Origin of the sequence: Xylophilus sp. Leaf220 (genome assembly GCF_001421705.1) — a bacterium.
Taxonomy (GTDB): Bacteria; Pseudomonadota; Gammaproteobacteria; order Burkholderiales; family Burkholderiaceae_C; genus Xylophilus.
Genome location: NZ_LMKO01000008.1, coordinates 1 through 56,930 on the forward strand (window position 1 = coordinate 1; position 56,930 = coordinate 56,930).

Below are 56,930 nucleotides of genomic sequence, written 5' to 3' on the forward strand. Positions count from 1 at the left end.
CGCGAGCACCGCAGGTTGCCCGCAGCGCAGCGGAGGGACGCAGCACGCGGGGTCGCCTTTCTTTGGTTCCTTTCTTTGGCGAAGCAAAGAAAGGGACTCGCCTGCGGGGGCGAAATCCCCGCCTCCGGACCCAACACGGGCAGTGTTGCATCGAACAGCAACCGCACAGAAAAGCCGGGCGCGGCCCTCACCCCCACCCTCTCCCAGGGGGAGAGGGAGCCAACAGCCGCACGCCGGCAGCGGCAGCGGCAGCGGCAGCCTACGCCAGGCTGGCCATGTCCACCACGAACCGATACTTCACATCGCTCTTCAACATCCGCTCATAGGCCGTGTTGATCTCGTCCATCCGGATCGCCTCGATATCCGACACGATCCCGTGCGCGGCGCAGAAATCCAGCATCTCCTGCGTCTCTTTGATCCCGCCGATCAGCGAGCCGGCCAGCCGGCGCCGCTTCATGATCAGCCCGAACACGTTGGGCGAGGGATGCGGGCTGTCCGGCGCGCCCACCAGGGTCATCGTGCCGTCGAGCTTCAGCAGGCCCAGGAAAGCGTCGAGGCTGTGCGGTGCCGCCACCGTGTTCAGGATGAAGTCGAAGCTGTTGGCGTGCGCCGCCATCTCGTCGGCGTTCTTCGACACCACCACCTCCTTGGCGCCGAGGCGCAGCGCATCCTCGCGCTTGCCGGGCGAGGTGGTGAACAGCACCACGTGCGCGCCCATGGCGGCGGCGATCTTCACCCCCATGTGGCCCAGGCCGCCCAGCCCCACGATGCCGACCTTGTGGCCGGGGCCGACGCCCCACTGGCGCAGCGGCGAATAGGTGGTGATGCCGGCGCACAGCAGCGGCGCCACGGCGGCCAGGGAGGCCTCGTCGTGCGAGATCTTCAGCACGAAGGATTCGCGCACCACCATGTGGTCGGAATACCCGCCGTAGGTGTTCTCGCCGCCGCCGAACATCGGGCCGTTGTAGGTGCCGGTGAAACCGTTCTCGCAGTACTGCTCCAGGCCGTCGGCGCACGGGGTGCAGTGCTGGCAGCTATCGACCATGCAGCCGACACCGACCAGGTCGCCCACCTGGAACTTCGACACCAGGTCGCCCACCGCGGTCACGCGGCCGACGATCTCGTGGCCGGGCACGCTGGGATACACCGTGTTCTGCCATTCGTTGCGGGCGGTGTGCAGGTCCGAATGGCAGACGCCGCAGTGCAGCACGTCCAGCGCCACGTCCAGCGGTCCCGGGGTGCGGCGCTCGAAGGTGAAGGGCGCCAGCGGGGTGGTGGGGGCGGTGGCGGCATAGCCGTGGGCTTGGGTCATGGAAGCAGTCCTGGAAAGGGAAAAGAAAAGATAAAAGGAGCCGGGTACAAGCAAGGGGCCGGCCCGCACCTTATCGCCGCGGCCCCCGGACCGTGCGACACCCCCGCGACGACCCCAGAGGCTGCGGGTGCTTGGATATGCGACCGGAAGTGCCGCCGGCCGGCGCTCCACGCCGACCACCAGCTATCGAAACCATAGCAACCCGTGGTGACGCGGCCCGAACGTCCGGCCGGCCGCAACCGCGGCGACTGGCCAGGGTCCGCCTTTTTCCGGGCGCCGCCGTGGCGGCATCCGGGCGCGCGGCCAGGGCCCATCGCCCCGCCCGCCTGTTCCATTCGGCGCAAACGCCCGCATCTGCGCCTCCAGGCCGCCGCCGGCAGCCACCTGCCGTGCCACGCCTCCATGCCGATCAAGCCGTTCTTCTTCCTCACCGCCCTGCTGCACGCCTACATCGCCCTGCGGCTGGTGCCGGGCCTCGCGCCCTGGTGGCCGGCGGGCATCGCGCTGGGCGCGGTGCTGCTGGTGTCGGCCGCGGCACTGCCGGTCCCGCTGTGGGCCCGGCGCACGCCGCTGCACCCGGCCTGGCAGTGGCTGGGGGCCATCGCGATGGGCTGGTTCTCGTCGCTGCTGGTGCTGACGCTGCTGCGCGACCTGCTGCTGGCGGTGTGGTGGGCCGCTGGTGCGGCGGGCCTGGCGGCGGCGCCGGCCCCTGCGGCGTGGCGGGACGGCAGCGCGGCGGCGGTGGTGCTGGCGGCGGTGGCGGCGTCGGCCCTCGGCCTGTGGAACGCGCGGCGCACGGCGCGGGTGCGGCGCATCGACATCGCGCTGCCGCAACTGCCGGCGGCGCTGCAGGGCTTCACCATCGCCCAGCTGAGCGACCTGCACGTGGGCCCGACCATCGGCCGCGGCTACATCGCCCGCATCGTCGACCGGGTCAACGCGCTGCAGCCCGACGTGGTGGCGATCACCGGCGACCTGGTCGACGGCAGCGTGCCGACGCTGCGCGACCGGATCGCACCGCTGGCCGGCCTGCGCTCGCGCCACGGCAGCTACGTCGTCACCGGCAACCACGAGTACTACGCCGGCGCCCACGCCTGGATCGACGAGCTGCGCCGCATGGGCCTGACGGTGCTGATGAACGAGCACGTGCTGCTGCGGCCGACCGCAGGTGCGGCCGGTTCGGTCGGCGGCGATGCCGATGCGCTGCTGCTCGCCGGCGTGACCGATTTCCACGCTGCGCATTTCGACGCCGCCCATGCCAGCGACCCGGCGCAGGCGCTGCACGGCGCGCCGGCGGCCGCCGCCACCCGGGTGCTGCTGGCCCACCAGCCGCGCAGCGCGCCGGCCGCGGCGGATGCGGGCTTCCAGCTGCAGCTCTCGGGCCACACCCACGGCGGGCAGTTCTGGCCGTGGAACCTGTTCGTGCCGCTGCAGCAACCCTTCGTGGCCGGCCTGCACCGGCTGCGCGGCCTGCAGGTCTACGTGAGCCGCGGCACCGGCTACTGGGGCCCGCCCAAGCGCCTGGGCGCGCCGTCGGAGATCACGCTGCTGCGGCTGGTGCGGCAGGGCTGACCAGCGCGAGGAGGCGGCGGCATCCGTCGGCCGACGCACGCGGGAAGCGGCCACGGGCCGGGCAGGCGGCCGGTCGCGGATGCGAACGGCAGTCGTTACACCCTGCATCGCCGCCCGCCCAGCACTCGGTACGATCGAACACCCCGACTTCTCCCCACCTCCTCCCCGACGACGGCCGATGACCCCGCAGAGCGTTCCCCCCTTCCTGGCTGCCGGCGGCGCGCTGGGTGCGGACATCCACCGCCACGACTGGTCCGCCACGGCGGTCGGCCCGCCGCAGACCTGGCCGGTCGCGGTGCAGGCCACGCTGGCCACCTGGCTCGATTCGCCGCAGGCGATGTGCATGGCCTGGGGGCCGGAACTGCACTTCCTGTTCAACGAGGCATACCGGCCGTTCCTGGGCGACCGCGCGGCCGGCGCGATCGGCCGGCGCTTCGCCGACCTCTGGTCCGACGTCTGGCCCGACATCGAACCGATCGTCGCCCGCGCGCTGCGCGGCGAAGGCTCCCGGTTCGACGAGATGCCGCTCACCATGCTGCGCAACGGCGCGCCCGAGGACACCTGGTGGAGCTTCACCTACATGCCATTGCGCGACGAGCACGGCAGCGTGATCGGCATGGTCAGCACCTCCACCGACGCGACCGCCCAGGTGGTGGCCGCCCGCCAGGCCACCGCGGAACGCGCGCGCCAGCGGCATGCGCTGCAGCAGATGCCCGGCTTCGTCGCGCTGCTGTCGGGCCCGGAACACGTGTTCGACTACGTCAACGACGCCTACCGCACCATCGCCGGCGAGCGCGATTTCCTCGGCAACGGCGTGCGCCAGGTATTTCCCGAGCTGGCCGACCAGGGCTACTACGAGCTGCTCGACCGCGTCTACGCGACCGGCGAGCCGTTCAACGCCCAGTCGCGCCCGATCCGGCTGGCGGGCCATGCGCAGGAGCATTTCATCGACCTGCTCTACCACCCGATCCGCGACGACGCGGGCGCCGTCACCGGCATCTTCGTCGGCGGCTACGACGTCACGCCGCGCGTCTCGGCGGAGCGGTCGCTGCGCGGCCTCAACGAGACGCTGGAGGCGCGGGTGCAGGAGCGCAGCGCCGAGCTGCTGCGGGCCGAGGAGGCGCTGCGCCAGGCGCAGAAGCTGGAGGCGGTGGGCCAGCTCACCGGCGGCGTGGCGCACGACTTCAACAACCTGCTCACCGTCATCGGCACCTCGGTCGAGCTGATGCGCCGCAAGAACCTGCCCGAGGAGCGCCGCCGCAAGTACCTGGAGGCGATCGCCGACACGGTGCGCCGCGCCTCCCGGCTCACCGCGCAGCTGCTGGCCTTCGCCCGCCGCCAGCCGCTGCGGCCCGAGGTGTTCGACGTCTCGCGCCAGGTGGCCGGCGTGGCCGAACTGGTACGGCCGCTGGTGGGCGGCCGGGTGCAGATCCGGATCGAGGGCGACGCCGCGCCGCACCTGGCCGACGCCGACGCCAGCCAGTTCGAGACCGCGCTGGTGAACCTGGCGGTCAACGCCCGCGACGCGATGGACGGCGAGGGCGAACTGCGGGTGCGCATCGAGGCGGTGGACGCCCTGCCCGCGTTGCGGGGCCAGCCGGCGCGGCCGGGCCGGTTTGTGGCGGTGTCGGTGCAGGACACCGGCTCCGGCATCCCGGCCGACAAGATGGAGCTGATCTTCGAGCCGTTCTACACCACCAAGGAGGTGGGCAAGGGCACCGGGCTGGGCCTGAGCCAGGTGTTCGGCTTCGCGCAGCAGTCGGGCGGCGACATCGCGGTGCAGAGCACCCCGGGCGAGGGCACCACCTTCACCCTCTACCTGCCGCAGGCCACCGCCACCGCCACCGCACAGCGTCCGGTCGCCGCGCCGCTGCCGGTGGCGCCCGCCCCGCTGCTACTGCCGGCCCGCATCCTGGTGGTGGAGGACAACAACACCGTCGGGCAGTTCTCCACCGCCGTGCTGCAGGACCTGGGCTACCGCACCCACTGGGCGCACGACGCGCAGGAGGCGCTGGCGCTGCTGGAGGCCGACCACGAGCGGTTCGACCTGGTGTTCTCCGACGTGATCATGCCGGGCATGAACGGCGTGGAGCTGGCGCAGGCGATCCGCCAGCGCTGGCCCGGCCTGCCGGTGGTGCTGACCAGCGGCTACAGCGAGGTGCTGGCCGCCGACACCCGCCACGGCTTCGAGCTGGTGCAGAAGCCGTATTCGGTGGCGGCGCTGTCGCGGGTCATCCAGCAGGCGATCCGCAACCGGGCGCCGGGCGGATGAGCGCCGCCGGGACCGGCGCGGTGCGGTCGGTGCCCGGCTAGCCCCGCGGGAGCCGCACCGCGTCCAGCGCCGCCTCGATCGCCTCCACCATCCGCTCGATCGGCAGCGGCTTGGCCAGCACCACCGCCTGCCGGCCGAGCAGCGGACGGAATTCCTCGATGTCGGAGTACCCGGTGACGAAGAGCAGCGGCAGGCCGGGCCAGCGCGCATGCAGCCGGGCGGCGAGCGCCGGACCGTTCATCACCGGCATCGCGCAGTCGATCAGCACCACGTCGGGCAGCTGCTCGGCGGCCGCCAGCAGGGCGGCCGGGCCGTTGGGCACGCCGCGCACCTCGTAGCCGACGTCGGCCAGCAGCGCGCACCAGGTGGTCTGCTGGCCGGCGTCGTCGTCGACCAGCAGGATGCGGGCGCGGGTGGCGGGCGGCAGGCAGGCGGCCGCCGGTGCCGCGGCCTCCGGCTCCGGGCGCCGGCCCAGCACCGCAGCCTTCAGCCACAGGGTGATGCAGGTGCCCTGACCGGCCACGGCGTGGATCCGGGCGGTGCCGCCGGCCCGCACCGCGAAGCCGTGCACCTGGGCCAGGCCCAGGCCGGTGCCCTTGCCGGGCGCCTTGGTGGTGAAGAAGGGCTCGAAGGCGCGCGAGGCCACGTCCTCGGGCATGCCGGGGCCGCTGTCCTGCACGTCCAGCGCCAGGTAGCGGCCGTCTTCGAGCGTGGCGTCGCCCGCCAGATCGACCACCCGCGTCGCCACCCGCAGGCTGCCGACCTTCTGCATCGCGTCGCGGGCGTTGATCGCCAGGTTGAGCACCGCGGCCTCGAGCTGGGTGGCGTCGCCCATCACCTGCAGGCCGGCGGCGTTCAGGTCGAACGCCAGCCGCACCTGCGGCCCGAGCGCGCGGGCCAGCAGCTCCTGCATGCCGCCGACGAAGTCGTCGACCGCCAGCAGCGCCAGGTCGGGCGCATGGGCGCTGGAAAACGCCAGCAGCTGCGCGGTGAGCTTGGCGCCGCGGCCCACCGCGTCGAGCCCGCTGGCCGCCCAGCGCCGCACCTGCTCGGGCTTCTCCGCCTGGCGCTGCACCAGCTGCAGGCTGCCGTTGACCGTCTGCAGCAGGTTGTTGAAATCGTGCGCGATGCCGCTGGTGAGCTGGCCGACCGAGGCCATCCGGTGGCGCTGCTGGACGGTGCCGTGCTCGATCGGGTCGCCGGTCAGCGCCTCGGTCACCTTGCGCTGCAGCTCCTGGGTCTGCTGCGCCTGCGACAGCGTCAGCCGCCGCAGCCGCAGCAGCGAGGAGGTCTGCCGGGCCAGCGCCTGCAAGGCACGGGCCTGCTCCGGCGTCAGGGTGCGGGGCACGGTGTCGATCACGCAGACGGTGCCGAGCGGATAGCCCTCGGGCGAGCGCACCGGCGCGCCGGCGTAGAAACGGATGCCCGGGCCGCCCAGCACCAGCGGGTTGTCGGCGAAGCGCGGGTCCAGCGTCGCGTCCTCCACCACCATCAGCGGTTCGGCGGCCTCGATCGCATGGCCGCAGAAGGCCTGCTCGCGCGGCGTCTGCTGCGCCTCCAGGCCCACCCGCGCCTTGAACCACTGCCGCTCGCCGTCGACCAGCGACACCAGCCCGATCGGCGTGCCGCAGATCTGCGAAGCGAGGGTCACGATGTCGTCGAACTCCTCCTCGGGCAGCGTGTCCATGACATGCAGGCGTGCCAGGGCGTCGAGGCGCAGTGCTTCGTCGGGGCCGGGGGTGTACGGTGTCGCGGGCATGAAGGGGACGAACGGGGGCCGAAGGGTCGAAAACGGCAGTATGCGCGATCCCCGCAGGGTCCCGGCCGCCGCCCCGCCGCCGCGCGCCGGCCCCGGCGGCACCGCGCCGCGTTTTGACACGTACCGGGCGCGGAAAAAGCATGTAATGGTGGCGGCGTGCACCCGCGTGCGCAAAAACACATACCAAACCTACCGAGGAGCTTTCCATGTCCCAGTTCGCCACCGTCACCGGCGACGTCACCTACACCCCGGGTGACGGACTGCCCCTGCCCATCCCGCACGGCAAGATCGAGGTCGAGCTGGCCCCCGACAGCGCCACCCTGAGCTGGGAAGAAGAAAGCGGCGTCGTCGGCCTGGCCGCGATCCCGCGCACCACCTTCGACGAGTACGTGCGCGACGGCAAGATCAGCCTCGACGCCTGATCCCGCCGGCCCCGCCAAAGCACCCGCCGGACCGGTCGGCCTCCGGGGCGGGATGCTCCTGATTCGATAGCGCGCAGCCGGCAACCGGCGCCGGCTGCGGCCACTTTTCCTCTAGAAATCCTCGCCTTCGACGGCCAGCGGCTTGCCCTTGCCGGCCCCAGGCTCCGGCGCCGCGACAGCGGCCTCGGGCGCCGAGGGGGCCGCGGCGGGCATGGCGGCAGGCGGCGTCGGCATCGCGCCTTCGGGCACCTCGCCGCCCAGGGCCACGATCAGGTCGGGGATCAGCTTCTGCAGTTCGCCGGTGGAGATGGCGGCATCGGCGTCGAAGCCGTCCTCCTTCTCCTGCGAGGTGCCGTCGAACACGCCGTCCAGGAAGGTGATCTTCTTGACCTGGAGACCCTCGGTCAGCACGAAGGAGACGCGCTCGTCCCAGGTGAGCGCCAGCTTGGTGGGCAGCTTGCCCTGCTCGATGTGCTGGCGGATCTCGTCGATGTCGAGCGGATGCCGCGCGTAGCGCACCACCGCCTTGCTCTCGTCGCTCGCCTTCAGCTCGCACTCGCGGTCGACGCTGAAGCCGGCGGGCGGCTCCTGGCTCACCAGCCATTCGGACATCGCGGCCACCGCGGTCACGTTGGTGTTGACCAGCGCCACCGACAGGCCCGGCGCCGCCTCGACCAGCGCGGTCACCACCTCGTCGGCACGGCCCTGGCTGCCGGCGCCGACCACCAGCCAGCGCTCCTCGGTGTCCATCCAGACGGTGGTGGCGCCCTGCTTGGTGAAGGCCATCGGCAGCAGCGCGAGCATCGCGTCTTCCTTCAGCTCCTTGGTCTCCTTGCGGCCGGGCTTGCGGCCGGTGGATTTCTCGATCTCCTCGGCGCGCTTCTGCACCTCGCGCTTGACCACCGACGACGGCACCGCCTTCGCCTCGACCATGAACTTCAGGATCCACTGTCCGCCGACCGATTCGGCCAGCGGGCCGTTGGCTTCGCCGCGCGGCTCCAGCCAGCCGGCCGAGCGCTCCTGCGTGGCGGTGCAGGGCGCGAAACGGGCCCGGCCCAGGTTCTCTTCCAGTTGCTCCAGCGTACCGGCCCAGCCGGGCGCGATGCGGTAGACGATCACGTTCTTGAACACTTGCGCTCTTCCTCTCGGGCGCCGCCCGGACAGCGGGCGGCAAACCGCCTATTGTCCGCGCCCGGCGCACCACGGGCCCGGCGGCGGCCGGCCGCAGCGGTAACGAAATTCCCGAAAGGCTTTACACAGACCTCACCTGCGGGCCACGGCCCGCTTACATGCGGCGGCAACACTGGCGTCCAACCTGATGCCAAACACGGCACCGGGCCTTCACCCGAAAGGACGCTTCCATGACATTCGCTCCCCGCAAACTCCTCGTCGCCAGCGCACTGGCATCCGCAGCCTTCATGGCCCTGGCCCAAACCCCTCCACCACCCGCAGCGCCGCCCACGCCGATGGCCGGCGACGCGCAACCGGCACCGGGCACGCCCCGCGCCGGCGGTGCCGAACGCCGCGATCCGGCCGCCATGCAGCAACGCATGGAACAAGGCCTGGCCCGCGAGAAGGCACGTCTGCAGATCACCGCCGCGCAAGAGCCGGCCTGGAACGCCTTCACCACCGCGATCCGCCCCGACCCTGCCCAGCGTGCCCGCATGCAGGCCGAGCGCGGCGAATGGGCCAAGCTGACCACGCCCGAGCGCATCGACCGGATGCGTGCCGAGCGCGGCCAGCGCGACGCCGAGATTGACCGCCGGGGCGACGCCACCAAGACCTTCTACGCCGCGCTGACGCCGGCCCAGCAGAAGCTGTTCGACGAGCGCCCGATGATGCACGGCGGTCCTGGCGGCAAGGGCGGCCCGGGCCACGGCCACGGCCCGCGCGGCGAACGCGGTGCGCCGCCGGTACCCGGCGCGGCCGTGGCACCCGGCACCCGCTGACCGCCACCGATTGCCAGACGTGAAAAGGCCCGCTTGCGCGGGCCTTTTCACCTTGGAGAAAGGAAAGCAGCGCAGGGCTTACTTGGCCTTTTCGGCTTCCTTCGGCGTGGCGCGGGAAGCGGCACGGCCTTCGGCGCGCTTCATGTCGCGCGTCGTGGTGGACGACTGGCCGCCCATCGTGCTCGGTGCGGTGCCGGCAGGTGCTGCGTTCGGCTGGCCTGCAGGGCCGGTGGTGCTGGCTTCGCCTTGTGGCGTGGTGGAGTTGGCACCGTTGCCCTTATTCATGGCGGTGGCCTCGGCACGGACTTCGGCACGGGTCGTGTCGGAGGTGCGTGGCGACTTGTCCGGGCCGTTGATCTTGCCGTTCATCTGGGTGGTGGCCTCGCCACCCTTGGTGGTGTTGGGCACCTGGGCCGAGGCCACGGCGGCCACGGTCATCAGGCTGGCGAGGAGCATGGAATGGGCGATCGTCTTGTTCATGGTGATCCTTTGGCAAATGCAGTGGTTGCGGGGTTCTCGAGCCCCTTTGTCTGGGGTGTGTGAACGATACGAAACAGCCCGGGCACGATTTATCGGACCATGCGCCCGCGAACTGTAGGACGCTGACGCGAAGGCCGGCACCCATTCGGGCGTCGCTGCGCACTGCGTACCGATTGTTCCTACACTTACCGTATCGCCAGCCTACCCAATACGCCATGAAAGCCTCTCTCCTGTCCATCGCCGCCGCGAGCCTCGCGCTGGTGTTCTCCTCCGCCCATGCCGATCCGACCGTGATGTCGGGCGTCTACGGCCAGTACGGCCGCACCGCGAGCGACACCAACGTCGGCACCATCGGCATCACCGCGCCCATCGACTGGAAGAACTCGCTCTGGGGCACCAGCGTCGGCGCCTACTGGGACCTGGGCTACAGCCGCCTGCCGTCGGGCATCGACAACAACGACACCACCCACCTGCTGAGCCTGAAGCCGGCCTTCCGCTTCCGCTTCGCCAACGGCGCCTCGCCGTGGTTCGCCGATGCGGGCATCGGCGCCACCTACACCAACGCACGCTACCGCACCGCCGACAAGGAGTTCAGCACCCGCTTCAACTTCGCCTCGCACATCGGTGCCGGCTACAGCTTCGGCCAGCGCCGCGAGCACGAGCTGGTCCTGCGGGTGGAACACACCTCCAACGCCAGCATCAAGAAGCCCAACCCGGGCGAGAACTTCGTCCAGCTGCGCTACGGCTACACCTTCTGAGGCCTGCCGACGCAGAGCGCTCCTGCGGCGCGGCGGGAAATCGGCTTGCCGTCCTACACCCCGCCGCACGGCGGGAATCCGAGAATTTGACCCATCCGGAAGGGCCGCCAGCCGCGCGGCCCCGGCCCCTTCCGGCGGTGCCCTCCGCACCGCGACCGACCAGACTCTCATGACCGATGCCTCCCCTCCAGCGCCTGCGACCGACACGCCGGCACCCTTCGACTTCCGGGTGCTGACGGTCAACATCCACAAGGGCTTCACCAGCTTCAACCGCAAGTTCATGCTGCACGAGCTGCGCGACGCGGTGCGCAGCGTGTCGGCCGACATCGTGTTCCTGCAGGAGGTGATGGGCACGCACATCAAGCACCAGAACCGCATCGCCGACTACCCGCAGACGCCGCACTACGAATTCCTGGCCGACAGCATCTGGGAGCAGTTCGCATACGGGCGCAACGCGGTCTACGACAACGGCCACCACGGCAACGCGCTGCTCTCGAAATTCCCGATCGTCCACTACCAGAACCACGACGTGTCGATCAGCGGCCCCGAGCGTCGCGGCCTGCTGCACTGCGTGCTGCGGGTGCCGGGCCGCACGACCGACGTGCATGCGATCTGCGTGCACCTGGGCCTGGCCGAGAACCACCGCAAGAAGCAGCTGCACCTGATGTGCGAGCTGATCCGCAAGGAAATCCCCGACGACGCGCCGCTGGTGATCGCCGGCGATTTCAACGACTGGCGCTGCAGCGCGCACTCGATCCTGCAGAAAGGCGCCGGCCTGCGCGAGGTGTTCGTGCAGGCGACCGGCAAGGCGGCCCGTACCTTTCCCGCCAAGATGCCGATGCTGCAACTCGACCGCATCTACGTGCGCAACGCCACGGTGCAGAAGCCCTTCGTGCTGCCGCGCCGGCCGTGGTCGCACCTCTCCGACCACGCACCGCTGGCGGCCGAGCTGACGATATGAGCAACGCCCCGGTCCGCAACGCCCGGTGGGTGCCCGGCAACCAGTTCACCCTGCTCGAGAACGGCGAAGCCTATTTCCCGCGCGTATTCGAATGCATCGCCGCCGCGCGGCAGGAGGTGCTGCTCGAGACCTTCATCCTGTTCGAGGACAAGGTCGGCCTGGCACTGCGCGACGCGCTGGTGCAGGCCGCGAAGAACGGTGCCAAGGTCGACGTGATGGTCGACGGCTACGGTTCGCCCGACCTGAGCCCCGAGTACCTGCACTCGCTCACCTCGGTCGGCGTGCGGGTGCGGGTGTTCGACCCGGCCGAGCGCATCTTCGGCCAGCGCTACAACATGCTGCGGCGGATGCACCGCAAGCTGGTGGTGGTCGACGGCACCCGCGGCTTCGTCGGCGGCATCAACTATTCGGCCGACCATCTGGCCGATTTCGGACCCGAGGCCAAGCAGGACTACGCGGTCGAGGTGACCGGCCCGGTGGTCGCCGACATCCACCGCTTCCTGCTGCACGCGATCGCGATCAGCGGCCCCGGCCGCCGCTGGCTGCGCCGCAGGGCCGAAGCGAAGCCGGCAGGCGATGCGATTCCCGCCGCCGGCCCGGCGGACGCGATCTTCGTCACCCGCGACAACCACCGCCACACCAACGACATCGAGCGGCACTACCGCGCCGCGATCCGCGCCGCACGCGAGCGGATCGTGATCGCCAACGCCTACTTCTTCCCCGGCTACCGGCTGATCCAGGAGATGCGCCGCGCGGCGCAGCGCGGCGTCGACGTGCGGCTCATCCTGCAGGGCAAGCCCGACATGCCGATCGTGAAGACGGCCGCCACCCTGCTCTACCACCACCTGCTGCACGCCGGCGTGCGCATCTACGAGTACTGCGACCGTCCGCTGCACGGCAAGGTGGCGCTGGTCGACGGCGCCTGGTCGACCGTCGGCTCCAGCAACCTCGACCCGCTCAGCCTGTCGCTCAACCTCGAGGCCAACGTCGTCATCCGCGACCCGGCCTTCAACGCCCACCTGCACGAGCGGCTCGACCACCTGATGCAGCACAGCTGCAAGCGCATCCAGACCGAGCACCTGGAAACCGAGTGGAGCGGCTGGCGCCTGGTGCGCAGCTTCTTCGTCTTCCATTTCCTGCGCTGGTACCCGACGCTCGCGGTGTGGCTGCCCAGCGGAAAAAAGAGCGTGCTGCCGGTCCCGGTGGTGGCGCTGCCGGATTCCGACAAGGCCAGCCCTGCGACCGACGGCCCCACCCGCACCGGCGCGGCCTGATCCCGACGGCGCGCCCCTCTCCACCCGCGCCGCCCTTCGCTTTTTCCCCGCACGATGGCCACTCCTCCCGCACCGGCCTCCGTCGCGGCATCGCCCCGGCCGGCGCAGTCCGCATCCGCGCACTGGTTCACCCGCCTGCGTGCGCGGCCGTGGTGGACCTGGTCGATCCGGCTGCTGGGCATCGCCTTCCTGCTGCTGGTCGCCTTTCTGCTGATCCGCCAGGCCCGCACCGTGGACTGGCCCGCCGTGTTCCGGTCGATGAAGGCCCTGCCGCTGCCGGTACTGGCCGCGGGCGCCGCCTTCGCCGCGGCGAGCCACCTGCTCTACAGCACCTTCGACCTGATCGGCCGGCATTTCAGCGGCCACACGCTCTCGGTGCCGCGCACCATGGGCATCACGCTGATCAGCTACCCGTTCACCCTCAACCTCGGCTCGCTGGTCGGCGGGGTCGCGGTGCGCTATCGGCTGTATTCGCGCAACGGGCTCGATACCGGCCAGATCGGGCAGGTCATCGGCACCAGCATCGTGACCAACTGGGTCGGCTACTTCCTGCTGGCCGGCGCGGTGTTCTGGCTGTTCACGCCCGACCTGCCCGAAGGCTGGTCGATCGCCCCCGGCCAGCTGCACGCGATCGGCGTCGGCCTGGGCGCGATCACCGTCGCCTACTGGCTCGTCTGCGCCTGGCGCCGCGGCCGGCCGCTGGCCGTGCGCGGCCACACCTTCACCCTGCCCGGACCGGCCTTCTCGCTGGTGCAGATCGCCATGTCGGCCGCCAACTGGATGCTGATGTCCGGCGCCGTGTGGGTGCTGCTGCAGCAGCAGGTGGCCTACCCGGCGGTGCTGGGCACGATGCTCTTCGGCGCAGTGGCCGGCCTGATCTCGCGGGTGCCCGCCGGGCTGGGCGTGCTGGAGGCGGTGGCGGTGGCGGTGCTGGCCGACTACGCGCCCAAGGACCAGGTCCTGGCCGCGGTGCTGGCCTACCGGGCGCTGTACTACTTCGCGCCCCTGGTGCTGGCGGCGCTGGCCTTCGGCGTCGTGGAATGGCTGCGCCGGGGCGACGGGGACGGGCGGGCCGAGCCGCTCGTCTAGCCTGCGGTCCGCGGCCGCCCGTGCGTGTCGCAGCGAAACGGTCGGGCGTTCCACTGCAACGCAACCGACATGGCCGATGCGGCGCAGACCCGCTTTTTTCCTTTTAAATCAACGATGTAGCCATGGTGTCGCCGATGGCACGCTTTCTGCCTGTCGAGGTCCAGGTTCCGCACCCCGGGAACCGCCCTACAACCGAGACACAAGGAAAACGCCATGCAATTGATCGACCGCGGCCAGGAACCCACCGCCGACGAACTCACCACCGACGCGCGCCGCATCTTCGGCCTGTTGCGCTCGGGCGGCGTCGGCATCATCCCCTTCGACGTGTCCTATGCGATCTTCGCCCACACCGCCCGGGCGGTGGAGCGGATCTACGAGATCAAGAACCGCAGTTCGGCCAAGCCCAACGGCGTGATTGGCAACTGGGACATGTTCAACGAACTGATCGAGGCGTCGCAGGCCGACCGCGACCTGGTCGGCTGCATCATCCGCGACCACGACCTGCCGATGTCGGTGGTCGGCCCCTACCGCGCCGACCACGACTTTTTGCGCACCACCGAGTTCGGCGCCCTGCGCCGCTCCACCAAGGGCCCGACGATGGACCTGCTGCTCAACGCCGGCCGGCTGCACGGCGAGCTGGCCCGCATGTCGCTCGATTCGGCCACGCCGCTGATGGGCTCGTCGGCCAACCGCTCGCTCACCGGCAACAAGTTCGCGCTGCGCGACATCGAGGAAGAAGTGCTGGCGCAGGTCGACATCGGCGTCGACTACGGCCGCTGCAAGTACGCCAACGAGCACTTCATCGGCAGCACCATCATCGAGATGGAAACCCGCCGCGTGCTGCGCTTCGGCTGCTGCTACGAGCAGATCCAGCAGATCGTGCGGACCGAGTTCAACCTGGTGCTGCCCGACCGCCCCACCTCCGGCGCGATGAGCCTGGTCTGAGGCACCCCCGCGCGGCACCGGCCGGGTGCCGCGCGCCGTCCAGCGACAAGAAACAAGAAACAAGAAAAGAGACACGACATGCAACACCTCCTCGCACGCCGCAAGGCGTCGCGGCGCACCGGCCTGGCCGTGCTGGCCGCCGCCGCCTTCGCCCTCCTGGCCTCCGGCCCCGCCCGGGCCGTCTACCCCGACAAGCCGGTCCGCATCGTCGTGCCGTACTCGGCCGGCGGCGGCACCGATTCCTTCGCCCGGCTGGTCGGCCTGGAGCTGGCCAAGCACCTGGGCCAGCCGGTGGTGATCGACAACAAGCCAGGCGCCTCCGGGCTGCTCGGCGGCGCCGCGGTGGCGCAGGCCCCGGCGGACGGCTACACCCTGCTGGTCGACCAGTCGTCGATCGCCACCAACCCGCTGCTCTATGCCAAGCCGCCCTACGACCTGGCGCGCGACCTCGCGCCGGTGTCGCTGGGCGCCACGCTCGACAACGTGCTGCTGGTCACCCCCGGCCTGCCGGCGCGCAACGTGACCGAGCTGATCGCGCTGGCCAAGTCCCGGCCCGGCAAGCTCAACTACGCCTCGACCGGCATCGGCACGCCGCAGCACCTGGCGATGGAGGAGTTGAAGGACAAGTCGGGTACCGACATCGTCCATGTGCCCTACAAGGGCGGCAACCCGGGCATCGTCGCGCTCAGCGCCGACGAGGTGCAGATGTTCTTCATCAGCGTCTCGACCGCCATGCCCTTCGTCAAGTCGGGCAAGGTGCGCGCCCTGGCCAGCGGCGGCACCCGGCGCTCGCCCCAGCTGCCCGACGTCCCCACGGTGGCCGAATCGGGGCTGCCGGGCTTCCAGGCGACCGGCTGGCTCGCGTTCTTCGCACCGGCCGGCACGCCCGCCGCGGTGGTGAAGCGGCTCAACGCCGACATCGCCAAGGCCCTCGCCGCGCCGGCCCTGGTCGAGAGCCTGCGCCAGCAGGGGTTCGAGCCCGCCAGCGGCACGCCCGAGGCGCTCGCTACCCTGGTCAAGCGCGAGGCCGAGCAGTACGGCCCGATCATCCGCAAGGGCAACATCAAGGTCGAATGACCGCGGGGGCGAGCGGGCCTTGCGCGAACCGGTGCGCCGCCCGCCGCGAACCTGTACATTCGTACAGTGCTCACCGACCCCATCCCCGCCCACCCGCTGCACCGCAAGCTGGCCATCCTGGCCGACGCGGCCAAGTACGACGCCTCGTGCGCCTCCAGCGGGACAGCCAAGCGCAGCTCGGTCGGCGGCAAGGGCATCGGCTCGACCGAGGGCTCGGGCATCTGCCACAGCTATGCACCCGACGGGCGCTGCATCTCGCTGCTGAAGATCCTGCTGACCAACTTCTGCACCTACGACTGCCTCTACTGCGTCAACCGCGTCACCAGCAACGTGCCCCGCGCCCGCTTCAGCGTCGACGAGGTGGTGCGCCTCACCCTCGACTTCTACCGCCGCAACTGCATCGAGGGCCTGTTCCTCTCCAGCGGCATCATCCAGAACCCCGACTACACGATGGAGCAGGTGGTCGAAGTGGCCCGGGTCCTGCGCGAAGACCACGACTTCCGCGGCTACATCCACCTAAAGACCATCCCCGACGCATCGCCCGAACTGCTGCAGCGCGCCGGCCGCTACGCCGACCGGCTGAGCATCAACGTCGAGCTGCCCACGGTCGAAGGCCTGGCCAGCCTGGCGCCCGAGAAGGACGGCGACGCGATCCGCCGCTCGATGGCCCGGCTGCGGCTGCACATCGACGACGCCAAGGGCCAGGCGCGCGAGGCCGCCGCCCAGCCGATGGTCTTCGTGCCCCAGGCCAGGCCGAAGCGGGCCGCCGCCCCCCGCTTCGCACCCGCCGGGCAGAGCACCCAGATGATCGTCGGCGCCGACGCGACCGACGACGCCACCATCCTCACCACCAGCGCCACCCTCTACGGCAGCTACCGGCTGCGGCGGGTGTACTACTCGGCCTTCAGCCCGATCCCCGACGCGGCCCGGGCCCTGCCGCTGCAGGCCCCGCCGCTGGTGCGCGAGCATCGGCTCTACCAGGCCGACTGGCTGATGCGCTTCTACGGCTTCGCGCACGACGAGATCGTCACCCCCGGTGCCGACGGCCGGGCGATGCTGTCCCTGGACGTCGACCCCAAGATGGCCTGGGCCCTGGCCCACCGCGAGCGCTTCCCGGTCGACCTGAACCGCGCCCCGCGCGAGATGCTGCTGCGCGTGCCCGGCTTGGGCGTGAAGGCCGTCGAGCGGCTGCTGATGGCCCGCCGGGTGCGCCGCCTGCGCGCCGCCGACCTGGGCCGGCTCCACGTGCCGCTGAAGAAGGTGCTGCCCTTCGTGCTGACCGACGACCACAAGCCGACCCGCGCGATGGAGACCGCCGTGCCGGCCCTGGCCCCGCCCGCGCCGGTGCAGGCATCGCTGTTCTGAGGGCGGTGGCGGCGACGGCATCATGCGTGCATCGGCCCTTTGCTATCATTTGAATAGCTAGAGGCCGTTACGGATCGACGGCCACAGCCACTTTTCATTCACAGAAACGGCGCGATGGCCACCTACACCGTCCTCCTGCCTTCCGAGACCGACCTGACCGCCTTCCGCGCCCAGGCCCGTCGCCTGCTGACGGCCGGCGTGTCGCCCGAGGCGGTGCAGTGGCAGTTGGAGGGCCGGGCCGCCGGCGACCTGTTCGCACAGGCGGCGCCCGGGCGCCGGGAGGCCGCGCCGTCGCCCGGGCTGTTCGATACGCAGGTGTCCACGCCCGGTCTGTTCGACGATGCGCCGGCCACGCCCGGCCTGTTCGATGCCGAAACGAGCGCGCCGTTCGGGCGCCCCGGCGAGGACGACCGACTTGCCGTCAACACGGGACAGCTCTTCCCCGAACCGACCGACCCGTCCGCGGAGGAACCCGCCTTCGAACCCGACACCTCCGTCGAGGCCGCCTCCGACGACGCTCCGGACGACACCGACGGCGCCTCCAACGCACCCGCCGACGGCCCAGGCACCGAACCGCTGTCCGCCGCCCGCCCCATCGGCACCGTCTCGCCCGCCCTGCCCGCCCTCTCCGCCGCGCGGCCCGCCCGGGCCGTCTCGGTCCCGCCCACCTTCCTCGCGCTCTGCGCCACCGTCGTCCTGCATGCCGACCCCAACCGCTTCGGCCTGCTGTACCGCCTGCTCTGGCGCATGGCCCACGAGCCCGGCCTGCGCCACGACCCGCTGGACCCGGACCGGCTGCAGGCCGAGCAGATGGCCAAGGCGGTGCGGCGCGACATCCACAAGATGCGCGCCTTCGTGCGCTTCCGCACCGTGGCCGACGGCGGCCCCGCTGGCGCCGACGTACCGCTGCTGCCGACGGCGACCGTTCCACTCGACGGGATCGACGGCCCCGCCCCGCATGGAGACGGCCTGGAGCACCTGCACGTGGCCTGGTTCGAGCCCTTGAACCACATCGTCGAAGCCAACGCGCCGTTCTTCAAGCGCCGCTTCACCCAGATGCGCTGGGCCATCCTCACGCCGCAGCGCTGCGTGGCCTGGGACGGCCGCACGCTGACCTTCGGCCCCGGCGCCCGCAAGGAAGACGCGCCGCCGGCCGATGCCGGCGAAGGCCTCTGGCTCACCTACTACGCCCACATCTTCAACCCCGCGCGGCTCAAGCTGAAGATGATGCAGAAGGAGATGCCGCGCCGCTACTGGCCCAACCTGCCCGAGGCCAGGCTGATCGGCGAACTCTCGGCCCAGGCGATGGCCCGCAGCGGCGGCATGATCGACCAGGCCGCCACCGTGCCCGCCCGCCGCATCCGCAGCGTCGTGCCGGTGGTGGTCGCCGGCCACACAGGCGCCGCCAGCCGGCCCGCGCTGCAGCACCTGTCCGAGCTGCAGGACGCCGCCAACCGCTGCCGCGCCTGCCCCATCGGCGCCGGCGCCACCCAGGCGGTGGTCGGCGAAGGCCCGGCCCACGCCGCCCTGATGGTCGTCGGCGAGCAGCCCGGCGACCACGAGGACCTGCGCGGCCGCCCCTTCGTCGGCCCGGCCGGCCAGCTGTTCGACCGCGCGGTGCGCGAGCTGGGCTGGTCGCGCGACCGGCTCTACGTCACCAACGCGGTCAAGCACTTCAAGTACGAACTGCGCGGCACCCGCCGCATCCACAAGACGCCGCACCAGCAGGAGGTCGACGCCTGCCTGCACTGGCTGGAGTCCGAACTGGAACTGGTGGCGCCCCAGGCCGTCCTGGCCCTGGGCGCCACCGCCGCCCGCGCCATCCTGGGCCGCCCGGTGGCGGTGATGCGCGAACGCGGCCAGTGGCACGAGGGCCCGCAGGGCCGCCCGGTCCTGGTGACACTGCACCCCTCGGCCCTGCTGCGCGCCGACCCGGGCCACGCAGCCGAGAATTTCCGGCATTGGGTGGAGGATTTGTCGCTGGCGACGGCGCTGGCAGCGGGTTGAGTTCTCAGAAAGTACACGGCGAGACGTGGCCACGTCTATCTGCAGCCGCTACCAAATGAGTAGCTAAAGGTCGTCACCAGACACCGGCTGCAGCCACTTTTCGTTCAAACATCTGTCCCGGTGCTGATACCGATGACGGTGCGGGTGGAGAAGGGGTGCCTTTGCCTTTGCCCTTGTCTTTGCCCTTGCCGCTTCCGCCCCAAGGCGTAACTGCCGCGAAGCCGGCAGTAGCCGAAAGCCCCCGCCCCCCGCCCCTCGGGATGCGCCGAGGAGCGCAGCGGCAGGCGGAAAAAGGGCCGCGCATGTCTGAGCGCAGCGAGTTTGCGCGGACCCCGCCTGCCGCGAGCACCGCAGGTTGCCCGCAGCGCAGCGGAGGGACGCAGCACGCGGGGTCGCCTTTTCTTGGTTACTTCTTTTGGCGAAGCAAAAGAAGTRACTCGCCCGCGGGGGCGAAATCCCCGCCTCCGGACCCAACACGGGCAGTGTTGCATCGAACGGCAGCTGCASMGAAAAGCCGGGYGCGGCCCTCACCCCCRCCCTCTCCCAGGGGRAGAGGGAGCCATGCAGGGCAGCCGGGAGCGGGCCAAACAGCCGTCAGTGGATCGCAAGCCGGGCGCGGCCCTCACCCCCGCCCTCTCCCAGGGGGAGAGGGAGCMATACCGCCCGCTGGCAACCACCCGCCGCTGACCACCCGCCGCCAGCCCCACAGCCCGCCCCATGACCCCCGCCCTCACCCTCTCCAACATCCACAAATCCTTCGACGGCTTCATCGCCCTCGCGGATGCCCACTTCACCGCGCAGAAGTCGTCGTTGATGAACATCGCGGCCGGCCTCTACGCGCCCGAGGCCGGCGAGCTGCGGGTCGACGAGAACCCGGTGCGCTTCGCCGGCCCGCGCGACGCCGCGAAGCACCGCATCGGCATGGTCCACCAGCACTTCAAGCTGGTCGCGCCCTTCACCGTCGCCGAGAACATCCTGCTGGGCATGCCGGTGGTCGACGACGACGACGTGCACGGCTACCGCCAGCGGCTGGCCCGGGTGCGCGCGGCCATCCTCACCCAGGCGCATGCGCTGGGCTTCGAGATCGACCCCGACCGGCGCGTCCGCGATCTCTCCGTCGCCGAGCAGCAGCGGGTCGAGATCCTGAAGGTGCTGCTGGCCGGTGCCCGCATCCTGGTCCTGGACGAGCCCACCGCGGTGCTCACCGACGCCGAGGCCGCGCGGCTGCTGCAGACCGTGCAGTCGCTCGCCCGCAGCCAGGGCACCGCCGTGATCCTGGTCACCCACAAGATGGCCGACGTGAAGCGCTATGCCGACCGGGTGACGGTGATGCGCGGCGGCCGCACCGTCGCCACGCTCGACCCGCGCACCACGCCCGAGGCCGACCTGGTGCGGCTCACCGTGGGCGAGGCGCCCCCGCCGCCGACGCGCGCCGCCACGGTGCGCGGCGTGGCGCGCCTGGTGCTGCGCGGCGTGCGCAGCCTCGCGGCCACCGACGGCCCCCCGGCGCTCGACGGCATCGACCTCGCCGTGCATGCCGGCGAGATCTACGGCCTGGCCGGCGTCGGCGGCAACGGCCAGGGCGAGCTGGCGCAGGCGATCATGGGCCTGCTCCCGGTGCCGCCGGGCAGCCTGCACCTGGAGGGCTTCGGCGACCTGGGGGCGGCCAGCACGGTGCAGCGCCGCGCGCTCGGCATCGCCGCGATCCCGGCCGACCGCTACGGGCTGGCCCTGGCGGGCGGCCTGTCCATCGCCGAGAACTTCGGCATCGGCCAGGTGCATGCGGGCCGCTACGGCCACGCGCTGCGGCTCGACCGCCGGCGGATGGAGGCCGAGGCGGCCGCGGCCGTGAAAGCCTTCGACGTGCTGGGCGTGCGTTCGCTGCGGCAGAAGGCCGCCCTGCTGTCGGGCGGCAATGCGCAAAAGCTGGTGATCGCCCGCGAGTTCAGCCGCGACCCGACCCTGGTGCTGGCCCACAGCCCGAGCCGTGGCCTGGACGTGCGGGCCGGCGCGCAGGTGCATGCGCGGCTGCGCGCCGCGCGCGACGCCGGCGCCGCGGTGCTGCTGATCAGCGAGGACCTCGACGAGGTGCTGGCCCTGGCCGACCGGGTGGGCGTGATCGTGCGTGGCCGCATCGCCCGAGAGTTCGCCACGCCGGTCGACCGCCAGGCCGTCGGGCAGGCGATGGTGGCGACATGACGCGGCGCCGCGCCTCCTCCTCCGGCTTTTCCCATTACCCGAACCACCGAACACCGTGACCGCGACGACAAGCCCTCCCCTGCCCTCGCCGCCACTGCCGGCACCCGCCGCCGCAGCGGACACCCCGCCGCGCCGCCGCTTCGTGCCCCTGCTGGAGCGCCGCTACACGCTGGAACTGCGCCAGCAGCTCGGCTGGCCGCAGCAGGCGGCGATCCTGGCGCTGGCCGTCGCGGTGGGGCTGTTCGTCTGCGGCGCGATCCTGGTCGCGGCGGGCGTGGCGCCGGCCGACCTGGTCAACGAGTTCGTGGTGCAGACCTTCACCGATCCGCAGAACCTGCGCGCGGTGCTGTTCCAGGCCGCGCCGATGGTCATGGTGGGCCTGGCCGCGGCGATGGCCTTCCGCGCGCGGTTCTGGAACCTGGGGCTGGAGGGGCAGATGGTATGGGGCGCGATCGGCGCGACGGCCGTCTCGCTCCACGCGGTCGGCCCGCCCGGCCTGCGGCTGTGGCTGATGGCCGCCGCGGCGCTGGTGTGCGGCCTGCTGTGGGTGGTGCTGCCGGCGGTGCTGAAGATGCGGCTGGGCATCAACGAGATCATCTCCAGCCTGATGCTCAACTACGTGGCGGCCAACTTTTTGCTGCACCTGCTCTACGGCGCGTGGAAGGACCCGAAGGATGCGTTTCCCTACTCGCCCAAGTTCGAGAGCTTCGAGCGCCTGCCCGACATCGCCGGCGGCTTCAGCAGCGCGATCGTGCTGGCGGCGTTGGTGGCGGTGGCGGCCTGGTGGTTCGTCGACAGGAGCCGCGCCGGGCTGTACCTGCGTTTCGTGCATGCCGGCAGCCGAGTGGCCGACGCGGTGGGCGTGCCGGTGCGGCGGCTGGTGGCCGGCTCGGTGCTGCTCTCGGGCGCGCTGGCGGGGCTGGCGGGCTTCCTGGTGGCCGCCGGACAGGAAGGGCGGCTCACCCAGTCGTTCTACAGCGGCTACGGCTTCTCGGGCATCCTGATCGCGTTCCTGGCCCGCAACAACCCGCTGGCCGCCAGCGTGGTGGCGGTGCTGGTCGCCACCCTGTTCGTGGCGGGCCGCAGCCTGCAGGTCTTCTACCAGATCCCGTTCTCGATGGTGCAGCTGATCCAGGCGATCCTGGTGGTGTGCGTGGCGTCGTCGGATTTCTTCATCCGGCACCGCATCCGTGCCGTCGGCCAGAAAGGCGCCTGAGCCATGGACCTGATCGCACACTGGCTGGGCAACATGCCCGATTTCGCGGTGCCCTTTGCGTTGGCGGCGCTGGGGCTGATCGTCTCGGAGCGGGCCGGCGTGCTGTCGCTCGGGGCCGAGGGGCTGATGCTGGTCGGCGCGCTGGCCGGCATCGGCGTGCAGCTGGCGGTGCACGAGCCGGGCATCGCGCTGCTGGGCTCGATGGTGGCCGCCGCGGCGGTGTCGGTGCTGTTCGCGGCGATGGTGGTGTGGCTGCGGGTCAACCAGGTGATCGCGGGGCTGGCACTGGTCTTCTTCTGCCAGGGCCTGACCGGCCTGCTGGGCACGGTGCTGGGCTGGACCAACCAGCCGGTCACCGGGCTCGACGCGCTCGCACTCGGCCCGCTGGCGCAGCTGCCGGTGGTGGGCGGCCTCTTCCGCCAGAACGTGCTGGTGTACCTGACGCCGCTGCTCTTCGCTGTCGTGGTCTGGTACCTGAACCGCACCGTGCCCGGCCTGCGGCTGCGCGCGGTGGGCGAGAACCCGCAGGCGGCCGACGCGGCCGGCATCCCGGTGCTGCGCACCCGCTTCCTGGCGATCCTGGCGGGCTCGGCGCTGGTGGGGCTGGCGGGCGGCTACATCGCGGTCGTCAGCACCAAGCTCTGGATTGCCGGCATGACCGGCGGCCGCGGCTGGATCGCGGTGGGCCTGGTGATCTTCGCGCGCTGGTCGCCGTGGCGGGCCCTGGTGGGCGCGCTGCTGTTCGGCGGCATCGAGGCGCTGATCCCGCAGCTGGCCGCCGCCGGTATCGGCCTGCCGCAGTACTTCGTGCTGATGACGCCCTACCTGGTCACGCTGGGCGTGATGGTGTGGGTGGCGCTGGCCCGCCAGGGCCGCGACGAGACGCCCGGCGCGCTGGGCGAGCCGTACCTGCGCGAAGAAAGAAGATAAGGAATCCCATGCAAGCCTACGTCTACGAGCAAGCCCGCAGCCTCGACGAGCGCCAGTTCGCCGACTACCTGAACCCCGCCACCACCGCGGTCGTCTCGATCGACATGCACCGCGGCCACCTGGACGATTCGCCCGACTGTCCCTGCCCCGCCCCGCGGGCACGCGACCTGGTGGCGCCGCTGGACGCCTTCCACGACCAGGTGCGGGCCCGCGGCGTGCGGCTGGTCCACGTCCGCTCCACCCTGCGGCCGGGCGGCGAGGACGACATCGGCGGCATCCCGGCCGCCTGGCGCCGCACCTTCCCGCTGCACGTCGGGCCGATCCCGAATGCCGCCGCGCACGCCATCGAGGGCAGCCGCTGGACCGAGTGGTGCACCCGGGTGGAGCCGGGCGACATGCGGGTCGACACCAAGCGGCGCCTCTCGGCCTTCTACCCCAGCGACCTCGACTTCCTGCTGCGCAACCAGCGCATCGAGACCGTGGTGCTCGACGGCGGCTTCACCGACTGCTGCGTGCTCAGCACCGCCTTCGACGCCAACAACCACAACTACCGGGTGATCGTGCTGCGCGACCTGGTGCGCGGCACCGATCCGCAGCTGGAGGCCGCGGCGCTCAGCATGGTGTCGCTGCACCTGGGGCTGGTGATGGAGTCGCAGGAGCTGCTGGCGGTGTGGGACGGGGCGGCGCAGCAGAAACCCTCTGCTACCGAATAGATAGCTGGAGGCCAGCGCCGGACGCCGGCTGCGGACCTATTTCGCTCGTAAAAAAGGCCCTGCCGTCGCCGGCCGGGCCTTCGTGCGTGCGATGCCGGAGCATCGCATTGCGGGCTGCGCTTACTTCGACAGCTCGTTCATCGTGGCCGCGTCCAGGCGGCCGGTCGAGGCGATGCCGCGGTCGCGCTGGAAGGCGCGCAGGCCGGCCGTCGTGCGGCCGCCTGCGGCGCCGTCGGGGGTGCCGACGTTGTAGCCCAGCTCGTTCAACTTGGCCTGCGCGTCGCGCATCGACATGCTGCCGCCGGCCGGGCCGCTGCGGCCGCCGGGGGCGGAGGTCTGCGACGGGGCTGCCGCGCCGTCGACGCCCAGCCGGCCGCCGCCGCCCAGGCCCTGGCCCTGCACGCTCTGCGCCTTGTAGCTGCGCAGCGCGCGGACCATCTGGTTGAAGGCGTCCATGAAGGCGGCCGAGATCACCTTGCCTTCGGCGGTGTTGCTGTAGCCGCCGAGGCTGCCGCCGCCCGATCCGCCGAACAGCTGGCCCACGGCGCCGAAGTCGGTCTTGGAGGCGCTGCCTTCCGATGCCGCCACCTGCACGCCCGAGCGGTTGTCGATCAGGGTCAGCATGGTGCTGGCTTCCTTGGTGTTCATGCTGCCGCCGAGTGCGCCCAGCAGGCCGCTGTAGCGCCCGCCGATCGCGCCGCCCAGGCTGCCGGCCACGCCGCCCGCGTTGTTGTTGCGGAAGATGATCTCGGGCTCCATGCCGTAGTCGGAGGCGACCATCTGGCCGGCACCCATGTTGCTGCCCTGGCGCATCTCGCCCGACTGCATCAGGGCCCGCTCGCGGGTCATGGCGTTCATGCCGGCGGCGCCGCGCTCGACGACGATGAAGCAGTTCGATTGCTGCACCAGCAGGCGCAGCAGGTTGGCCGTCGGCGGCAGGCGGTATTCGTTGCGCAGGATGGTGTACCAGCCGGCCTGCTGGTTCTCGGTCAGCGACACGGTGCCGAGCGGGGCGGCGCAGCGCTCGAGCTGGCTGCTGGCGCCGTCGGTGGCGCCGCCGGCGGCCGAGCCGGTCGCCATCGTCTTGGCGCCGGGCGCGCCCATCTTCATGTCGGTGGTCTCGCAGCCGGTCAGCAGCAGGGCTGCGGCGGCGACACAGGCCAGCGAGAGGGGAGCGGTACGGATAACGCGCATGGAATCTCCAGGGAAATCGCCCACAGCGGGGCGGGGGTCGTCGAAAAACCCCGCAGCATACTGTGGTATCCAGGGCATTGGAACCCCACCGGCCCGGGGGAAATTGTTACTTTTTGCCCGGTCCCGACACCCGGTAGATCCACAGCGGCCGCCCGTCCGGCGTGCGCAACCGGCGGTCGGCTTCGACGCCCGGCACCTCGAATTCCAGGCTCGCCATCGCCCCGCCGGGCTCCAGCTCGGCGCGCGCCTTGTCCCAGGCGCGGGCCATGCTCTCGGGCCGCTGGAAGACGTAGACCAGCGCGAAGTCCTGCCACCCTGCGCGCCAGATGTCGCCCTGCCGCACCCGGGCCCACGGGCAGCGCAGTGCGCACAGCAGCCGCAGCGGCCAGCTCCATTCGATGCCGTGCAACACGGCGGCCGGGTAGGCGGCGCGCAGCGCCCGCAGGCCGTCGCCCAGGCCGCAGCCGGCGTCGAGCACCCGGCTGCCGGGCGCCAGCGGCACGGCCCCGGGCAGGTCCCGCAGGGCACCCCGCGGCGTGGGAAACACCGGCGCATCCCGCCAGGCGTGCACCGGGTACACCAGCAGGCACAGGGCCAGCGGCAGCAGCCAGCCCCAGCCCGGCAGCGCCACGGCACCCGAGGCCAACAGCGAGACGGGGAATCCGCCCGCGAGCAGCAGACGCCGCATCCGGGTGGTGCCCCACAGGCTGCCCAGGGCGCCCCAGGCGGTCGCCAGCGCCACCGCGGGCAGGCCCTGGAGGGCGGGTGGCCCCAGTGCCTGCAACAGCGCGAAAAGGCCCCATGCGGAGCCCCAGACCAGCAGCGCCGGTACGGGCCAGGGCAGGCGCGGCGCCTTCATGGGGGGCTTACCGCCCGGCGGTGCGGCGCAGCCGGTCGATCAGGCCGTTGAGCTCGTCGAGGCTGGCGAACTGGATCGCGACCTCGCCGGTGTCCTCGGTGCGGCCGTGGCGCTTGACCCGTTTCTTGACCCGCACCTCGACGGCGGCGGTCAGCAGGTCGGCCAGGTCTTCCTCCACCTGGCGCAGGTCGCTCGATTTCTCCTTGCGGGCGGCAGGCGGCTTCTGGGCCGAGAGGCTGAACTCGGCGCCGATCTTCTTGACCAGGCCCTCGGCCTCGCGCACCGACAGCTTGCGCGCCGAGATCTGGTGGGCCGCGGTGATCTGCGCCGCCCGGTCGAGCGAGAGCAGCGCACGGGCATGGCCCATGTCCAGGTCGCCGGCCATCAGCATCGTCTGCACCGGGTCGGCCAGGTTCAGCAGGCGCAGCAGGTTGCTGGCGGCGCTGCGCGAGCGGCCGACCGATTGCGCCGCCTGCTCGTGCGTCAGGCCGAACTCCTTGACCAGCCGCTGCAGGCCCTGCGCTTCCTCGAGCGGGTTCAGGTCTTCCCGCTGCATGTTCTCGATCAGCGCCATCGCGGCGGCCGACTCGTCGGGCACGTCGCGCACCAGCACCGGCACGCTGTCGAGGCCGGCCAGCCGTGCCGCCCGGAAGCGCCGCTCGCCGGCGATGATTTCGTATTTGCCGGCGTTGTCGCCGTCCTTCAGCCGGCGCACCAGGATCGGCTGCATGATGCCCTGCGCCTTGATGCTCTCGGCCAGCTCGTACAGGGCGCCCTCGTCCATCCGGGTGCGGGGCTGGTAGATGCCCGGGACCAGGTCGGCCAGCGCCAGTGCGTGCGGCAGGCCGTCCACCGGGCTGCCGGCGGCATCGGCCGGCGCCTCGCTGGCCTTGGGGCCGAGCAGGGCTTCGAGGCCGCGGCCGAGGCCCTTGGGTTTCTTGGTGGTGGTGGCCATCGGTCGGCTCCTTCTGTGTCTTCGGGTTTCAGGTGCGCGGCGCAGGAGCGGTGGCGAAGCCGGCGGCCCGCCACGCCTGCAGCAGCGCATGGCCGGCGGGCCAGTCGCCCAGGCCGGCGTCGGCATTGATATGGCCTGCCGGGCCCACGCCGTGCAGCGCGCTGCCCCAGGCCTGCGCGATGTGCTGTGCGTAGCCCGGGGCGGCATAAGGATCGTCGCTGCTGTGGACGACCAGCGAAGGGAACGGCAGCGGGCTGCGCGGCACCGGCGTCCAGCCGGGCAGCTGCGGCCGCAGGTCGTCACGCTCGATGTCGGGCGGCGCCACCAGCAGCGCGCCGCGGATGCGGTCGGTATTGCGAGAGTGCGCGGCCCAGGCCGCGACCAGCACGCAACCCAGGCTGTGCGCCACCAGCAGGACCGACGTCCCGCAGCCCAGCACCATGTCCTCCAGCCGCGCGTTCCAGTCGCCGCGCAGGGGCCGCTGCCAGTCGTGCTGCTCCACCCGCCGGTAGCCGTACAGCGCCTCCCAGCGGGTCTGCCAGTGGTCGGCACCGCTGCCATGCCAGCCGGGCAGGGTCAGGACGGTGATGCTCTCTTTTTCATAGCTGGTGGCCATCGTCTCTTACCGGCTTCAGGCCTTTTTGGCTTTGGGTTTCGTGGCACGGGCCACCATCTCCGACGCGAAGGCCACGAAGGCCTGCGCGCCCTTCGACGCCGGGTCGAACACCACGCCGGGCAGCCCGTAGCTGGGCGCCTCGGCCAGCCGCACGTTGCGCGGGATCACCGTGTCGAACACCTTGTCGCCGAAGTGGTCCTTCAACTGCTCGCTCACCTGCTGCTGCAGCGTGATCCGCGGGTCGAACATCACCCGCAGCAGGCCGATGATCTGCAGGTCCTTGTTGAGGTTGGCGTGTACCTGCTTGATGGTGTTGACCAGGTCGGTCAGGCCCTCCAGCGCGAAATACTCGCACTGCATCGGCACGACCACGCCGTGGGCCGAGCACAGGCCGTTGAGCGTCAGCATCGAGAGCGAGGGCGGGCAGTCGATCAGGACGAAGTCGTAGTCGGCATCGACCAGCGCCAGCGCGCCCTTCAACCGCTTCTCGCGCTGGTCGAGCCCGACCAGCTCGACCTCCGCTCCGGCCAGCTCGCGGTTGGCGCCCAGCACGTCGTAGGCGCAACCGCTCTCCTCCAGCCGGTCGGCCCGCACCCGGGCTTCCGACACCGGCACGCCGTCGACCAGCACCTCGTAGATCGTCGACTCCAGCGCCCGCTTGTCCACGCCCGAGCCCATCGTCGCATTGCCCTGCGGATCGAGGTCGACCAGCAATACCCGCTGGCCGATCTTGGCCAGGCCGGCGGCCAGGTTGACGGAGGTGGTCGTCTTGCCGACGCCGCCCTTTTGGTTGGCGATGCAAAAAATCTGGGCCATGTCGGGTCTTCTTACTTACTTGGAAATCGCGAGCCGGAGACCGAACCCGATGAGGAATACGCCGGCCAGCCGCTCCAGACCCTTGGCCACCCGCCGGTGCGCCCGCACCTGCGCGGTCACCGCCCGCGCCACCGCGGCCAGGCCCAGGCAGTAGCAGGCCGTCAACGCCGCGATGGTGATCGCCATCGCGGCGAAGGTGACGCCGCCGCGGTGGGTGGCCGGGTTCACGAACAGCGGAAAGAAGGCCATGTAGAACACGATGGCCTTGGGGTTGAGCAAGGTGATGAAGAACGCCTGCCGGGCGTAGTGCCGCGGCTCGATGCGCACCGGGCCGGCATCGCCCGGCTTGGCGGTGAGCAGGCGAAAGCCGATCCACACCAGGTAGGCGGCGCCGACGTACTGCACCGCCATGAACACCGGCGGATAGGCGGCCAGCAGCGCTGCCACACCGCCTACGGCCAGCCACAGCAGCACCTGGTCGCCCGCGATCAGGCCGACGGTGGCGGCCGCACCGGCCTTGAAGCCGCCCTTGGCGGTCGAGTTGAGCAAGGCGAAGGTGCCGGGGCCCGGCAGCATCAGGAACACGACCACCGCCGCGCAGAAAGAACCGTAATCAGAGATGCCGAACATGGGGAACAGGTGAGAAACAAGGAAGCTGCGGAATGCGGCGGGGCTCGAGTTTAAGCGCCCTGCCCTGCAGGACCCGCCGCCGCACCGGCGGCGACGTTCTTGCGCATCCAGACGATGCAGCGGTCCGCAGCCAGTCCCGGGACGGCGAGTTGTTCCACGTGAAACACGCGAATTCCGGGTGGCAAAGCCTCCAGCTCGTCCGACGGATGCTTGCCCTTCATCGCCATCCACACCCCGTCGGGCGCCACCGCATCGACCGACCAGTGGGTGAAATCCACCAGCGAAGCGAACGCCCGGGACGCGACGACATCGAACGGCCCGCTCAAGGTCTCGACCCGCGCATGCAGCCCCTTGAGGTTGGGCAGCCGCAGTTCCAGGGCCACCTGCTGCTGGAAGGCCGCCTTCTTAGCCACGGTGTCCACACAGGTCACATCGGCCTGCGGACAGCAAATGGCAACCACCACGCCCGGCAAGCCGGCGCCCGCACCGACATCGAGCAGGGAGAACGGCCGGGCTGCGTCGCCCCCTGCGGCCTTGCGCTGCCGCAACAAGGGAGGCACCGCCGCCAGACTGTCCAGCAGGTGGTGCGTCAGCATCTCCTGCGGGTCGCGCACCGAAGTGAGGTTGTAGACCTTGTTCCATTTCTGGATCAGGCCCAGGTACCGCTCCATGCGCTCGCACTGGTTGGCATCCAGCGCGATGCCCAGTGCCGCAGCACCGGCGGCGATCTGCTGCTGCACGGCGGCAGCGTTCGAGTCTGGCATGAGAAATTCCGGGAGAGCCCCGCGCGCCGAATGCGCGGCGAGAGCGAAGGTGAATGCTTAGACGACCGCTTCGGGCGAAGCCGCCGTGGATGCGAAGCCGCGGGCGCCCCGCTTTTTCAGGTGCACCAGCAGCAGCGACACTGCCGCTGGCGTGACGCCGGAAATCCGCGACGCCTGGCCCAGCGTCTCGGGCCGGTGCTTCTGCAGCTTCTGACGTACCTCGAAGCTGAGCGCGGTCACCTGCAGGTAATCCAGGTCGTCGGGCAGGCGCAACTGCTCGTAATGCGATGCGCGCTGCACCTCGTCCTTCTGGCGGTCGATGTAGCCGGAGTACTTGGCGGAGATCTCGATCTGCTCCAGCACGCCATCGCGCGCATCCCCGAGTGTTTCACGTGAAACAGTGTCGGATGCATAGCGCCCGTCGGCCAGCGACATCAAGCCGTCGTAGCTCACATCCGGCCGGCGCAGCAGTTCCGCCAGGCTGTATTCGTGCTCGATCGCCTTGCCCAACACCCGCTCCGACTCGCTGGCCGGCAGGTTGCGCGGGCTGACCCAGATCGAACGCAGCCGCTCTGTTTCACGTGAAACAGCATCGCGCTTGCGGCTGAAGGCATCCCAGCGCGCGTCGTCCACCAGGCCCAGCCGGCGACCGGTTTCGGTCAGGCGCATGTCGGCGTTGTCTTCCCGCAGCTGCAGGCGGAATTCGGCCCGGCTGGTGAACATGCGGTAGGGCTCGGTCACGCCCTTGGTGATCAGGTCGTCGACCAGCACGCCCAGGTAGGCCTCGTCGCGCCCCGGCAGCCACGGCGCATCACCCCGGCACTGCAGCGCGGCGTTGATGCCGGCGAACAGGCCCTGCGCCGCCGCCTCTTCGTAACCGGTGGTGCCGTTGATCTGCCCGGCGAAGAACAGCCCGCCGATCTGGCGCGTCTCGAAGCTGCTCTTCAGCGAACGGGGGTCGAAATAGTCGTACTCGATCGCGTAGCCCGGGCGGAGGATGTGCGCGTTTTCCAGGCCCTTCATCGAGCGCACCAGCTGGTACTGGATATCAAACGGCAGGCTGGTCGAGATGCCGTTGGGGTACACCTCGTGCGTCGTCAGGCCCTCGGGTTCCAGGAAGATCTGGTGGCTTTCCTTGTCGGCGAAGCGGTTGATCTTGTCTTCCACGCTCGGGCAGTAGCGCGGGCCGACGCCCTCGATCTTGCCGGTGAACATCGGGCTGCGGTCGAAGCCGCTGCGGATGATGTCGTGGGTGCGCTCGTTGGTGTGGGTCACCCAGCACGGCACCTGGCGCGGATGCATCGCCGCCTTGCCCATGAAACTGAACACCGGCACCGACTCCCCCACCCCGCCGGGCATGCCGTCGCCGGGCTGCTCGGCGCACTGGCTGAAGTCGATGCTGCGGCCGTCGAGCCGTGGGGGCGTGCCGGTCTTCAATCGCCCCTGCGGCAGCCGCAACTCCTTGAGGCGCGCCGAAAGGCTCACCGCCGGCGGGTCCCCCGCGCGGCCGGCGGCGTAGTTGTTGAGGCCCACGTGGATCTTGCCGTCCAGGAAGGTGCCGGCGGTGAGCACCACGGTGCGAGCCCGGAAGGTGATGCCTACCTGGGTCACCGCGCCCGCCACCCGGTCGCCTTCGACCAGCAGGTCGTCCACCGCTTGCTGGAACAGCCACAGGTTGGGCTGGTTCTCCAGCCGATGCCGGATCGCGGCCTTGTAGAGGATGCGGTCGGCCTGGGCGCGGGTGGCCCGCACCGCCGGGCCTTTCGAGCTGTTCAGGATGCGGAACTGGATGCCGCCCTCGTCGGTCGCGATACCCATCGCACCGCCGAGCGCATCCACTTCCTTGACCAGGTGGCCCTTGCCGATGCCGCCGATCGACGGGTTGCAGCTCATCTGGCCCAGCGTCTCGATGTTGTGGGTGAGCAGCAGCGTCCGGGCGCCCATGCGGGCGGCGGCCAGCGCCGCCTCGGTACCGGCGTGGCCGCCGCCGACGACGATCACGTCGAATTCCTGGGGGTAGATCATCTGGTTTCCTTCTGGTCGCCGCGCACCCGGTCGGTTGGCAGCCTCCTGCTGTGGGCTGCCTGCGCCGGGCGGACATCGGCGGTCGCGAAAAATATGGTTGCGGGCGGCTCTCATGCGGCCGCAGCCGAGGCATCGCGGCGAACGCCCATCGTCCGCCGGCGTGTCGGCGCCGTGCCGTGCCCATCCAGCCCTGCCTTGCCGAGCAGTCCGGATGCGATCGCCTTGCACCGCAGCCATTTTAAGTTGCGGGCCCTGCAACGGCCGGGAATATCGCAGAGCCCCTGCCGGCACCGGGTTGGAAGCCCCGACAGCCTCCAGCCGGCTCAAGGCGCCGGCCCTCAGCTATGCAATCGATAGCATTAACGCGGCGAGCGCTTCACCTCGTTCTGCCGCATCGGCATGCCGTCGATCTCGGCATAGACCGCCGGCAGATCCACCGGGTGGCGCTGGGCCAGCTTGGCACCGCCGTCCTTGCCGACCAGCACCAACACCCCATCATCGGAGGGCGGTAGCGCCAGTGCCTTCAGCAATGCCTGGGTCGCACCGGGCGAAAGGGCGCGGCCCTCGCGTTGCCCGGTGGTGCCGACCACGGTGAAGAGCACCATGTCGCGGTCGGCGAAGGCGCGGCGTCCGCCGTCGGAGCGGGCCGCCGCCAGGACCGCCTGCAGCACCGGATCGTCCGGCGACGGCGCCACCACCACCAGCGGTCGGGTCTTCCAGCGCTCGGCCGCCAGCGGATCGGCATCGCTCGCCGGGGCCGCGCCCGATGCAGGCCCGGCCGCGGCGCACAGCAGCATCCACGCAGGCCAGCGCCGCTGGAAGAACGACAGGATATGCAACGCCATGGCTCGGCTCCCTACCACCGCGGGCAGGGCGCGGTGCCCCGCCATCCTAAGGACCGGAAGCGAACGGGCTGTGTCGTTTTGCGCATTCCGGGGCCGCCATGTTCCCCAAAACTGCCCCGGCACAATTCTGTAATTCATTGCGCACCCGGTGAAAACCCCGCATCGAACCGCCCCAAAGGTGGTAGGCAAACCGAAAATATCGCGCATAATTGGTGGGCATGGGTGCTTCCGGCACCCATGTCTCTTTGCGGTGTATGGTCAGTTTCGCGTCTTTGAAGTCGTCACTGGTTTGCTGATTGCGTTGCCCAGACTCCATCGCGTTTTGTTTTTTTGAGGAGTCCCGAGATGGGCAACAAACTTTACGTGGGCAACCTGCCCTACACCTTCCGTGACGAAGATCTGCAGCAGACCTTCAGCGAATTCGGCTCTGTCTCGAGCGCCAAGGTCATGATGGAACGCGATACCGGCCGCTCCAAGGGCTTCGGTTTCGTGGAAATGGGCAGCGACGCAGAAGCCCAGGCAGCCATCAACGGCACCAACGGCCAAGCCTTCGGCGGCCGCAACCTCGTCGTCAACGAAGCCCGTCCGATGGAGCCACGTCCTCCCCGTAGCGGCGGTGGCGGCTACGGCGGTGGCGGCGGCGGTTACGGCGGCGGTGGCGGCGGCTACGGTGGTGGCGGCGGCGGCGGCGGTTACGGCGGCGGCGGCGGTGGCCGCAGCGGTGGTGGCGGCGGTTACGGCGGTGGCGGTAGCCGCGGCGGTTACTGAGCTCTCCACGAGCAGCGACACAATCGCACCACAAAAGGGCCTTCGGGCCCTTTTTTCATGCACCGGCGAGGTTGCTATTTCGGTGGGGGCATGCTTGCGTTCGGCTGGAACTTCTGCGACATAATGACAGCGCAGGGGCCAAAAAACCTGTGCTTTCCTTGGTGATGCGTCGGTTTCGCGTAGTCGGTGTTGATTGCGTTTTCGGGACTCCATCGCTTTATCTTTGTTTTTGAGGACTCCCGTCATGGGCAACAAACTCTACGTCGGCAACCTGCCTTACTCCGTCCGCGACAGCGACCTCGAACAGGCCTTCGGCCAATTCGGATCGGTCACCAGCGCGAAAGTCATGATGGAGCGCGAAACAGGACGCTCCAAGGGCTTCGGTTTCGTCGAAATGGGCAGCGACGACGAGGCCCAGGCCGCCATCAACGGCATGAACGGCCAGCCGCTCGGCGGCCGCGGCATCGTGGTGAACGAGGCCCGTCCGATGGAAGCCCGTCCTCCCCGCAGCGGCGGTGGCGGATACGGTGGTGGCGGTGGCTACGGCGGCGGTGGCGGTAACGGCGGTGGCGGCGGCTACGGTGGTAGTGGCGGTGGTGGTTACGGCGGCGGCGGATCCGGCGGCGGTGGCTATGGCGGCGGCGGTCGCAGTGGCGGCGGCGGTGGATACGGCGGCGGCGGCGGTGGGGGTTACGGTGGCCGTGGCGGTGGCGGCGGCAGCAACGGTGGCGCAGGCGACGGCGGTTTCCGCAGCCCGTACGGCTCCGGTCCCCGTGGCGGCGGTGGTGGTGGCCGCAGCGGTGGCGGCAATGGCGGCGGCTACGGCGGCGGTGGCGGCGGCGGTTACTGATCGTCTGGTGCCGCTGCGCGGCGCGCACTGGCGGCAAAACGAAAAAGAGGCCCTGCGGGGCCTTTTTGCATGGGGAACGCCGTATCACAGGTCCCGGCGCCCTACCGGCAGTGCACGCAGCCAAGGTGCACGCTGTCAGGCGGCTGCAGGGAGGTCGTATCGCAGCAGCCAGCCGATAACCGATAACCGATAACCGAACCTAGCGCCCCGCCTCGCCCCGCCGGTGCTTGCGCGGCCGGCCGGCCAGCAGCCGGTCGAACAGCGGGTTGGGCAGCGCCCGCAGCAGCTTGGCCACCACGCCCATCTGCCACGGAATGACCCGGTAGCCGGCACCCGCTTCGATGGAGCGGAACGCCCGGTCGGCAAAATCCGCCGGCTGCATCAGGAAGGGCATGCCATAGCGGTTGGCGCGGGTCAGCGGCGTGTCGATGTAGCCGGGGCAGATCGTCACCACCCGTACGCCGGTGCCGCGCAGTTCGCCCCGCAGGCTTTCGCAGTAGGCGATCACCGCCGCCTTGCTGGCGCAGTAGGCCGCGTGGCCCGGCAGACCCCGGATGCCCGCCACGCTGCCGATCCCCACCAGCCGGCCCGGCGCCCCGCCCTGCCGCGCCCGCGCGGTCATGGCCGCGATGAACGGATGGAAGGTGGCGGCCAGCCCGGTGTTGTTGGTGGCGAAGGTCTGGGCTAGCACGTCGAGGTCGGCCCGGTCGGCGGTGTCGATGCCCACGCTGATGCCGGCGTTGGCGATCACCACCTGCGGCACGCCCTGCTGCGCCAGGCACTGCTGCCCGGCGGCGACGATGCTGTCGGGCACCGACACGTCGGCGCTATAAATACCATAGCTGGTGGCCGGCACCCCGCTTGCGCGGGCCCACGATTCGATCTCCGATGTGCGGCGTGCCGCCAACGCCAGCCGCCAGCCCGCCTGGAAGTAGCGCAGAGCCAGCGCCTGGCCGATGCCGCTGGAGGCGCCGGTGATGAATACGAGCGGGGCGTCGGTCATGGAGAAGGTCCGGGTGGGTGGAGGTCGGCCCGCGAGCGTACCAACCGCCGGAGCCCGCGGGAAGCGAGCGTCGCCGGATCGGGAAATCCGCCGCGGCCTGCGGGGGCCGGCGCGCCCTCAGCGTTTGCGCACCGGAGCAGGCGCTGCGGCCGGTGCCGCCCGGGGTGTCGGCACCATGATGCCGCGGACCCGGCCGCGCAGGTTGGCCACCTGGTCGTAGTTGTCGTAGTCCATGCCGTCGCCGGTGAACTGGTCCTGGCCGCGGGTCAGCACCACCGGCTTGTGGGATTTGACCCGCTCGGTCTCGGTGAAGGCGTGCAGGAACTCGCTGCGGAACTGCATCTGCGGGACCGGCTGGCCGCGCGCGTCGGTGGTGGCCTCGCGGGTCACGATGGCGTTGCCGAAGAGTTGCACCTCCGAGCCGTCGCCGTTGCTGAGCGCGGTGTTGGCGGTGGCGACGGTCAGCTTGCCGTCCTTGCTGAAGGACCGGATCCGCGGCTTGTCGATCTCCAGCGTGTCGGTGTCGGGGTAGTGGCGGCCTTCGGTGCCGAAGATCTCGCTGGTCAGCTTGCCGTCCTTGTCGAAGTTGCGGACGGCGAAGTCGCGCATGAAGTAATCGGGCTCGTGGCGCACCGGGCGCTCGGGTTCGGCCACCGCGGGTGGCGGCGTGCTGCGCACCAGCCAGTAGCTGCCGAGCGCCAGCAGGCCCATCAGCAGCACCGGCAGGTAGATGGAGGCACGGTCGAGCGCGGTGCGCAGCGCGGCGACGGGCTTGAAGCTTCCGCGGGCCGCGCTCACCGGGCGGCCTCCGGACGTCGCGTCAATGCGCATACTCCTGCAGCAGGGCGTCGTAGCGGCCGGTGGCGGCCAGCAGCAGGTCGCAGCACTCGCGCACCGCACCGTGGCCGGCGGTGGCACGGGTCACGTGGTGGGCGACGGCCAGCAGTTCGGCATGGGCGCCGCACGGGGCGCAGGCGAAGGCGGCGCGGCGCAGCATCGGCAGGTCGGGCCAGTCGTCGCCCATCGCCGCGGCCTGGTGCCAGCCCAGGCCGAGCGCATCGAGCGTCGCCTGCGCCGCCGGCCGCTTGTCCTCGGTGCCGAAATGCGCATGCGCGATGCCGAGAGCCGCCAGCCGCGCCCGCAGCGGCCGCGAATCCCGCCCGGTGACGACGGCCGGCACGATGCCCGCCCGCTGCAGCAGCTTCAGCCCGTGGCCGTCGAGCGTGTTGAAGCGCTTGATCGTCTCGCCCCCGCCGCGCGGATCGGCCTCGGGAAATTCGGTGAAGTACAGCCCCCCGTCGGTCAGCACGCCGTCGACGTCGAAGAACGCGACCCGCACCTCCTGCGCGCGCAGCAGCAACTCGGGCGCCCAGCGCTGCGCCGGGGTGATGGGAGGCAGGGAATCGAGAGGGAGCATTGCGTGCTTATCAGCCATGAACCGCCCATAAGAGGCGCGGAATTCGTTTCAGGACGACCGCGGATCCGGCTCCGCCGGTCCGCCGGCCGTGCCCCCTGCAAGGGGGTAGGCGAAGACACGCAGTGCGCAGCCTGGGGGTCATATCACTTTCGCCCGCAGCAGGTCGCCGATGTGCGCCACGCCCACCAGCACGCCGTCGGCATCGGCCACGAGCACGCTGGTGATGCGGTGTTCCTCCATCCGCTCGGCGGCATCCACCGCCAGGGCCGTCGGGGCGATGGTGCGGGGCCGGGCGTGCATCACTTCGGCCGCGCTCAATGCCCGCAGGTCGGCGCCGGTCTCCACCAGGCGGCGCAGGTCGCCGTCGGTGAAGACGCCCAGCACCCGGCGGTCGGCATCGACCACCGCCGCGGCGCCCAGGCCCTTGGCGCTCATCTCGCGCATCAGCACCGCCAGCGGCGTGTCGGGCCGCACGGCGGGCACCGCGTCGCCGGTGCGCATCACGTCGGACACATGGGTCAGCAGCTTCCTGCCGAGCGCGCCGCCCGGATGGGAGCGCGCGAAATCCTCGGCACGGAAGCCCCGCGCCTCCAGCAGCACGACCGCCAGGGCGTCGCCCAACGCCGCCTGCGCGGTGGTGCTGGCGGTCGGGGCCAGGTTGAGCGGGCAGGCCTCTTTTTCGACGCCGCTGTCGAGCACCCAGTCGGCATGCCGGGCAAGGGTCGAGGTCAGCCCGCCAGTCATCGCGACCAGCGGCGTGCCCATGCGCTTGACCACCGGCAGGATGCCCGCCAGCTCGGCCACCTCGCCGCTGTTGGAGATGGCCAGCACCACGTCCTGGCCGGTGATCATGCCCAGGTCGCCGTGGTTGGCCTCGGCCGGGTGCACGAACATCGCCGGCGTGCCGGTGGAGGCGAGCGTCGCCGCGATCTTGCGGCCGATGTGGCCGCTCTTGCCCATGCCCATCACCACCACCCGGCCGGTGCAGCGCAGCACCAGCTGCACCACCTGCGGGAAATGGTCGCCCAGGCGCGCCTTCAGCCCGGTGACGGCCGCGGCCTCGATGTCGAGGGTGTCGCGGGCCAGGCGCAGCGCCGCGTCGGCATCGAAGGCGGGCAGGGGCGGGGCGGCAGAAGTCATCCGCCGGATTTTATCGGCCGGGTCCTTCCGGCGTGTTTCGGCGCGCCAGGAGACCCGGGCCGGCACCGTGCTTGCTAGCATCCGGCATGTCGTCGCTCGCCCTCACCCTGCTCTACCTGCTGGCCGCCGTGGTGGGCGTGGTGGCCTGCCGCAGCCTCAAGCTGCCGCCGATGCTCGGCTACCTGGCCGCGGGCGTGCTGATCGGGCCGCACGCGCTGGCGCTGGCGCAGAACTCCGAAGGCGTGCGCCACCTGGGCGAATTCGGCGTGGTGTTCCTGATGTTCGTCATCGGCCTGGAGTTCAGCCTGCCCAAGCTGCGGGCGATGCGCCGCCACGTGTTCGGCCTGGGCCTGGCGCAGGTGGCGTTGACGATGGCGGTGGCCATCGGCGGCATGCTGCTGTTCGCACTGTGGGTGCCGGCGCCCTGGCGCGTCGGCTGGCAGACCGCGGTGGCGCTGGCCGGCGCGCTGGCGATGAGCAGCACCGCGATCGTCGTCAAGCTGATGGCCGAGCGGCTGGAGCTGGAGACCGAGCACGGCAAGCGGGTGATGGGCATCCTGCTGTTCCAGGACCTGGCGGTGGTGCCGCTGCTGGTGCTGATCCCGGCGCTGGGCTCGTCGCCCGAGCGGCTGCTGATCGAGGTCGGCATCGCGATGGCCAAGGCCACCGTGCTGGTCACGCTGCTGCTGGTGGGCGGCCAGCGGGTGATGCGCTGGTGGCTCACCATCGTGGCGCGGCGGCGCAGCGAGGAGCTCTTCATGCTCAACCTGCTGCTGATCACCCTGGGCCTGGCCTGGATCACCGAGAGCGCCGGGCTTTCGCTGGCGCTCGGCGCGTTCGTGGCCGGCATGCTGGTCTCGGAGACCGAGTTCAAGCACCAGGTCGAGTCCGACATCCGGCCGTTCCACGACGTGCTGCTGGGCCTCTTCTTCATCACCATCGGCATGATGCTCGACTGGCACATCCTGCTCGACCGCTGGGGCGTGGTGCTGGCGCTGCTGCTGGTGCCGCTGGCGCTGAAGCTGGCGCTGATCACGCTGCTGGCGCGGTGGCTGGGTGCATCGGCCGGGGTGTCGCTGCGCACCGGCCTGTACCTGGCGCAGGCGGGCGAGTTCGGCTTCGTGCTGCTGTCGCTGGCGCAGGACCGCAACCTGGTCTCGCCCGAGCTGCTGAACCCGGTGCTGGCCTCGATGGTGCTGTCGATGCTGACCGCGCCCTTCCTGATCCAGCACAGCAACCGCATCGTGATGAAGCTGGTCTCGAGCGAATGGCTGCAGCAGTCGCTGCAGATGACCAGCATCGCCCGCAAGTCGATCAATGCCAACAAGCACGTGATCATCTGCGGCTACGGCCGCTGCGGCCAGAACCTGGCGCGGATGCTGGAGCGGGAGGGCATCGCCTCGGTCGCGCTCGACCTCGACCCCGACCGGGTGCGCCAGGCGGCCGCCGCCGGCGATGCGGTGGCCTTCGGCGACGCCACCCGGCTCCAGGCGCTGATGGCCGCCGGCCTGGCCCGCGCCAGCGCGGTGGTGATCACCTACCTGGACGTGAACGGCGCGCTGCGCATCCTGGAACACGCCCGCACCCATGCGCCGCAGGTGCCGGTGGTCGTGCGCACCCAAGACGACCACGACCTGGAGCGGCTGCAGCAGGCCGGCGCCACCGAGGTGGTGCCCGAGGCGATCGAAGGCTCGCTGATGCTGGCCAGCCACGCGCTGGCCCTGGTGGGCGTGCCGATGCGCCGGGTGATCCGGGTGGTGCAGGACCAGCGCGACGCGCGCTACGACCTGCTGCGCGGCTACTTCCACGGCGCGGACGACGACGGCGCCCACGAACGCGACACCGAGCGCCTCGCGCCCTGCACCCTGCCGGACGACGTGGCCGCCGTCGGCCGCCTGCTGGGCGCGGTGGCGCTGGAGACGGTGGGCGTCCGCGTGGTCGGCATCCGCCGCGCCGACGGCCACACGGTGGTGCCCGCCGCCGACACGCCGGTGCAGGCGGGCGACACGCTGGTGCTGTCGGGCCGGCCGCAGGCCCTGGCCCTGGCAGAGGAGCTGCTGCTGCGGCGGCGCTGAACCGGCCGCGCGGCCGGCCCGCACAGCGGGTTCGCCCGGACCTTCAGGTCCAGAACTTGTCGAGCGCTTCCACCGGCGCCGGCCGGCCGAAGAGGTAGCCCTGCAGGTACTCGCAGCCGCTGGCCAACAGGTAGTCGCGCTGGCCTTCGGTCTCCACCCCTTCGGCCACCACCCGCAGGCCCAGGCTGCGGGCCAGCCGCACGATGGTGCCGGCGATGGCCGCATCGTGCGGGTCGGTGAGGATGCCGCGCACGAACGACTGGTCGATCTTGAGCGTGTCGAGCGGCAGCCGCTTCAAATAGCTGAGCGACGAATAGCCGGTGCCGAAATCGTCCAGTGCCAGCGCGATGCCGACCGCCTTCAGCGCCAGCATCTTCGCCACCGTGTCCTGCACGTCGTGCAGCAGCAGGCTCTCGGTCAGCTCGAGTTTCAGGCGGCGCGGATCGGCGCCGGCGCGCTCCACCGTCTCGATCAGCTGCTGCACGAAGTGCGGATGCCGGAACTCGTAGGCGCTGACGTTCACCGCGATCGTCAGCTGCCGGGTGCGCGCGTCCTGCTCCCACACCACCAGCTGGCGGCAGGCCTCCTCCAGCACCTGGCGGCCCAGCACCACGATCAGGCCGGTCTGCTCGGCCACCGGGATGAAGTCGGCCGGCGACACCATGCCGCGCTGCGGATGCGGCCAGCGCACCAGCGCCTCCACCCCCACCAGCGCGCCCGCGCGGTCGACCACCGGCTGGTAGACCAGCACCAGCGCCCGCTGGGCCAACGCCTGCCGCAGGTCGGACTCGAGCCGCAGCCGCTTCGACACCGCCTCGAGCATCTTCGGATCGAAGAAGCTGCAGGTGTTGCGGCCCGACGCCTTGGATTCGTACATCGCCAGATCGGCGCGCTTGAGCAGCTCGTCGACCGGCAACAGGTGGTCCTGGAACAGCACGATGCCGATGCTGGGCGTGCAGAGCACGTCGGCCTGGTCGGCCGCGTGCGGCATGCGCAGCGACTGCAGCACCGCCTGCGCCACCGTCTCGGCCTGCTGGCGGGCGCACGCCAGGTCGCTCGACAGGCCCTCCAGCAGCAGCACGAACTCGTCGCCGCCCAGCCGCGCCACCGTGTCGTGCGGCCGGGCGCAGCCGCGCAGCCGCTGCGCCACCTGCTGCAGCAGCTGGTCGCCGAACTCGTGGCCCAGGGTGTCGTTGAGGTCCTTGAAGTTGTCCAGGTCCAGCAGCAGCACCGCGCCCGAGCGCCCCAGCTGCGAACTGTCGGCCAGCGCCTGCTGCAGCCGGTCGATCATGCTGCGCCGGTTGGGCAGGCCGGTCAGCTCGTCCTGGAACGCCAGCTGCTCGATCCGCGCATCGGCCTTCTTGCGCTCGGTGATGTTGCGGCCGATGCCGCGGTAGCCCATGAAGGCGCCGTCGGCCCCGTGCACCGGCGCGCCGCTGATCGAGATCCAGTGCGGCATGCCGTCGTCGCCCTCGACCGCCATCTCGAAATCCTGGAACACCTCGTGCGATTCCATCTGCTGGCGCAGCGCCCGGCGACGCGTCTCGCTCACCCCGATCGCCGGCAGCTCCCAGGCGCTCAGCCCCTGGTAGGCGCGGCCGTTGGTACCGGTGCTGCGCAGGATGCCGCCGTCGATGCGGCTCATGCGCAGTTGCGCGTCCTGCTCCCAGTACCAGTCGGAAGACAGCTCGCTCAGCCGGCGCCAGCGCGCCTCGCTCTCGCGCAGGCCCAGCTCGGCGATCACCCGCTCCGACTGCGCCCGCCGCGCCTCCACCAGCTGGCCGACGGTGATCACCAGCGGCTGCAGGAAATCGACGTCGTCCCGGTAGTAGCCGCCCGGCCGGTTCGCCACGCCGACGAACGCCACCAGCCGCCCCGACGCATGCACCGGCAGGCCCAGGAACGCGTCGAGCGGTGCATGCCCCGGCGGCAGGCCGCCGCTGCGCGGATCGGTGGGCGGCGCGTTGGAGATCACCGCTTCGCCGGTCACCAGCGCCGCGCCGAACAGCGTGTCGAGGTTGTTGAACAGCATGCCGGTCTGGGCATGCCGGGCCACGGCCGCGCGGGTGGCGTCGTCCCAGCTGATGTCGGTGAGCGCGTAGCAGCGCAGGTAGGGCTTGTCCTGCGGGTCGTACAGCACCTCGGCGATCAGGCCGTAGCCGCTGCGGGTCAGCTGCAGGAAATCCTCCAGCAGCGCGTCGAACGCGGCCCCCGGCGCATCGGCCACCAGGAAGTTGGAGTGCGCCTTCAGGATCGCCTGCAGCAGCTGGTTCTGCCGGGCCACCCGCTCGTTGACCAGGACGGAGCGCGTCTGCGCCTGGCGCCGCGCGACCGCGGTGCCCACCTGGTGGGCCAGCACGTCGAGGTAGCCGCCGCTGCCGTCGAAGACCAGGTAGTCGTCGAAGCCGAGGTCGAGCGCCCGCGCCGCCACCGCTTCGTCGCCCTCCTCCACCCCGATCAGCAGCGCCGCACCGGGCGCGGCCGGCGCCAGGTCGAAGGCGCTGCCGTCGGGCAGCAGGTGGCGCACCACCACCGCCTCGACCGGCCCTGCCGCCAGCACATCGCGCGCGGCCGCCAGGTCCACCGCGGTGCGCACCACCACGCCAGCCGGAGCCAAGGCGTTGGTCAGCCGGTCGGCGCGTGCCAGCTCACTCTCAATCAGCAGAACCGTATACGCCATCGTGTGAAGGGGTAGGCTGAACGTGGTCCCCGAAAAGGGAAAATCACCAAATCATTATGAGTGCGCCGGCGACGATTTGTAATTTTATCCGGCTTAATTTACACCCAACGAATGTCCACAAAGGTCGCGTCCGCGGCCTGGGCTCCTCCATGCACGATCTTCACGTCCACGACTACCTTCGCCGCCACATCCGGACCGTACCCGACTGGCCCGCGCCGGGCGTACAGTTTCGTGACATCACCCCGCTGCTGCAGGACCCCAAGGTGTTCCGGGTGCTGGTAGACGCGTTCGTGCACCGCTACATGGACCGGGCGATGCGCCCCGACGTGGTGGCCGGCCTGGACGCGCGCGGCTTCATCCTGGGCGCCGTGATCGCCTACGAGCTCAACATCGGCTTCGTGCCGATCCGCAAGAAGGGCAAGCTGCCGTTCACCACCGTCGCCGAAACCTACGAGCTGGAATACGGCAGCGCCACCGTCGAGCTGCATGCCGACGCGGTGAAGCCCGGCGACCGGGTGCTGCTGGTCGACGACCTGATCGCCACCGGCGGCACGATGATGGCGGGCAAGAACCTGCTGGAGCGGCTGGGTGCGGTGGTGATCGAGGGCGCCGCCATCGTCGATCTGCCCGAACTGGGCGGCTCCGACCGGCTGCGGGCCGCCGGCCTGCCGCTGTTCACCTTGGTGGATTTCAGCGCCGGCTAGACGGCACGGCGGCCGAGCGGCGGGCGCAAAAAAAGCCGCTCACGGCGGCTTCCAGGCGGGGGCGGCAGGGCGGCTCAGGTCGAGGCGACCCGGCGGCGGCGGTTGGCCAGCCGTTTCGCCAGCACGCCGCCGGCGGCCAGTGCCAGGTTCAGCGCCACCGTGGGCTGGCGGTGCGTCAGCTCCGAGAAGCGCAGGGGCGACAGGCTCCAGAGCACGCAGGGGCTGCCGGCCTGCACCGTGGCGCTGCGCGGGCGGTGCGAGAAGAAGGCGCCCTCGCCCACCACCGAACCCGGCCCGACGATCGCCAGCCGCAGCCGGCCCTGGGCGTCCTCCACATGCACGCTCAGGCTGCCGCGTTCGACGAAGTAGAGGGTGCGGTCGGCCGAGCCCTCGGTGAACAGCACCTGGCTCTGGGTGAGCGTGCAGACCTGCAGGTAGGGTGCCAGCACCCGCCAGTCGGCGGCGCTTAGCAGGTTCACCATCGCATCGTCACCCGGCGCCGACTCGATCGCGCTGATCAGGCCCTCCAGCTCGAACTCGGCCGAGCCGGCAGGAAAAACGGCGTGGAGACTTGCATTCATGGTGGGCGCACGGTAACGGTCTGCGGGATTACCCACAAGAGCGCATTACCGCAGGTTACAGATGGCGGATCGCCGGTTCTCCAGTCAAAACGACCGGTCGCGATCTGCAGGCCGTTACTTGCCGATACAAAATCGGGAGAAGATGACACCCAGCAGGTCGTCGGCACCGAATTCGCCGGTGATCGTGTTCAGCGCGTTCTGGGCAAGCCGCAACTCCTCGGCCAGCAGGTCCAGCGCCCCCGCCTGCGCGGCCAGATGGGCGGCCGCCTCCATCAGGTGGCCGTCGACCTGCCGCAGCGCCTGCACATGCCGCTCGCGGGCCAGGTACAGGCCCTCGGGCGCCGACTGCCAGCCGGCGATCTGCAGCAGCCGCCGGCGCAGGGCGTCCAGGCCGTCGCCTGTCAAAGCAGATACGCGCAGCACGTCTTCGGCCGCGGGCTGCGCGGCGCCTTCCGACAACGTCGGCCGTACAGCGCCCGGGTCGGCGGCATCGGCCTTGTTCCACAGGTGCAGCACCGGCACTTTTTCGGATACTTTCGTCGTCATGGCCGACGCCACGAGCCGGTCTCCCGCTATGTAATCGATAGCATCGGCCCGGGTCAGGTCGTGCAGGAACAGCACCGCGTCGGCCTTGGCGATCTCGTCCCAGGCGCGGGCGATGCCGATCCGCTCCACCGCGTCGTCGCTGTCGCGCAGGCCGGCGGTGTCGACCACGTGCACCGGCACGCCTTCGATCTGGATCGTCTGCGCCACCTTGTCGCGGGTGGTGCCGGCGATGGGCGTGACGATGGCCAGCTCTGCCCCGGCCAGCGCGTTCAGCAGCGAGGACTTGCCCGCGTTGGGCTGCCCGGCGATCACCACCGTGATGCCTTCGCGCAGCAGCGCACCCTGCCGCGCCCGCAGCAGCACCTGCGCCAGCGACTGCTGCAGTTTCGATAGCTGGCCGTCGGCGTCCGCCTTGCGCAGGAAGTCGATTTCTTCCTCGGGAAAGTCCAGCGTCGCCTCGACCAGCATCCGCAGGTGGACCAGCGCGTCACGCAGCGCCACGATCTCGGCCGAGAACGCGCCGGCCAGCGAGCGGCTGGCGCTGCGGGCCGCGGCCTCGGTGCTGGCGTCGATCAGGTCGGCCACCGCCTCGGCCTGGGCCAGGTCGAGCTTGTCGTTCAGGAAGGCGCGCTCGGTGAACTCGCCGGGGCGCGCGAGGCGCAGGCGCGGCAGGCGCGGCCGGCCGGTGGCCGGGTCGGTCTCGGCCGCGGCCTCCAGGCAGCGGGCCAGCAGCAGCTGCAGCACCACCGGGCCGCCGTGGGCCTGCAGTTCCAGCACATGCTCGGCGGTATAGGAATGCGGCGCCGTGAACCGCAGCGCGATGCCCTGGTCGATCGGCTGGCCGGCCGCGTCGCCGAACGGCACGTAGCAGGCCTCGCGCGCCGGCAGCGCGCGGCCGCACAGCGCCTGGGCGAGCGCCCCGAGGTCGGTCCCGCTGCTGATCCGCACGATGCCCACGCCGCCGCGGCCCGGAGCGGTGGCGATGGCGGCGATGGGGTCGTGGCGGTGGTCGTGCATGGGGCGATTCTCGGCGAGGGCATGAAAAAGCCCCACGCTGCGCAGGGCAGGGTGGGGCGTGGTGCAGGCAGGGTGCTCCCGCCCGCCGCAGGTGGCCGGATCAGAGCGCCTGCATTTCCTTGTTCTGCGACCGGCCGGCAGGCACGGGCGCAGGCGGCGCCGGGGCCACCGCAGGCGTCGGCTCGGTCGATGCCTTGGAGGCCACGTCGGCCGGCACCTCCAGGTACGGCAGTGCGAGCGCGGTGCTGGTCATCCGGCGGATCTCGTTGGTGAGCGCCGGCGTGTCGTTGATCTTGCGGCCGTAGGAGGGCACGATCTGCTGCAGGCGCGGCTTCCAGCCCGCATCGGTCATCTGCTGCGGGAAGGCCTTGGCCATCAGGTTGATCATGATGTGCGGCGCGGTGGACGCTCCCGGCGAGGCGCCCAGCAGCGCGGCGATGGTGCCGTCCTTGTCCGAGACGATCTCGGTGCCGAACTGCAGCACGGCGCCTTCCTTCGGGTCGCGCTTGATGACCTGTACCCGCTGGCCGGCCACGGCCAGGCGCCAATCCTCCCGCTTGATGTTGGGGAAGTACTCGGCCACCGCGCGCTGGCGGTCTTCGTCGGTCAGCACCGCCTGCTGCACCAGGTACTTCACCAGGTCCAGGTTGTGGATGCCCACCCGCAGCATTCCGCCCAGGTTGTCGTGGTTGACCGACGAGAACAGGTCGAACCACGAGCCCTGCTTCAGGAACTTGGTCGATTGCAGCGCGAACGGGCCGAAGAGCACCACGTCCTTGCCGTCGAGCTTGCGGGCGTCGAGGTGCGGCACCGACATCGGCGGCGAGCCCTCGGCGGCCTTGCCGTAGGCCTTGACCGTGTGGCGGGCGGTGAGCGCCGGGTTCTCGATGGCGAGCCATTCGCCGCCGACCGGAAAGCCGGCGTAGTCGCGCGACTCGGGAATGCCGGAGGCCTGCAGCATCTTGAGTGCCGCACCGCCCGCGCCCACGAAGACGAACTTGGCCTTGACCGTCTTTTCCCTGGCGCCGTCGGCCAGGTTGGCGACGGTCACGTTCCAGGTCTTGTCGTCGTTCTGGCGCAGTGCTCGCACCTCGTGCTGCAGGGTGAGCCTGAAGTTGGGCGACTGCTGCAGGCTGCGCACCAGCTGGTTGGTGACGCTGCCGAAGTCGACGTCGGTGCCCAGCGGCATGTAGGTGGCGGCCACCTTCTGCTGCGGGTCGCGCCCCTCGATCAGGAGCGGCGCCCACTGGGCGATCCTGGCTTGGTCCTCGGTGTACTCCATGCCGTAGAAGAGCGGGTTCTTCGTCAGCGCGGCATGGCGCTTCTTCAGGTATTCGATGTTGGCGTCGCCCCAGACGAAGCTCATGTGCGGCGTGGCGTTCACGAAGCTCGCGGGCTTCTGCAGGTGGCCGCGGCCGATCTGATGAGCCCAGAACTGGCGCGAGATCTCGAACTGCTCGGCGATCGCCACCGCGCGCTTGGTCTCGATCGAGCCGTCGGGCAGCTCGGGCGTGTAGTTCAGTTCGGCGAAGCCCGAGTGGCCGGTGCCGGCGTTGTTCCAGCCGTTGGAGCTTTCCAGCGCCACGCCGTCGAGGCGCTCGAACACCTCGATCTTCCAGTCGGGCTGCAGCTCCTGCAGGTAGGTGGCGAGCGTGGCGCTCATCACGCCGGCCCCCACCAGCACCACGTCGACGGGCTGGTCGTTCTCGGCGGCGGGCACCGAGCGGGGGAAGAGCGGCCAGTACAGGAAGAGTACCGCCGCGACGACCAGCGCCATGGCGGCGCCGGTCGAGACCTTGATCGACTTTTTCATATTTCTGAGTTGGAGAACTGCGGAGAAAGGCTGCGGCGAAAATGCGCAGCGAGGGGATTGCCTAGCAGACGCTGAGGCCCTTGGGTAGCCGGGATTGTCCCACCATCGCCGCCGGCACCCCGGGAAAACCCCAGCGCGGGTGCCGGTGTTGCGCCAACCCCGGCCGGGTGCGCGGCGCTGCCCCGCAGTGGCGCGACCATGAAAAAAGGCCGCCCGACCTGTCGGTCGTGGCGGCCTCGTCGGCGCAGTGCCGGGTGCGGCTTACTTGAACTTCGGCAGGTTGAACTGCGGCGGCACGCCCATGCGGGTGTTGATGATCCACTGCTGCGCGATCGACAGAATGTTGTTCGTCAGCCAGTACAGCACCAGGCCCGCCGGGAAGAAGAAGAACATCACGCTGAAGGCCAGCGGCATGATCCACATCAGCTTGGCCTGCATCGGATCGGGCGGCGTCGGGTTCAGCGCGGTCTGCAGCAGGCTGGTGGCGGTCATCAGCAGCGGCATGATGAAGAACGGATCGGGTGCCGACAGGTCCTGGATCCACAGGATCCACGGCGCGCCGCGCATCTCGACGCTGGAGAGCAGCACCCAGTAGAGCGAGATGAACACCGGGATCTGGATCACGATCGGGAAGCAGCCGCCCATCGGGTTGACCTTCTCGGTGCGGTAGATGGCCATCATCTCCTTCTGCATCTCGGCCGGCTTGTCCTTGAGCCGCTCTCGCATCGCCATGATCTTCGGGTTGATCGCCTTCATCTTGGCCATGCTGGCGTACGCCTTGGCATTGAGCCAGTAGAAGGCCGCCTTCAGCAGGAACACCAGGGCCACGATCGACCAGCCCCAGTTGTGCAGCACGCCGTGCAGCTTGTCGAGCAGCCAGTAGAGCGGCTTGGCCAGGATGGTCAGCCAGCCGTAGTCCTTCACCAGCTCCAGGCCGGGGGCCAGGGCTTCGAGCTTCTTCTCTTCCTGCGGGCCGGCGTAGAAGGTGGCGTCCACCGTCTTGCGGGCGCCCGGGGCCAGTTCGCCCAGCGGCGTGATCATGCCGACGGCGTAGAGGTTGTTGTCCACCTTGCGCATGAACAGGTCGCGCTGCACGCCGTCGGGCAGCATCCAGGCGGTGGCGAAGTAGTGTTGCACCATCGCGACGTAGCCGTTGCTGGCCTGCTTCTCGATGTCGACCTTGTTCTCCTCGATCTTCTTGAACTCGACCTTCTGGTACTTCTTGGCTTCGGTGTAGATCGCCGGGCCGGTGAAGGTGGAGTAGAACGACGACTCGCCCGGCGGCTTGTTGCCGTCGCGCACCAGCTGCAGGTAGAGCTGCGGCGACACCGGGGCAGCGGTGTTGTTGACCACTTCCTGCTTCACGTCGATCGCGTAGCTGCCGCGCTTCAGGGTATAGGTCTTGATCAGCTTGACGCCGTCGGTCTCGGGCGATTCGAAGCGCACTTCCAGCGTGTCCTGGCCGTCGGCCAGGGTGCGCGGGCCGGGGACCAGGGTCATCGGCGACTTGTGGGTGGGGAAGTTGGTCCCGCCGATCAGGCCGGTCTGGGCCACGTAGACGCGGTTCTTGCTCTCGTCGAGCAGCAGGAAGTTGTCGTCCTTGTGCTCGAAATCGCCGTGCAGCAGCAGCTCGCCCTGCACCAGCGTGCCGCCGGCACTGTCGAACACCAGGCGGAACACGTCGGTGCGCACCTCGGTCCGCTCGTGCGGCACGGTGGTGGCCGCCGGCGGCAGCGCGGTGCCGCCGGCCGTGACCGCGCCCCCGCTGGTGGTGGGCGTGGAGGCCACGGTCGGCACGCTGGAGGCGCCTTCCTGGCGGCCGGCGTCGGGCGACGGCGCGGTGGCGACCGGCGTGGTCGTGGGGAAGAAAGTGGGCTGGTGTCCGTTGTGGATCTGCCACTTGTCCCACAGCAGCACCATGGAAAAGCCAAAGATCACCCACAGGACGGTGCGACGGATGTCGTTCATGAAGACTTCTTCTCGGAAGGGGGAACGGAAGGGGAAACGCAGGTGTCGCCACGGGCCGCGGCCCAGGCGAAGAATTTCGGCGGCGCCTCGGGCACCGGGTCGCAGCCGCCCTGGCACCAGGGTTGGCAGCGGGCGATGCGCCGCAGGGTGAGGTAGGTGCCGGCCGCCGCGCCGTGGCGCTCCAGCGCCTCCAGCGAATAGACCGAACAGGTGGGCTCGAAACGGCAGTCGCCGCCGATCCAGGGGCTCAGCAGCAGCCGGTAGCCGCGCACCGCGGCCATCAGGACACGGCGCATCATGCCGCAGCGCGCGCCGCGCCCCGGGCCGGTGCCGCGCCCACCGCCGGCGCAGCCGCGGCAGCACCCGCGACCAACGGAAGCGTGGCCACCCGGGCGAGCAGCTGCTGCAGCTCTTCCCGCACCGCGCGCTTGAGCTGGTCCGAGGTGGCGCTGACGAACACCTTGCGGTCGAACGCGGTGCGCAGCCGCACCACGTAGCCGGCCTGCGGCATGCGCAGGCAGCGCTCTCCGGCGACGGTGTAGATCTGCCGCTTGATCGCGTTGCGCGTCACCGCCCGGCGCGCCCAGCGCTTGGGCACGAGCGCACCCAGCCAGACGTCGGGCATCGAGAACAGGGGGAGGGGCGCGGCCGAAGGAGCTTCGGCCTCCGCACCGGCCGATGCCGGCAAGGCGGCATCGAGCACCAGACGGTGCAGCGCGAAATGCGGCGTACGCGAGACGATGCCGCCGGCCATGACGGCCTGGAACTGCGGACGTGTCTTCAGGCGCTGCATGCGCTCATCCCGGCCGAAAAGGCGAAAGGACGACCACAGGCAGGATTGGAAACACGCGGCACACCGGCAACGGACCGGAAAATATCCAACAGGGCAAGAAGGTGTGAAGAAATCGTAGCGAGCGGCCTGAGCCTGCGCCGAGGAACGGAGCCGTACTTTCGTACGGTGAGTACCGCAGGTGCGGGATCGGGCCGCGCAGTAGATTTATTCGCGCCTTCTTAGGCGGCGAGGCGCTTGCGGCCCTTGGCCCGGCGTGCGTTGATGACGGCACGGCCGCCACGGGTCTTCATGCGGACGAGGAAGCCGTGGGTGCGGGCGCGGCGGATCTTGGAGGGTTGGTATGTGCGCTTCATGACAATCTATCCTTGGAAAGCAGTTTCAGTGGAGGGCCCCTGAACGCTTTTCAGGGAAACCCATGATTATCATCAAACTCGGGTGTTCTGGCAATGCATGGCCCCAGACAGGCCACGGCCACAGGCCGCGGGCGGCCCGCCGCGCATTGTGGACAAGGCGTTGATAATTTAGAATCCGGCGGTTTGACCCCCGTGTCTATCCACACGGCACCGCCTGCCCCATATGACCCAGGGACACCCCCCTGGCGCCCTCCCCGGCGCCGACGACGAAGCAGGCCAGAGCCTCTGGCAGGCCTGCGTCGAACAACTGGCCCAGGAACTGCCCGAGCAGCAGTTCAACACCTGGATCAAGCCCCTGGTCGCACAGGTCACCGAGGATTTCTCCCGGGTCACCCTGTTCGTCGCCAACCGCTTCAAGCTCGACTGGATCCGCGCCCAGTACTCGGGCCGCATCGCCCAGGTGCTCGAGCGCATCTACGGCCAGCCGGTGGCGCTCGAACTGGCCCTGGCCCAGCGGGAAGCCGCTGTGCGCACCCACCTCGCGCCCGCCACGCCCTCGGCACAGGCCACCGCCGAGCCGCTGGCCGCTGCTGCGGAAGACGCCGCACCCGCCTTCAAGAACCGGCTCAATTCCGGCCTGACCTTCGACACCCTGGTCGAGGGCACCGCCAACCGCATGGCGCGCGCCGCGGCGATGCACGTGGCCGGCATGCCGGGCCACCTGTACAACCCGCTCTTCATCTACGGCGGCGTCGGCCTGGGCAAGACCCACCTGGTGCACGCCGTCGGCAACAAGCTGCTGGCCGACCGGCCCGACGCGAAGGTGCTCTACATCCATGCCGAGCAGTTCGTCTCGGACGTGGTCAAGGCCTACCAGAGGAAGACCTTCGACGAGTTCAAGGAGCGCTACCACTCGCTCGACCTGCTGCTGATCGACGACGTGCAGTTCTTCGCCAACAAGGACCGCACGCAGGAAGAGTTCTTCAACGCGTTCGAGGCGCTGCTGGCCAAGAAGAGCCACATCGTGATGACGTCGGACACCTACCCCAAGGGCCTGGCCGACATCCACGAGCGGCTGGTGTCGCGCTTCGACTCGGGCCTGACGGTCGCCATCGAGCCGCCCGAGCTCGAGATGCGCGTCGCGATCCTGATCAACAAGGCCCGCTCCGAGGCGGTCGAGATGCCGGAAGAGGTGGCCTTCTTCGTCGCGAAGAACGTGCGCTCCAACGTGCGCGAACTCGAAGGCGCGCTGCGCAAGATCCTGGCCTATTCGCGCTTCAACCAGAAGGACATCTCGATCCAGCTGGCGCGCGAGGCGCTGCGCGACCTGCTCTCGATCCAGAACCGGCAGATCGGTGTGGAAAACATCCAGAAGACGGTGGCCGACTACTACAAGATCAAGGTCGCCGACATGTACAGCAAGAAGCGCCCGGCCAGCATCGCGCGGCCGCGCCAGATCGCGATGTACCTGGCCAAGGAACTGACCCAGAAGAGCCTGCCCGAGATCGGCGAGCTGTTCGGCGGGCGCGACCACACCACCGTGCTGCACGCGGTGCGCAAGATCGCCGCCGAGCGCCAGCAGCTGACCGAACTCAACCAGCAGCTGCACGTGCTCGAGCAAACCTTAAAAGGATAACCCCCAGGCTGCGCGCTTCGCGTCTTCGCCACCCCCCTTTCAGGGGGCAACACCGGTGGACCGGCAAAGCCGGATCCACGGTGTTTCCGGAAGTGGCTGGTGATCGCAGGAAGCGCCCCTAAAACCGGCGAAAATGACGGGCTGGCCGCGGTGAGGGGTTGGCCCTACACACCACAGAAATCGCTTTGGAGAAGAGGTTGAAATGATCGTCCTGAAGGCCCACCAAGAAACGCTGCTCGCGGCACTGCAGTCGGTAGCGGGCATCGTGGAGCGGCGGCATACGCTGCCCATCCTGGCCAATGTGCTGATCCGCAAGACCGGCCCCCAGGTGCAGCTGACCACCAGCGACCTGGAGATCCAGATCCGCACCCATGCCGACCTGGGGGGCGACGAGGGCAGCTTCACCACCACCATCGGCGCGCGCAAGCTGATCGACATCCTGCGCACCCTGCCGTCGGACCAGACGGTGTCGCTGGAATCGACCGGCGGCAAGCTGATCCTGAAGGGCGGCAAGAGCCGCTTCACCCTGCAGTCGCTGCCGGCCGAGGACTTTCCGCTGGTGCAGGAGGCCGCCAACTTCGGCCCCGCCTTCAGCGTGCCGCAGAAGACCCTGAAGCGCCTGCTCTCCCAGGTGAGCTTCGCGATGGCGGTGCACGACATCCGCTACTACCTCAACGGCATCCTGTTCGTGGCCGAGGGCAAGCAGCTGGCCCTGGTCGCGACCGACGGCCACCGCCTGGCCTACGCCGCCGCCACGCTCGACGTCGAGGTGCCCAAGCAGGAGGTCATCCTGCCGCGCAAGACGGTGCTGGAGCTGCAGCGCCTCCTCAGCGACGCGGGCGATGCCGAGAACCCGCCGCGCATCGAGATGCAGTTCGCCAACAACCAGGCCAAGTTCGCCTTCGGCGGCATGGAGTTCGTCACCAAGCTGGTCGAGGGCAAGTTCCCCGACTACAACCGCGTGATCCCGAAGAACCACAAGAACAGCGTGACCCTGGGCCGCGCGCCGTTCCTGGGCAGCCTGCAGCGCACCGCCATCCTGACCAGCGAGAAGTTCAAGGGCGTGCGGCTGAACCTGGAGCCCGGCACGCTGCGGGTGGCCAGCAACAACGCCGAGCAGGAAGAGGCGCAGGACGAGCTCGACATCGACTACGGCGGCGACACGATCGAGATCGGCTTCAACGTCACCTACCTGATCGACGCGCTGGCCAACATGCAGCAGGACATGGTCACGCTGGAGCTGTCGGATTCCAACAGCTCGGCGCTGCTCACCATCCCCGAGAACGCCGACTTCAAGTACGTCGTGATGCCGATGCGCATCTGACCGCCGCCCGTACGCGTGTTTTGACAGATTGCTATAGAAAATATAGCTGGAAGCCGGCGCACCACGCCGGCTTCGGGCCTCTTTGGCCTGTAAATCTCGCCCCACGGGGCGAGTGAAGGAAACGACATGACCGACACCTCCAAGCCCCAGACGACGACCCCCGACGCGGTACCGCACACCGAGCCGGTCTACGAAGCCGAGATCGTCCACGCGATTCCCGTCGAGGTGTCGCCCGACACCAGCTACGGCGAAGGCTCGATCACCATCCTGGAAGGCCTGGAGGCGGTGCGCAAGCGCCCCGGCATGTACATCGGCGACACCTCCGACGGCTCGGGCCTGCACCACCTGGTGTTCGAGGTGGTCGACAACTCGATCGACGAGGCCCTGGCCGGCCACTGCGACGACATCGTCGTCACCATCCACTCCGACAACAGCATCTCGGTCACCGACAACGGCCGCGGCATCCCCACCGGCGTCAAGATGGACGACAAGCACGAGCCCAAGCGCAGTGCCGCCGAGATCGCGCTGACCGAGCTGCACGCCGGCGGCAAGTTCAACCAGAACAGCTACAAGGTCTCGGGCGGCCTGCACGGCGTGGGCGTGAGCTGCGTCAACGCGCTCAGCAAGATGCTGCGCCTGACGGTGCGGCGCGACGGCAAGGTCCATGTGCTGGAGTTCAGCAAGGGCTTCGTGCAGAACCGCATCGTCGAGCAGGCGGGCGGCGTCGAGGTCTCGCCGATGCGCATCATGGGCGACACCGAGAAGCGCGGCACCGAGGTGCACTTTTTGCCCGACAACGAGATCTTCAAGGAAAACGCCGATTTCCATTACGAGATCCTGGCCAAGCGCCTGCGCGAGCTGAGCTTCCTGAACAACGGCGTGCGCATCCGCCTGAAGGACGAGCGCACCGGCAAGGAAGACGATTTCTCCGGCGCCGGCGGCGTGCAGGGTTTCGTCGAGTTCATCAACAAGGGCAAGACCATCCTGCACCCCACGCCCTTCTACGCCGCGGGCGAGAAGCCGGCCGAGACGTACGGCGGCATTCCCGGCACGCACATCGGCGTCGAGGTATCGATGCAGTGGAACAGCGGCTACACCGAGCAGGTGCTCTGCTTCACCAACAACATCCCGCAGCGCGACGGCGGCACCCACCTGACCGGCCTGCGCGCCGCGATGACCCGGATCATCAACAAGTACATCGAAGAGAACGAGCTGGCCAAGAAGGCCAAGGTCGAGGTCACCGGCGACGACATGCGCGAAGGCCTGTGCTGCGTGCTGAGCGTGAAGGTGCCCGAGCCCAAGTTCAGCAGCCAGACCAAGGACAAGCTGGTGTCGAGCGAAGTGCGCGCGCCGGTCGAAGACATCGTCGGCCGCCTGCTCACCGACTACCTGCAGGAGCGGCCCAACGACGCCAAGATCATCTGCGGCAAGATCGTCGAGGCCGCCCGTGCCCGCGAAGCCGCCCGCAAGGCCCGCGAGATGACCCGCCGCAAGGGCGTGCTCGACGGCATGGGCCTGCCCGGCAAGCTGGCCGACTGCCAGGAGAAGGACCCGGCCTTGTGCGAGATCTACATCGTCGAGGGCGACTCCGCCGGCGGCTCCGCCAAGCAGGGCCGCGACCGGAAGTTCCAGGCCATCCTGCCCTTGCGCGGCAAGATCCTGAACGTCGAGAAGGCCCGCTACGAGAAGCTGCTGACCAGCAACGAAATCCTGACGCTGATCACCGCCCTGGGCACCGGCATCGGGAAGGCGACCGGCGTGGGCGGCACCACCGGCGTGGACGACTTCAACGTCGCCAAGCTGCGGTATCACCGCATCATCATCATGACCGACGCCGACGTCGACGGCGCCCACATCCGCACCCTGCTGCTGACCTTCTTCTACCGCCAGATGCCCGAGCTGGTCGAGCGCGGCCACATCTACATCGCGCAGCCGCCGCTCTACAAGGTCAAGTCGGGCAAGGAAGAGCAGTACCTGAAGGACGCCGGCGCGCTAGACGCCTTCCTGCTGCGCATCGCGCTGAAGGACGCCAGCGTCACCACCGGCGGCGACAGCCCCCGCGTGCTGTCCGCCGAAACCCTCGACGACCTGGCCCACAAGCACCAGCTGGCCCAGTCGGTCATCGGCCGCCTGGGCGTCTTCATGGACGCCGCCGCCCTGCGCGCGATCGCCGACGGCGTGAAGCTGGACCTGGACACCGTCGAATCCGCCGAGCAGAGCGCCGTCGCCCTGCAGGCCAAGCTGCGCGAGCTGACCACCAACGGCGCCCCCGCCGAAGTGGCGAGCGAGTTCGACACCCGCACCGACAAGCCGATCCTGCGCATCAGCCGCCGCCACCACGGCAACGTGAAGAGCAGCGTCATCACCCAAGACTTCGTCCACGGCGCGGACTACGAAGCCCTGGCCAAGGCCGCCGAAACCTTCGAGGGCCTGCTGGCCCCCGGCGCCGTGGTCAAGCGCGGCGAGGGCGACAAGGCCCGCGAGGAAAAGGTCACCGACTTCCGCCAGGCCATGCGCTGGCTGATCAGCGAGGCCGAACGCGTCACCGCCCGCCAGCGCTATAAGGGCCTGGGCGAGATGAACCCGGCCCAGCTGTGGGAAACCACGATGGACCCGACCGTGCGCCGCCTGCTGCGGGTGCAGATCGACGATGCGATCGAGGCCGACCGCGTGTTCACCATGCTGATGGGCGACGAGGTGGAGCCGCGGCGGGACTTCATCGAGACGAATGCGCTGCGGGCGGCGAATATCGACGTGTGACCGCGGCTGAACGGGCCTTTTGGATGCGACGGCCATCGTTGCGACCAGCGAAGGATCGCGCAATGCGAAGCCCGTTTCGTTCTTCGTTAAAGAGGCCACCATGACACCCGAAGCCAAAGCCCGCCAGCAGATCGACGACAAGCTGGCGCAGGCAGGCTGGATGGTGCAGGACAGCCGACAGGCCAACCTCGGTGCAGCTCTTGGCGTTGCTGTTCGCGAGTATCCGACCGATACCGGCCCAGCCGATTACGTGTTGTTCATCGACCGAGAGGCGGTCGGCGTCATAGAGGCCAAGCCCGACAACACCATCCTCACGTTCGTCGAGGAGCAGACTGCGCGCTACGCCGGCAGCACGCTCAAATGGCGCCTGAAGGCAGCGCCGCTTACTTTCCTATTCGAGAGCACGGGCCAGGTCATCCGCTTCACCGATGGCCGCGACCCGGCCCCGCGCTCGCGCGAGCTGTTCCATTTTTTTCGGCCTGCACAGATGGCCGAATG

The 56,930-nt window shown here is 70.0% G+C and carries 49 protein-coding genes (1 of these 49 running past the window's edge); 24 read left to right on the forward strand and 25 right to left on the reverse strand.

Going from position 1 to position 56,930, the window contains the following annotated elements; genetic code table 11:
- Positions 1-259 precede the first annotated feature (259 nt).
- Entirely contained in the window at positions 260-1,312 is a 1,053-nt protein-coding gene (locus tag ASE76_RS07865) for an NAD(P)-dependent alcohol dehydrogenase (RefSeq protein ID WP_055837364.1), read from the reverse strand.
- 402 nt (positions 1,313-1,714) lie between these two features.
- On the opposite strand from ASE76_RS07865, the gene ASE76_RS07870 reads away from it, so the two are divergent.
- On the forward strand, positions 1,715-2,884 hold the full coding sequence (locus ASE76_RS07870; protein WP_055837368.1) for a metallophosphoesterase: 1,170 nt from the start codon (positions 1,715-1,717) through the stop codon (positions 2,882-2,884).
- Between the two features lie 178 nt (positions 2,885-3,062).
- The gene (locus ASE76_RS07875; protein ID WP_055837371.1) at positions 3,063-5,156 is read left to right on the forward strand and encodes a PAS domain-containing protein; all 2,094 of its coding nucleotides are present in this window, start codon (positions 3,063-3,065) and stop codon (positions 5,154-5,156) included.
- A 37-nt stretch (positions 5,157-5,193) separates the two neighbouring features.
- Here ASE76_RS07875 and ASE76_RS07880 read toward each other — a convergent pair whose 3' ends face one another.
- A complete protein-coding gene (locus ASE76_RS07880; RefSeq protein ID WP_082448189.1) occupies positions 5,194-6,915 on the reverse strand; it encodes a GAF domain-containing protein in 1,722 nt (573 codons plus the stop codon).
- A 206-nt stretch (positions 6,916-7,121) separates the two neighbouring features.
- On the opposite strand from ASE76_RS07880, the gene ASE76_RS07885 reads away from it, so the two are divergent.
- A complete protein-coding gene (locus ASE76_RS07885; RefSeq protein ID WP_055837374.1) occupies positions 7,122-7,337 on the forward strand; it encodes a hypothetical protein in 216 nt (71 codons plus the stop codon).
- 111 nt (positions 7,338-7,448) lie between these two features.
- On the opposite strand, the gene ASE76_RS07890 is transcribed toward ASE76_RS07885, so the two are convergent.
- A complete protein-coding gene (locus tag ASE76_RS07890) occupies positions 7,449-8,468 on the reverse strand; it encodes a recombination-associated protein RdgC (RefSeq protein WP_055837377.1) in 1,020 nt (339 codons plus the stop codon).
- Positions 8,469-8,698: 230 nt separating this feature from the next.
- Between ASE76_RS07890 and ASE76_RS07895 the strand changes: the two genes are divergently transcribed.
- A complete protein-coding gene (locus ASE76_RS07895; RefSeq protein ID WP_055837380.1) occupies positions 8,699-9,286 on the forward strand; it encodes a Spy/CpxP family protein refolding chaperone in 588 nt (195 codons plus the stop codon).
- A 78-nt stretch (positions 9,287-9,364) separates the two neighbouring features.
- Here ASE76_RS07895 and ASE76_RS07900 read toward each other — a convergent pair whose 3' ends face one another.
- Entirely contained in the window at positions 9,365-9,766 is a 402-nt protein-coding gene (locus ASE76_RS07900; protein WP_055837381.1) for a DUF4148 domain-containing protein, read from the reverse strand.
- Between the two features lie 215 nt (positions 9,767-9,981).
- Between ASE76_RS07900 and ASE76_RS07905 the strand changes: the two genes are divergently transcribed.
- The 12 genes from ASE76_RS07905 to ASE76_RS07960 all read left to right on the forward strand — a co-directional run bounded on the left by ASE76_RS07905 (position 9,982) and on the right by ASE76_RS07960 (position 24,300).
- The gene (locus ASE76_RS07905) at positions 9,982-10,524 is read left to right on the forward strand and encodes an acyloxyacyl hydrolase (RefSeq protein WP_055837384.1); all 543 of its coding nucleotides are present in this window, start codon (positions 9,982-9,984) and stop codon (positions 10,522-10,524) included.
- A gap of 169 nt (positions 10,525-10,693) precedes the next feature.
- Entirely contained in the window at positions 10,694-11,485 is a 792-nt protein-coding gene (locus ASE76_RS07910; RefSeq protein WP_055837388.1) for an endonuclease/exonuclease/phosphatase family protein, read from the forward strand.
- Positions 11,482-12,759, forward strand: a complete 1,278-nt coding sequence (gene clsB / locus ASE76_RS07915) for a cardiolipin synthase ClsB (RefSeq protein WP_055837391.1) — start codon at positions 11,482-11,484, stop codon at positions 12,757-12,759. Before ASE76_RS07910 ends, clsB begins: the two co-directional genes overlap by 4 nt.
- A 54-nt stretch (positions 12,760-12,813) precedes the next feature.
- Positions 12,814-13,848: a lysylphosphatidylglycerol synthase domain-containing protein gene (locus ASE76_RS07920; RefSeq protein WP_055837392.1), complete on the forward strand. Its 1,035-nt coding sequence runs from the start codon at positions 12,814-12,816 to the stop codon at positions 13,846-13,848.
- A 213-nt stretch (positions 13,849-14,061) separates the two neighbouring features.
- The gene (locus tag ASE76_RS07925) at positions 14,062-14,793 is read left to right on the forward strand and encodes an L-threonylcarbamoyladenylate synthase (RefSeq protein ID WP_082448191.1); all 732 of its coding nucleotides are present in this window, start codon (positions 14,062-14,064) and stop codon (positions 14,791-14,793) included.
- A gap of 78 nt (positions 14,794-14,871) precedes the next feature.
- Positions 14,872-15,870, forward strand: coding sequence for a tripartite tricarboxylate transporter substrate binding protein (locus tag ASE76_RS07930; RefSeq protein WP_055837398.1), 999 nt, complete (start codon positions 14,872-14,874; stop codon positions 15,868-15,870).
- A 66-nt stretch (positions 15,871-15,936) separates the two neighbouring features.
- Positions 15,937-17,235, forward strand: coding sequence for a putative DNA modification/repair radical SAM protein (locus tag ASE76_RS07935; RefSeq protein WP_236698383.1), 1,299 nt, complete (start codon positions 15,937-15,939; stop codon positions 17,233-17,235).
- A 114-nt stretch (positions 17,236-17,349) separates the two neighbouring features.
- The gene (locus tag ASE76_RS07940; RefSeq protein ID WP_055837400.1) at positions 17,350-19,242 is read left to right on the forward strand and encodes a UdgX family uracil-DNA binding protein; all 1,893 of its coding nucleotides are present in this window, start codon (positions 17,350-17,352) and stop codon (positions 19,240-19,242) included.
- Between the two features lie 717 nt (positions 19,243-19,959).
- A complete protein-coding gene (locus ASE76_RS07945) occupies positions 19,960-21,441 on the forward strand; it encodes an ABC transporter ATP-binding protein (protein WP_055837402.1) in 1,482 nt (493 codons plus the stop codon).
- A 55-nt stretch (positions 21,442-21,496) separates the two neighbouring features.
- On the forward strand, positions 21,497-22,657 hold the full coding sequence (locus ASE76_RS07950; protein ID WP_236698384.1) for an ABC transporter permease: 1,161 nt from the start codon (positions 21,497-21,499) through the stop codon (positions 22,655-22,657).
- Positions 22,658-22,660: 3 nt separating this feature from the next.
- Positions 22,661-23,587, forward strand: coding sequence for an ABC transporter permease (locus ASE76_RS07955; RefSeq protein ID WP_055837404.1), 927 nt, complete (start codon positions 22,661-22,663; stop codon positions 23,585-23,587).
- Positions 23,588-23,595: 8 nt separating this feature from the next.
- Positions 23,596-24,300 carry a cysteine hydrolase family protein gene (locus tag ASE76_RS07960; RefSeq protein ID WP_055837407.1) on the forward strand — a complete coding sequence of 235 codons (705 nt, stop codon included), beginning with the start codon at positions 23,596-23,598 and terminating at the stop codon, positions 24,298-24,300.
- A 120-nt stretch (positions 24,301-24,420) separates the two neighbouring features.
- Here the strand turns inward: ASE76_RS07960 and ASE76_RS07965 are convergent, their stop codons facing one another.
- From ASE76_RS07965 to ASE76_RS08005, 9 genes are all read right to left on the reverse strand, one after another.
- A complete protein-coding gene (locus ASE76_RS07965; protein ID WP_055837409.1) occupies positions 24,421-25,494 on the reverse strand; it encodes a peptidoglycan-binding domain-containing protein in 1,074 nt (357 codons plus the stop codon).
- 106 nt (positions 25,495-25,600) lie between these two features.
- Positions 25,601-26,353, reverse strand: coding sequence for a trans-aconitate 2-methyltransferase (locus ASE76_RS07970; protein WP_055837413.1), 753 nt, complete (start codon positions 26,351-26,353; stop codon positions 25,601-25,603).
- 7 nt (positions 26,354-26,360) lie between these two features.
- Positions 26,361-27,308 (reverse strand): ParB/RepB/Spo0J family partition protein, encoded by a 948-nt coding sequence (locus ASE76_RS07975; RefSeq protein WP_055837417.1) that lies wholly within the window; start codon positions 27,306-27,308, stop codon positions 26,361-26,363.
- A 28-nt stretch (positions 27,309-27,336) separates the two neighbouring features.
- Positions 27,337-27,924 (reverse strand): alpha/beta hydrolase, encoded by a 588-nt coding sequence (locus tag ASE76_RS07980; protein ID WP_055837420.1) that lies wholly within the window; start codon positions 27,922-27,924, stop codon positions 27,337-27,339.
- A 15-nt stretch (positions 27,925-27,939) separates the two neighbouring features.
- Positions 27,940-28,740: a ParA family protein gene (locus ASE76_RS07985; protein ID WP_055837423.1), complete on the reverse strand. Its 801-nt coding sequence runs from the start codon at positions 28,738-28,740 to the stop codon at positions 27,940-27,942.
- Positions 28,741-28,755: 15 nt separating this feature from the next.
- Positions 28,756-29,370: a LysE family transporter gene (locus ASE76_RS07990; protein WP_055837426.1), complete on the reverse strand. Its 615-nt coding sequence runs from the start codon at positions 29,368-29,370 to the stop codon at positions 28,756-28,758.
- Positions 29,371-29,420: 50 nt separating this feature from the next.
- On the reverse strand, positions 29,421-30,134 hold the full coding sequence (rsmG, locus tag ASE76_RS07995; RefSeq protein WP_055837429.1) for a 16S rRNA (guanine(527)-N(7))-methyltransferase RsmG: 714 nt from the start codon (positions 30,132-30,134) through the stop codon (positions 29,421-29,423).
- A 57-nt stretch (positions 30,135-30,191) separates the two neighbouring features.
- On the reverse strand, positions 30,192-32,159 hold the full coding sequence (gene mnmG, locus ASE76_RS08000) for a tRNA uridine-5-carboxymethylaminomethyl(34) synthesis enzyme MnmG (protein ID WP_055837431.1): 1,968 nt from the start codon (positions 32,157-32,159) through the stop codon (positions 30,192-30,194).
- A gap of 359 nt (positions 32,160-32,518) precedes the next feature.
- A complete protein-coding gene (locus tag ASE76_RS08005; protein ID WP_201781847.1) occupies positions 32,519-33,004 on the reverse strand; it encodes a DUF4174 domain-containing protein in 486 nt (161 codons plus the stop codon).
- Positions 33,005-33,349: 345 nt separating this feature from the next.
- Here ASE76_RS08005 and ASE76_RS08010 point away from each other — a divergent pair, with 345 nt between their 5' ends.
- Positions 33,350-33,772 (forward strand): RNA-binding protein, encoded by a 423-nt coding sequence (locus tag ASE76_RS08010; RefSeq protein WP_055837434.1) that lies wholly within the window; start codon positions 33,350-33,352, stop codon positions 33,770-33,772.
- 244 nt (positions 33,773-34,016) lie between these two features.
- Positions 34,017-34,622, forward strand: a complete 606-nt coding sequence (locus tag ASE76_RS08015) for an RNA-binding protein (protein WP_055837437.1) — start codon at positions 34,017-34,019, stop codon at positions 34,620-34,622.
- A gap of 199 nt (positions 34,623-34,821) precedes the next feature.
- Here the strand turns inward: ASE76_RS08015 and ASE76_RS08020 are convergent, their stop codons facing one another.
- From ASE76_RS08020 to ASE76_RS08035, 4 genes are all read right to left on the reverse strand, one after another.
- The gene (locus ASE76_RS08020) at positions 34,822-35,625 is read right to left on the reverse strand and encodes an SDR family oxidoreductase (protein WP_055837440.1); all 804 of its coding nucleotides are present in this window, start codon (positions 35,623-35,625) and stop codon (positions 34,822-34,824) included.
- A 117-nt stretch (positions 35,626-35,742) separates the two neighbouring features.
- The gene (gene lptC, locus ASE76_RS08025) at positions 35,743-36,423 is read right to left on the reverse strand and encodes an LPS export ABC transporter periplasmic protein LptC (protein ID WP_255357274.1); all 681 of its coding nucleotides are present in this window, start codon (positions 36,421-36,423) and stop codon (positions 35,743-35,745) included.
- Positions 36,424-36,445: 22 nt separating this feature from the next.
- The gene (locus ASE76_RS08030) at positions 36,446-37,042 is read right to left on the reverse strand and encodes an HAD family hydrolase (protein ID WP_055837443.1); all 597 of its coding nucleotides are present in this window, start codon (positions 37,040-37,042) and stop codon (positions 36,446-36,448) included.
- Positions 37,043-37,180: 138 nt separating this feature from the next.
- On the reverse strand, positions 37,181-38,182 hold the full coding sequence (locus tag ASE76_RS08035) for an SIS domain-containing protein (RefSeq protein WP_055837446.1): 1,002 nt from the start codon (positions 38,180-38,182) through the stop codon (positions 37,181-37,183).
- 86 nt (positions 38,183-38,268) lie between these two features.
- On the opposite strand from ASE76_RS08035, the gene ASE76_RS08040 reads away from it, so the two are divergent.
- Positions 38,269-40,257 (forward strand): monovalent cation:proton antiporter family protein, encoded by a 1,989-nt coding sequence (locus tag ASE76_RS08040; RefSeq protein ID WP_055837448.1) that lies wholly within the window; start codon positions 38,269-38,271, stop codon positions 40,255-40,257.
- A 43-nt stretch (positions 40,258-40,300) separates the two neighbouring features.
- Here ASE76_RS08040 and ASE76_RS08045 read toward each other — a convergent pair whose 3' ends face one another.
- Positions 40,301-42,937: an EAL domain-containing protein gene (locus tag ASE76_RS08045; RefSeq protein ID WP_055837451.1), complete on the reverse strand. Its 2,637-nt coding sequence runs from the start codon at positions 42,935-42,937 to the stop codon at positions 40,301-40,303.
- A 149-nt stretch (positions 42,938-43,086) separates the two neighbouring features.
- Between ASE76_RS08045 and ASE76_RS08050 the strand changes: the two genes are divergently transcribed.
- Positions 43,087-43,641, forward strand: coding sequence for an adenine phosphoribosyltransferase (locus tag ASE76_RS08050; RefSeq protein ID WP_055837453.1), 555 nt, complete (start codon positions 43,087-43,089; stop codon positions 43,639-43,641).
- Positions 43,642-43,715: 74 nt separating this feature from the next.
- Here ASE76_RS08050 and ASE76_RS08055 read toward each other — a convergent pair whose 3' ends face one another.
- The 7 genes from ASE76_RS08055 to rpmH form a co-directional block, all read right to left on the reverse strand.
- Entirely contained in the window at positions 43,716-44,222 is a 507-nt protein-coding gene (locus ASE76_RS08055; RefSeq protein WP_055837456.1) for a Crp/Fnr family transcriptional regulator, read from the reverse strand.
- Between the two features lie 114 nt (positions 44,223-44,336).
- Entirely contained in the window at positions 44,337-45,785 is a 1,449-nt protein-coding gene (mnmE, locus tag ASE76_RS08060) for a tRNA uridine-5-carboxymethylaminomethyl(34) synthesis GTPase MnmE (protein ID WP_055837459.1), read from the reverse strand.
- A gap of 100 nt (positions 45,786-45,885) precedes the next feature.
- Positions 45,886-47,598: a malate dehydrogenase (quinone) gene (gene mqo, locus ASE76_RS08065; protein ID WP_055837461.1), complete on the reverse strand. Its 1,713-nt coding sequence runs from the start codon at positions 47,596-47,598 to the stop codon at positions 45,886-45,888.
- A 261-nt stretch (positions 47,599-47,859) separates the two neighbouring features.
- Positions 47,860-49,566 (reverse strand): membrane protein insertase YidC, encoded by a 1,707-nt coding sequence (yidC, locus tag ASE76_RS08070; protein WP_055837465.1) that lies wholly within the window; start codon positions 49,564-49,566, stop codon positions 47,860-47,862.
- On the reverse strand, positions 49,563-49,865 hold the full coding sequence (gene yidD / locus ASE76_RS08075; RefSeq protein ID WP_055837468.1) for a membrane protein insertion efficiency factor YidD: 303 nt from the start codon (positions 49,863-49,865) through the stop codon (positions 49,563-49,565). Before yidD ends, yidC begins: the two co-directional genes overlap by 4 nt.
- Positions 49,862-50,359, reverse strand: coding sequence for a ribonuclease P protein component (locus tag ASE76_RS08080; RefSeq protein WP_055837470.1), 498 nt, complete (start codon positions 50,357-50,359; stop codon positions 49,862-49,864). The genes yidD and ASE76_RS08080 overlap by 4 nt, the downstream gene beginning before the upstream one ends.
- A 218-nt stretch (positions 50,360-50,577) precedes the next feature.
- Positions 50,578-50,712: a 50S ribosomal protein L34 gene (gene rpmH / locus ASE76_RS08085; RefSeq protein WP_055837473.1), complete on the reverse strand. Its 135-nt coding sequence runs from the start codon at positions 50,710-50,712 to the stop codon at positions 50,578-50,580.
- A 223-nt stretch (positions 50,713-50,935) separates the two neighbouring features.
- On the opposite strand from rpmH, the gene dnaA reads away from it, so the two are divergent.
- From dnaA to ASE76_RS08105, 4 genes are all read left to right on the forward strand, one after another.
- On the forward strand, positions 50,936-52,348 hold the full coding sequence (dnaA, locus tag ASE76_RS08090; protein WP_055837476.1) for a chromosomal replication initiator protein DnaA: 1,413 nt from the start codon (positions 50,936-50,938) through the stop codon (positions 52,346-52,348).
- Between the two features lie 202 nt (positions 52,349-52,550).
- Positions 52,551-53,672 carry a DNA polymerase III subunit beta gene (gene dnaN, locus ASE76_RS08095; protein WP_055837479.1) on the forward strand — a complete coding sequence of 374 codons (1,122 nt, stop codon included), beginning with the start codon at positions 52,551-52,553 and terminating at the stop codon, positions 53,670-53,672.
- Positions 53,673-53,798: 126 nt separating this feature from the next.
- On the forward strand, positions 53,799-56,432 hold the full coding sequence (gene gyrB / locus ASE76_RS08100) for a DNA topoisomerase (ATP-hydrolyzing) subunit B (protein ID WP_055837482.1): 2,634 nt from the start codon (positions 53,799-53,801) through the stop codon (positions 56,430-56,432).
- 100 nt (positions 56,433-56,532) lie between these two features.
- Positions 56,533-56,930 carry the 5' portion of a DEAD/DEAH box helicase family protein gene (locus tag ASE76_RS08105; RefSeq protein ID WP_055837485.1) on the forward strand. The gene runs 2,386 nt beyond the window's last position, so only the first 398 of its 2,784 coding nucleotides appear in the window; the start codon lies at positions 56,533-56,535; the stop codon falls past the right edge of the window.

Coding starts and splice junctions, on each gene's coding strand:
- ASE76_RS07865 (WP_055837364.1), bottom strand. CDS start 1,312: ATGACCCAAGCCCACGGCTATGCCGCCACCGCCCCCACCACCCCGCTG.
- ASE76_RS07870 (WP_055837368.1), top strand. CDS start 1,715: ATGCCGATCAAGCCGTTCTTCTTCCTCACCGCCCTGCTGCACGCCTAC.
- ASE76_RS07875 (WP_055837371.1), top strand. CDS start 3,063: ATGACCCCGCAGAGCGTTCCCCCCTTCCTGGCTGCCGGCGGCGCGCTG.
- ASE76_RS07880 (WP_082448189.1), bottom strand. CDS start 6,915: ATGCCCGCGACACCGTACACCCCCGGCCCCGACGAAGCACTGCGCCTC.
- ASE76_RS07885 (WP_055837374.1), top strand. CDS start 7,122: ATGTCCCAGTTCGCCACCGTCACCGGCGACGTCACCTACACCCCGGGT.
- ASE76_RS07895 (WP_055837380.1), top strand. CDS start 8,699: ATGACATTCGCTCCCCGCAAACTCCTCGTCGCCAGCGCACTGGCATCC.
- ASE76_RS07900 (WP_055837381.1), bottom strand. CDS start 9,766: ATGAACAAGACGATCGCCCATTCCATGCTCCTCGCCAGCCTGATGACC.
- ASE76_RS07905 (WP_055837384.1), top strand. CDS start 9,982: ATGAAAGCCTCTCTCCTGTCCATCGCCGCCGCGAGCCTCGCGCTGGTG.
- ASE76_RS07910 (WP_055837388.1), top strand. CDS start 10,694: ATGACCGATGCCTCCCCTCCAGCGCCTGCGACCGACACGCCGGCACCC.
- clsB (WP_055837391.1), top strand. CDS start 11,482: ATGAGCAACGCCCCGGTCCGCAACGCCCGGTGGGTGCCCGGCAACCAG.
- ASE76_RS07920 (WP_055837392.1), top strand. CDS start 12,814: ATGGCCACTCCTCCCGCACCGGCCTCCGTCGCGGCATCGCCCCGGCCG.
- ASE76_RS07925 (WP_082448191.1), top strand. CDS start 14,062: ATGCAATTGATCGACCGCGGCCAGGAACCCACCGCCGACGAACTCACC.
- ASE76_RS07930 (WP_055837398.1), top strand. CDS start 14,872: ATGCAACACCTCCTCGCACGCCGCAAGGCGTCGCGGCGCACCGGCCTG.
- ASE76_RS07940 (WP_055837400.1), top strand. CDS start 17,350: ATGGCCACCTACACCGTCCTCCTGCCTTCCGAGACCGACCTGACCGCC.
- ASE76_RS07945 (WP_055837402.1), top strand. CDS start 19,960: ATGACCCCCGCCCTCACCCTCTCCAACATCCACAAATCCTTCGACGGC.
- ASE76_RS07955 (WP_055837404.1), top strand. CDS start 22,661: ATGGACCTGATCGCACACTGGCTGGGCAACATGCCCGATTTCGCGGTG.
- ASE76_RS07960 (WP_055837407.1), top strand. CDS start 23,596: ATGCAAGCCTACGTCTACGAGCAAGCCCGCAGCCTCGACGAGCGCCAG.
- ASE76_RS07965 (WP_055837409.1), bottom strand. CDS start 25,494: ATGCGCGTTATCCGTACCGCTCCCCTCTCGCTGGCCTGTGTCGCCGCC.
- ASE76_RS07970 (WP_055837413.1), bottom strand. CDS start 26,353: ATGAAGGCGCCGCGCCTGCCCTGGCCCGTACCGGCGCTGCTGGTCTGG.
- ASE76_RS07975 (WP_055837417.1), bottom strand. CDS start 27,308: ATGGCCACCACCACCAAGAAACCCAAGGGCCTCGGCCGCGGCCTCGAA.
- ASE76_RS07980 (WP_055837420.1), bottom strand. CDS start 27,924: ATGGCCACCAGCTATGAAAAAGAGAGCATCACCGTCCTGACCCTGCCC.
- ASE76_RS07985 (WP_055837423.1), bottom strand. CDS start 28,740: ATGGCCCAGATTTTTTGCATCGCCAACCAAAAGGGCGGCGTCGGCAAG.
- ASE76_RS07990 (WP_055837426.1), bottom strand. CDS start 29,370: ATGTTCGGCATCTCTGATTACGGTTCTTTCTGCGCGGCGGTGGTCGTG.
- rsmG (WP_055837429.1), bottom strand. CDS start 30,134: ATGCCAGACTCGAACGCTGCCGCCGTGCAGCAGCAGATCGCCGCCGGT.
- mnmG (WP_055837431.1), bottom strand. CDS start 32,159: ATGATCTACCCCCAGGAATTCGACGTGATCGTCGTCGGCGGCGGCCAC.
- ASE76_RS08005 (WP_201781847.1), bottom strand. CDS start 33,004: ATGGCGTTGCATATCCTGTCGTTCTTCCAGCGGCGCTGGCCTGCGTGG.
- ASE76_RS08010 (WP_055837434.1), top strand. CDS start 33,350: ATGGGCAACAAACTTTACGTGGGCAACCTGCCCTACACCTTCCGTGAC.
- ASE76_RS08015 (WP_055837437.1), top strand. CDS start 34,017: ATGGGCAACAAACTCTACGTCGGCAACCTGCCTTACTCCGTCCGCGAC.
- ASE76_RS08020 (WP_055837440.1), bottom strand. CDS start 35,625: ATGACCGACGCCCCGCTCGTATTCATCACCGGCGCCTCCAGCGGCATC.
- ASE76_RS08030 (WP_055837443.1), bottom strand. CDS start 37,042: ATGCTCCCTCTCGATTCCCTGCCTCCCATCACCCCGGCGCAGCGCTGG.
- ASE76_RS08035 (WP_055837446.1), bottom strand. CDS start 38,182: ATGACTTCTGCCGCCCCGCCCCTGCCCGCCTTCGATGCCGACGCGGCG.
- ASE76_RS08040 (WP_055837448.1), top strand. CDS start 38,269: ATGTCGTCGCTCGCCCTCACCCTGCTCTACCTGCTGGCCGCCGTGGTG.
- ASE76_RS08045 (WP_055837451.1), bottom strand. CDS start 42,937: ATGGCGTATACGGTTCTGCTGATTGAGAGTGAGCTGGCACGCGCCGAC.
- ASE76_RS08050 (WP_055837453.1), top strand. CDS start 43,087: ATGCACGATCTTCACGTCCACGACTACCTTCGCCGCCACATCCGGACC.
- ASE76_RS08055 (WP_055837456.1), bottom strand. CDS start 44,222: ATGAATGCAAGTCTCCACGCCGTTTTTCCTGCCGGCTCGGCCGAGTTC.
- mnmE (WP_055837459.1), bottom strand. CDS start 45,785: ATGCACGACCACCGCCACGACCCCATCGCCGCCATCGCCACCGCTCCG.
- mqo (WP_055837461.1), bottom strand. CDS start 47,598: ATGAAAAAGTCGATCAAGGTCTCGACCGGCGCCGCCATGGCGCTGGTC.
- yidC (WP_055837465.1), bottom strand. CDS start 49,566: ATGAACGACATCCGTCGCACCGTCCTGTGGGTGATCTTTGGCTTTTCC.
- yidD (WP_055837468.1), bottom strand. CDS start 49,865: ATGATGCGCCGTGTCCTGATGGCCGCGGTGCGCGGCTACCGGCTGCTG.
- ASE76_RS08080 (WP_055837470.1), bottom strand. CDS start 50,359: ATGCAGCGCCTGAAGACACGTCCGCAGTTCCAGGCCGTCATGGCCGGC.
- rpmH (WP_055837473.1), bottom strand. CDS start 50,712: ATGAAGCGCACATACCAACCCTCCAAGATCCGCCGCGCCCGCACCCAC.
- dnaA (WP_055837476.1), top strand. CDS start 50,936: ATGACCCAGGGACACCCCCCTGGCGCCCTCCCCGGCGCCGACGACGAA.
- dnaN (WP_055837479.1), top strand. CDS start 52,551: ATGATCGTCCTGAAGGCCCACCAAGAAACGCTGCTCGCGGCACTGCAG.
- gyrB (WP_055837482.1), top strand. CDS start 53,799: ATGACCGACACCTCCAAGCCCCAGACGACGACCCCCGACGCGGTACCG.